54 protein-coding genes, 1 tRNA gene and 1 pseudogene (2 of these 56 cut by a window edge) are annotated in these 57,671 nt (G+C 44.8%); 29 read left to right on the forward strand and 27 right to left on the reverse strand.

All coding sequences use genetic code 11. The features are described 5' to 3' along the window. A protein-coding gene (locus BUB19_RS03130; RefSeq protein ID WP_073091819.1) for a DeoR/GlpR family DNA-binding transcription regulator crosses the window boundary here: on the forward strand, positions 1 to 279 show its end. 483 nt of this gene lie to the left of the window's left edge; the window shows 279 of its 762 coding nt (coding positions 484–762); the start codon falls outside the window, past its left edge; the stop codon is at positions 277 to 279. A gap of 22 nt (positions 280 to 301) precedes the next feature. Here BUB19_RS03130 and BUB19_RS03135 read toward each other — a convergent pair whose 3' ends face one another. The 5 genes from BUB19_RS03135 to tilS all read right to left on the reverse strand — a co-directional run bounded on the left by BUB19_RS03135 (position 302) and on the right by tilS (position 7,695). Continuing rightward, positions 302 to 1,972 carry a mechanosensitive ion channel family protein gene (locus tag BUB19_RS03135; RefSeq protein WP_073091822.1) on the reverse strand — a complete coding sequence of 557 codons (1,671 nt, stop codon included), beginning with the start codon at positions 1,970 to 1,972 and terminating at the stop codon, positions 302 to 304. 34 nt (positions 1,973 to 2,006) lie between these two features. After that, a complete protein-coding gene (locus tag BUB19_RS03140; RefSeq protein ID WP_084096929.1) occupies positions 2,007 to 4,736 on the reverse strand; it encodes a hypothetical protein in 2,730 nt (909 codons plus the stop codon). Positions 4,737 to 4,825: 89 nt separating this feature from the next. Further along, positions 4,826 to 5,764 carry a malate dehydrogenase gene (gene mdh / locus BUB19_RS03145; protein WP_073091826.1) on the reverse strand — a complete coding sequence of 313 codons (939 nt, stop codon included), beginning with the start codon at positions 5,762 to 5,764 and terminating at the stop codon, positions 4,826 to 4,828. Between the two features lie 87 nt (positions 5,765 to 5,851). Continuing rightward, complete coding sequence (locus tag BUB19_RS03150; RefSeq protein ID WP_073091829.1) at positions 5,852 to 6,373, reverse strand: Crp/Fnr family transcriptional regulator; 522 nt, start codon at positions 6,371 to 6,373, stop codon at positions 5,852 to 5,854. After that, a complete protein-coding gene (tilS, locus tag BUB19_RS03155; protein WP_073091832.1) occupies positions 6,370 to 7,695 on the reverse strand; it encodes a tRNA lysidine(34) synthetase TilS in 1,326 nt (441 codons plus the stop codon). The genes BUB19_RS03150 and tilS overlap by 4 nt, the downstream gene beginning before the upstream one ends. Positions 7,696 to 7,744: 49 nt before the next feature. Here tilS and BUB19_RS03160 point away from each other — a divergent pair, with 49 nt between their 5' ends. The 8 genes from BUB19_RS03160 to BUB19_RS03195 all read left to right on the forward strand — a co-directional run bounded on the left by BUB19_RS03160 (position 7,745) and on the right by BUB19_RS03195 (position 16,396). Next, complete coding sequence (locus BUB19_RS03160; RefSeq protein ID WP_073091835.1) at positions 7,745 to 9,352, forward strand: OstA-like protein; 1,608 nt, start codon at positions 7,745 to 7,747, stop codon at positions 9,350 to 9,352. 202 nt (positions 9,353 to 9,554) lie between these two features. After that, positions 9,555 to 10,268, forward strand: a complete 714-nt coding sequence (locus tag BUB19_RS03165) for a T9SS type A sorting domain-containing protein (RefSeq protein WP_073091838.1) — start codon at positions 9,555 to 9,557, stop codon at positions 10,266 to 10,268. A 65-nt stretch (positions 10,269 to 10,333) separates the two neighbouring features. Then, a complete protein-coding gene (locus BUB19_RS03170) occupies positions 10,334 to 11,260 on the forward strand; it encodes an outer membrane protein assembly factor BamD (RefSeq protein ID WP_073091846.1) in 927 nt (308 codons plus the stop codon). Positions 11,261 to 11,283: 23 nt separating this feature from the next. Further along, positions 11,284 to 11,598, forward strand: coding sequence for a DNA-directed RNA polymerase subunit omega (locus BUB19_RS03175; protein ID WP_073091853.1), 315 nt, complete (start codon positions 11,284 to 11,286; stop codon positions 11,596 to 11,598). A 1-nt stretch (position 11,599) separates the two neighbouring features. Further along, positions 11,600 to 12,829: a bifunctional phosphopantothenoylcysteine decarboxylase/phosphopantothenate--cysteine ligase CoaBC gene (coaBC, locus tag BUB19_RS03180; RefSeq protein ID WP_073091860.1), complete on the forward strand. Its 1,230-nt coding sequence runs from the start codon at positions 11,600 to 11,602 to the stop codon at positions 12,827 to 12,829. A gap of 36 nt (positions 12,830 to 12,865) precedes the next feature. Beyond that, positions 12,866 to 13,771: a type IX secretion system protein PorD gene (gene porD / locus BUB19_RS03185; RefSeq protein WP_073091867.1), complete on the forward strand. Its 906-nt coding sequence runs from the start codon at positions 12,866 to 12,868 to the stop codon at positions 13,769 to 13,771. A 47-nt stretch (positions 13,772 to 13,818) separates the two neighbouring features. Next, entirely contained in the window at positions 13,819 to 15,471 is a 1,653-nt protein-coding gene (recN, locus tag BUB19_RS03190) for a DNA repair protein RecN (protein WP_073091874.1), read from the forward strand. A gap of 97 nt (positions 15,472 to 15,568) precedes the next feature. Further along, entirely contained in the window at positions 15,569 to 16,396 is an 828-nt protein-coding gene (locus tag BUB19_RS03195; protein WP_073091879.1) for an enoyl-ACP reductase FabI, read from the forward strand. A 173-nt stretch (positions 16,397 to 16,569) separates the two neighbouring features. On the opposite strand, the gene leuB is transcribed toward BUB19_RS03195, so the two are convergent. Genes leuB through ilvD form a run of 9 tightly spaced genes read right to left on the reverse strand, consistent with a single transcriptional unit; the run spans position 16,570 to position 27,758 of the window. After that, the gene (gene leuB / locus BUB19_RS03200) at positions 16,570 to 17,640 is read right to left on the reverse strand and encodes a 3-isopropylmalate dehydrogenase (protein ID WP_073091884.1); all 1,071 of its coding nucleotides are present in this window, start codon (positions 17,638 to 17,640) and stop codon (positions 16,570 to 16,572) included. Further along, positions 17,609 to 19,198: an alpha-isopropylmalate synthase regulatory domain-containing protein gene (locus BUB19_RS03205; RefSeq protein WP_073091890.1), complete on the reverse strand. Its 1,590-nt coding sequence runs from the start codon at positions 19,196 to 19,198 to the stop codon at positions 17,609 to 17,611. The genes leuB and BUB19_RS03205 overlap by 32 nt, the downstream gene beginning before the upstream one ends. Before the next feature lie 55 nt (positions 19,199 to 19,253). Beyond that, the gene (gene leuD / locus BUB19_RS03210; RefSeq protein ID WP_073091896.1) at positions 19,254 to 19,844 is read right to left on the reverse strand and encodes a 3-isopropylmalate dehydratase small subunit; all 591 of its coding nucleotides are present in this window, start codon (positions 19,842 to 19,844) and stop codon (positions 19,254 to 19,256) included. A gap of 4 nt (positions 19,845 to 19,848) precedes the next feature. Next, positions 19,849 to 21,270 (reverse strand): 3-isopropylmalate dehydratase large subunit, encoded by a 1,422-nt coding sequence (gene leuC, locus BUB19_RS03215; RefSeq protein ID WP_073091901.1) that lies wholly within the window; start codon positions 21,268 to 21,270, stop codon positions 19,849 to 19,851. A 20-nt stretch (positions 21,271 to 21,290) separates the two neighbouring features. Beyond that, positions 21,291 to 22,790, reverse strand: coding sequence for a 2-isopropylmalate synthase (locus tag BUB19_RS03220; RefSeq protein ID WP_073091906.1), 1,500 nt, complete (start codon positions 22,788 to 22,790; stop codon positions 21,291 to 21,293). Positions 22,791 to 22,795: 5 nt separating this feature from the next. Next, positions 22,796 to 23,839, reverse strand: coding sequence for a ketol-acid reductoisomerase (ilvC, locus tag BUB19_RS03225; RefSeq protein WP_073091909.1), 1,044 nt, complete (start codon positions 23,837 to 23,839; stop codon positions 22,796 to 22,798). A gap of 30 nt (positions 23,840 to 23,869) precedes the next feature. Beyond that, complete coding sequence (ilvN, locus tag BUB19_RS03230; protein WP_073093133.1) at positions 23,870 to 24,370, reverse strand: acetolactate synthase small subunit; 501 nt, start codon at positions 24,368 to 24,370, stop codon at positions 23,870 to 23,872. A gap of 5 nt (positions 24,371 to 24,375) precedes the next feature. Next, positions 24,376 to 26,070 (reverse strand): biosynthetic-type acetolactate synthase large subunit, encoded by a 1,695-nt coding sequence (gene ilvB, locus BUB19_RS03235; protein ID WP_073091912.1) that lies wholly within the window; start codon positions 26,068 to 26,070, stop codon positions 24,376 to 24,378. 5 nt (positions 26,071 to 26,075) lie between these two features. Further along, entirely contained in the window at positions 26,076 to 27,758 is a 1,683-nt protein-coding gene (gene ilvD / locus BUB19_RS03240) for a dihydroxy-acid dehydratase (protein ID WP_073091916.1), read from the reverse strand. A gap of 540 nt (positions 27,759 to 28,298) precedes the next feature. On the opposite strand from ilvD, the gene ispE reads away from it, so the two are divergent. Beyond that, positions 28,299 to 29,108 carry a 4-(cytidine 5'-diphospho)-2-C-methyl-D-erythritol kinase gene (gene ispE, locus BUB19_RS03245; protein ID WP_073093135.1) on the forward strand — a complete coding sequence of 270 codons (810 nt, stop codon included), beginning with the start codon at positions 28,299 to 28,301 and terminating at the stop codon, positions 29,106 to 29,108. Between the two features lie 4 nt (positions 29,109 to 29,112). Here ispE and BUB19_RS03250 read toward each other — a convergent pair whose 3' ends face one another. The 3 genes from BUB19_RS03250 to tgt form a co-directional block, all read right to left on the reverse strand. After that, positions 29,113 to 30,030, reverse strand: a complete 918-nt coding sequence (locus BUB19_RS03250) for a DMT family transporter (protein ID WP_073091919.1) — start codon at positions 30,028 to 30,030, stop codon at positions 29,113 to 29,115. Position 30,031: 1 nt separating this feature from the next. Further along, positions 30,032 to 31,105, reverse strand: a complete 1,074-nt coding sequence (locus tag BUB19_RS03255; RefSeq protein WP_073091923.1) for an LptF/LptG family permease — start codon at positions 31,103 to 31,105, stop codon at positions 30,032 to 30,034. A gap of 152 nt (positions 31,106 to 31,257) precedes the next feature. Further along, entirely contained in the window at positions 31,258 to 32,388 is a 1,131-nt protein-coding gene (tgt, locus tag BUB19_RS03260; RefSeq protein ID WP_073091929.1) for a tRNA guanosine(34) transglycosylase Tgt, read from the reverse strand. Positions 32,389 to 32,510: 122 nt separating this feature from the next. Between tgt and BUB19_RS03265 the strand changes: the two genes are divergently transcribed. The 3 genes from BUB19_RS03265 to rsmG are packed head-to-tail and all read left to right on the forward strand — an operon-like array spanning position 32,511 to position 34,891. Beyond that, a complete protein-coding gene (locus BUB19_RS03265) occupies positions 32,511 to 33,638 on the forward strand; it encodes a glycosyltransferase (protein ID WP_073091935.1) in 1,128 nt (375 codons plus the stop codon). Then, the gene (locus BUB19_RS03270; protein WP_073091939.1) at positions 33,629 to 34,240 is read left to right on the forward strand and encodes an RNA polymerase sigma factor; all 612 of its coding nucleotides are present in this window, start codon (positions 33,629 to 33,631) and stop codon (positions 34,238 to 34,240) included. The genes BUB19_RS03265 and BUB19_RS03270 overlap by 10 nt, the downstream gene beginning before the upstream one ends. A 3-nt stretch (positions 34,241 to 34,243) precedes the next feature. After that, entirely contained in the window at positions 34,244 to 34,891 is a 648-nt protein-coding gene (gene rsmG / locus BUB19_RS03275) for a 16S rRNA (guanine(527)-N(7))-methyltransferase RsmG (RefSeq protein ID WP_073091943.1), read from the forward strand. A 98-nt stretch (positions 34,892 to 34,989) separates the two neighbouring features. On the opposite strand, the gene BUB19_RS03280 is transcribed toward rsmG, so the two are convergent. From BUB19_RS03280 to era, 3 genes are read right to left on the reverse strand one after another with little or no spacing between them, the layout of a single operon-like run. Continuing rightward, on the reverse strand, positions 34,990 to 35,526 hold the full coding sequence (locus tag BUB19_RS03280) for a lipocalin-like domain-containing protein (protein ID WP_073091946.1): 537 nt from the start codon (positions 35,524 to 35,526) through the stop codon (positions 34,990 to 34,992). Positions 35,527 to 35,532: 6 nt separating this feature from the next. Beyond that, positions 35,533 to 36,846, reverse strand: coding sequence for a ribosome biogenesis GTPase Der (gene der, locus BUB19_RS03285; RefSeq protein WP_073091949.1), 1,314 nt, complete (start codon positions 36,844 to 36,846; stop codon positions 35,533 to 35,535). Between the two features lie 11 nt (positions 36,847 to 36,857). Next, the gene (gene era, locus BUB19_RS03290; protein WP_073091952.1) at positions 36,858 to 37,748 is read right to left on the reverse strand and encodes a GTPase Era; all 891 of its coding nucleotides are present in this window, start codon (positions 37,746 to 37,748) and stop codon (positions 36,858 to 36,860) included. 141 nt (positions 37,749 to 37,889) lie between these two features. On the opposite strand from era, the gene BUB19_RS03295 reads away from it, so the two are divergent. Together BUB19_RS03295 and BUB19_RS03300 are read left to right on the forward strand one after the other, a co-directional pair. After that, positions 37,890 to 37,962: transfer RNA gene (locus BUB19_RS03295), tRNA-Met, on the forward strand. A 49-nt stretch (positions 37,963 to 38,011) separates the two neighbouring features. Beyond that, positions 38,012 to 38,242, forward strand: coding sequence for a GIY-YIG nuclease family protein (locus BUB19_RS03300; protein WP_073091955.1), 231 nt, complete (start codon positions 38,012 to 38,014; stop codon positions 38,240 to 38,242). A 166-nt stretch (positions 38,243 to 38,408) separates the two neighbouring features. On the opposite strand, the gene BUB19_RS03305 is transcribed toward BUB19_RS03300, so the two are convergent. Then, positions 38,409 to 39,704: a nucleoside hydrolase-like domain-containing protein gene (locus tag BUB19_RS03305; protein WP_073091958.1), complete on the reverse strand. Its 1,296-nt coding sequence runs from the start codon at positions 39,702 to 39,704 to the stop codon at positions 38,409 to 38,411. 284 nt (positions 39,705 to 39,988) lie between these two features. Next, a complete protein-coding gene (locus BUB19_RS03310; protein ID WP_073093137.1) occupies positions 39,989 to 40,639 on the reverse strand; it encodes a hypothetical protein in 651 nt (216 codons plus the stop codon). 523 nt (positions 40,640 to 41,162) lie between these two features. Between BUB19_RS03310 and BUB19_RS03315 the strand changes: the two genes are divergently transcribed. The 12 genes from BUB19_RS03315 to BUB19_RS03370 all read left to right on the forward strand — a co-directional run bounded on the left by BUB19_RS03315 (position 41,163) and on the right by BUB19_RS03370 (position 51,455). After that, the gene (locus tag BUB19_RS03315) at positions 41,163 to 42,944 is read left to right on the forward strand and encodes a tetratricopeptide repeat protein (protein WP_073091961.1); all 1,782 of its coding nucleotides are present in this window, start codon (positions 41,163 to 41,165) and stop codon (positions 42,942 to 42,944) included. 6 nt (positions 42,945 to 42,950) lie between these two features. Further along, a complete protein-coding gene (locus BUB19_RS03320; protein WP_073091965.1) occupies positions 42,951 to 43,484 on the forward strand; it encodes an MFS transporter in 534 nt (177 codons plus the stop codon). A gap of 97 nt (positions 43,485 to 43,581) precedes the next feature. Next, positions 43,582 to 44,202, forward strand: a complete 621-nt coding sequence (locus BUB19_RS03325) for a CatB-related O-acetyltransferase (protein ID WP_073091970.1) — start codon at positions 43,582 to 43,584, stop codon at positions 44,200 to 44,202. A gap of 204 nt (positions 44,203 to 44,406) precedes the next feature. Further along, positions 44,407 to 45,393 (forward strand): AraC family transcriptional regulator, encoded by a 987-nt coding sequence (locus BUB19_RS03330; RefSeq protein WP_073091976.1) that lies wholly within the window; start codon positions 44,407 to 44,409, stop codon positions 45,391 to 45,393. 103 nt (positions 45,394 to 45,496) lie between these two features. Next, positions 45,497 to 46,009, forward strand: coding sequence for an anthrone oxygenase family protein (locus BUB19_RS03335; protein WP_073091981.1), 513 nt, complete (start codon positions 45,497 to 45,499; stop codon positions 46,007 to 46,009). 81 nt (positions 46,010 to 46,090) lie between these two features. Next, complete coding sequence (locus BUB19_RS03340) at positions 46,091 to 46,933, forward strand: NmrA family NAD(P)-binding protein (protein WP_073091984.1); 843 nt, start codon at positions 46,091 to 46,093, stop codon at positions 46,931 to 46,933. Positions 46,934 to 46,942: 9 nt separating this feature from the next. Further along, positions 46,943 to 47,368 carry a DUF5367 family protein gene (locus BUB19_RS03345; protein ID WP_073091987.1) on the forward strand — a complete coding sequence of 142 codons (426 nt, stop codon included), beginning with the start codon at positions 46,943 to 46,945 and terminating at the stop codon, positions 47,366 to 47,368. Between the two features lie 113 nt (positions 47,369 to 47,481). Continuing rightward, complete coding sequence (locus BUB19_RS03350; protein WP_073091990.1) at positions 47,482 to 48,489, forward strand: serine hydrolase domain-containing protein; 1,008 nt, start codon at positions 47,482 to 47,484, stop codon at positions 48,487 to 48,489. Between the two features lie 39 nt (positions 48,490 to 48,528). Then, positions 48,529 to 48,987 carry a tetratricopeptide repeat protein gene (locus BUB19_RS03355; RefSeq protein ID WP_073091993.1) on the forward strand — a complete coding sequence of 153 codons (459 nt, stop codon included), beginning with the start codon at positions 48,529 to 48,531 and terminating at the stop codon, positions 48,985 to 48,987. A gap of 382 nt (positions 48,988 to 49,369) precedes the next feature. Next, on the forward strand, positions 49,370 to 49,585 hold the full coding sequence (locus BUB19_RS03360; protein ID WP_073091996.1) for a hypothetical protein: 216 nt from the start codon (positions 49,370 to 49,372) through the stop codon (positions 49,583 to 49,585). Between the two features lie 141 nt (positions 49,586 to 49,726). After that, positions 49,727 to 50,287, forward strand: a complete 561-nt coding sequence (locus BUB19_RS03365) for a hypothetical protein (RefSeq protein WP_073091999.1) — start codon at positions 49,727 to 49,729, stop codon at positions 50,285 to 50,287. 301 nt (positions 50,288 to 50,588) lie between these two features. After that, positions 50,589 to 51,455: an SDR family oxidoreductase gene (locus BUB19_RS03370; protein ID WP_073092002.1), complete on the forward strand. Its 867-nt coding sequence runs from the start codon at positions 50,589 to 50,591 to the stop codon at positions 51,453 to 51,455. Between the two features lie 348 nt (positions 51,456 to 51,803). Here the strand turns inward: BUB19_RS03370 and BUB19_RS03375 are convergent, their stop codons facing one another. From BUB19_RS03375 to BUB19_RS03390, 4 genes and pseudogenes are all read right to left on the reverse strand, one after another. Next, positions 51,804 to 52,280, reverse strand: a complete 477-nt coding sequence (locus tag BUB19_RS03375; RefSeq protein WP_073092008.1) for a c-type cytochrome — start codon at positions 52,278 to 52,280, stop codon at positions 51,804 to 51,806. Between the two features lie 23 nt (positions 52,281 to 52,303). Then, complete coding sequence (locus BUB19_RS24720; protein WP_394333873.1) at positions 52,304 to 52,639, reverse strand: GTP-binding protein; 336 nt, start codon at positions 52,637 to 52,639, stop codon at positions 52,304 to 52,306. A gap of 8 nt (positions 52,640 to 52,647) precedes the next feature. Continuing rightward, positions 52,648 to 53,038: pseudogene (locus BUB19_RS03385) on the reverse strand (GTP-binding protein); the annotation flags it as partial. A 1-nt stretch (position 53,039) separates the two neighbouring features. Further along, complete coding sequence (locus BUB19_RS03390) at positions 53,040 to 53,519, reverse strand: MerC domain-containing protein (RefSeq protein ID WP_073092017.1); 480 nt, start codon at positions 53,517 to 53,519, stop codon at positions 53,040 to 53,042. Positions 53,520 to 53,632: 113 nt separating this feature from the next. On the opposite strand from BUB19_RS03390, the gene BUB19_RS03395 reads away from it, so the two are divergent. Next, positions 53,633 to 53,914, forward strand: a complete 282-nt coding sequence (locus BUB19_RS03395; protein ID WP_073092020.1) for an ATP-binding cassette domain-containing protein — start codon at positions 53,633 to 53,635, stop codon at positions 53,912 to 53,914. A 307-nt stretch (positions 53,915 to 54,221) separates the two neighbouring features. Beyond that, positions 54,222 to 56,570, forward strand: coding sequence for an alpha-L-fucosidase (locus BUB19_RS23775; protein WP_084096931.1), 2,349 nt, complete (start codon positions 54,222 to 54,224; stop codon positions 56,568 to 56,570). A gap of 271 nt (positions 56,571 to 56,841) precedes the next feature. On the opposite strand, the gene BUB19_RS03405 is transcribed toward BUB19_RS23775, so the two are convergent. Continuing rightward, a protein-coding gene (locus BUB19_RS03405; protein ID WP_143155898.1) for a peptidase associated/transthyretin-like domain-containing protein crosses the window boundary here: on the reverse strand, positions 56,842 to 57,671 show its final stretch. It continues 931 nt past the right edge of the window; 830 of the gene's 1,761 nt are visible here — the last part of the coding sequence; its start codon lies beyond the right edge, outside the window; its stop codon occupies positions 56,842 to 56,844.

The following is a 57,671-nucleotide window of genomic DNA, read 5'->3' on the forward strand; positions in this document are numbered from 1 at the left end:
AATCAATTTGCATGCAGCAAGCTGTTTATCAGTGTAGACGGCATAGATGCCGAGTTTGGCCTCACCACATCAAATATGATGGAAGCACACCTCAACAGTACCATGATTCGTTCCGTACAGAAGACAATAGTGCTTGCCGACAGCAGTAAGTTTGGCAAAAAAAGCTTCGGGAAAATCGCCAATATCGAGGATGTGGATACCATCATCTCAGACCGGTCTCTCTCCCGCCATTATGTCAACCTATTGGAAGATAAGGGTGTGGAAGTAATGCTGGTGTAGTAGTACCAGTCACATTCTGAAATCAGGATGATTGTTCACCCTGAATCTCATCTTTGATAAACTGATCAAGTCTGTTTTGATAGGCCATTTTCCCGTCTTGATAAATCGGAGTAAACCCTTTCTTTTCCGGAAAGGTCTCCATGTGCAATGTTTGGGTGGGAAAAGCAAACCTTACTTCAAGTTTATTGGCCAGACGAATGGCCGCCAGGATCAGGTCCTCTCGTGCTTTTAGTTCCTCCGGCCAGGTGGGCACTTCAAAAAATACGTAAAACATGATGTCCAGGCTGTATGCCGACAGGTTATTCAGGTAAATATTGTAATAATCCTTTCTGGTTTTGGGATGCTGCTGCACTATTCTTTTCAGCCCTTCTACAAAAACTTCTATCAGCTCAGGCGGTGTGTCATAGGTGATGGTAATCGTACTGTAAAACCTCCTGTATTGCCGTAAACCATGGTTGTCTACGGTCGCGTCCGCAATTTTACCATTTGGAATGTACATCAGCGAATTTCTAAAGGTTCTGACCCGCGTAGAACGGAAGCCAACCTCCTCTACGGTACCATCTACCTCGCCACTGGTGATCCAGTCGCCTACCTGGAAAGGCTTGTCGATAAATATCATTACAGAGCCAAAAAAGTTTTTTATGGTGTCCTGTGCTGCCAGGGCAAAAGCAAGCCCCCCTATAGATAGCCCGGTAAGGAAAGGGACGATGTCTATTCTCAATCCATACTTTAGTATAAACAAAGATCCGATAACGATCACAAAGGCCTTTAGGGTTTTGCGTACCAGAGGGACCAATTGATCGTCCAGGGTAGAGGCTGTTTTATCTGCCATTCGCTCCATATAGCCCGAGAAGACATCGACCAGCTTGTAAAAGATAATTGTGACGATAAATGGCTTAATGGCATTTAGGAGCAGGGAAATCCAGGAAACAAGATAAATGGGCAACTGAAGAACCCGGATAAAAATGTCAAGAACCAAAACAATCAGATAGATGCTGACGATTCTGGCTACCGGCAGCAGGTACTGTTTGGCAATTCTCTTGTATCCAGACCTGATCAAGACATAATACAGGCCCCTGTCTACCAAAAAAGTAAAGAGCTTGTGACTGGCAAAAACCAATAAAATCAGGAAGAAAATGCCTACAAGTTGCCATAAGTGCAGACCAAAATAAACCTGATTGCCAATTTTGGGCAATAAATTCAACAATTTATCTGTACCAAAAGGATATGTCTCTTTGTGGAGTATCTTGATGTTTTGAACGGTGGCGGCAGAAAATTTCCATCGCTCGCCGACCTTTTCCAGGTATACGGAAGGCAGCATGATCTCATCGAAAACGTATATCTGTCGACCCTTCCGCACGGAGTCTCTGTAATTGGGGTTATTGGGGACTTCATTTATTCTTACATATACTCCATTGCCATCAAAAATCTGCTTGAGCATAACGGCCAGGGCTTCGGCATTCTGGCCCTGACTGCCCTCCATATTTAAGGCCTCCGCTGCAATAGATGGGTTGTAATCCGCTTCGTTGAGGTTATAAAAAAAGGTAAAGGTAGTATGGTAGGGAGAACTAAAATTCTCATGATCCGCAGTATCCAGCCCCGACAAGGGGTCTAATCCCAATACCTGTCCAGTCAACGGCCGGACAAGTAAAACAAATGCTACAAAAACCCCTGTTTTTAATCCAATTTTCATTACCTGTTGTTTAACAGTTATAACTCATTTTAATTTAAAATGGAATCTTGTATTCCTGAAGCTGGTTTTCATATACTGTCACCAGCGTATACTCATTTCGGCTGCCGGAAAAACTTATCCAAAGATTTTCACTTACACTTATCGGTTTTTGATTGATCAATTTGCCCCGATAATTGTACAAATAGGCAAAATCCTGAGTTCTATCCAAGACGACAAAAATTTTATTGGCCGGGCCAAAAGAAAAATATCGGTAATCAAGTTGCTCTGAAATGATATTCGTATCAAACAGCAGGCTCTCGTCAGGATTCAAAACCTTCAACTCATTGTACTCCCTGATCACCCAGACAAAGTCGGTACCTATCTGGTCATTTACCAGGTCAAATCTGGTATTTCTATCCGGCCGGAGCAATTGATTCCTGTAGGTCAGTTCACCCTTAAAGTTAACTTTCACTACCTCTCCGGCATCGTTTACCGTTACTATTTTCGACAGCCCTTCCTCTCTGCCTTCCTCTATGCCGTAATCTGTGGACAGGCTCTCGCCGAGGACGATATTCCCGCCTTCTTTATCCTGACCTCTGCGATTGAAAAACCGCAGTTTGCCATTAGTGTGCATCGCCACCATAAAATCTCCCAGCCCCGGTACTCTGTGGTGAGCGGGCATTACAGCCAGTGGTCCATCTGTAGATTGCCGGGGATCCCATTCCTGCAACAATTCACCGGAGCCACTGTAAACAAATAAATTACCCTCAGCGTCCGCTACAAAAAACCTGTAATCCCGGTTGTTGTCATAATCCAGTACGTTCAGGTAGGTGATGTCTCGACCCTCCTCAAAGTGGATAGGAAAGCCTGGAAGTAAGTTACCATACCTGTCCAGGGCATAAATCAGGTTTTGAGTGGCAAAAACCAATTGGAGTTTCCCATTTTTATAGTAATCAATTTGAAATACATCCGTGATAATGTCTTCCGGGATACGCTCAGAAAACACCCTCTCCCCTTCTGCAGTGACGAGATGAATAAAAAGATCTTCATCCTGCAAGAGAAAATCCGTGCTTTTGTCATTGAAATTTTCCAAACCTGCAGGTCCGTAAATCAACTTTTTATCGAAAAGTATGCTCCGGGACTCCTTCAGCATCAACTGACCGTTGCTTGACCGCTCCTCTGGAGTAATGGCAATCTGTATTTCGATATCACCTTCATCTTTCAGGTATATTTTAAGGAATTCAAAAGACCGGAAAACGGAAGCATATTTCTGAAAAACCGGACTCCAGGCAGGCTGGCTGGACCGGATCAGTGCAGGAAAAAACCGGTCATTGTTCAGGTATATTTGAACTGGTGCTTCCTTCCCCTGTCCTTCCTTCAACAGCTTACTCATCAGTACGGATTTGCCCCAGGTATTGTCATAATACAAATCCTCAAGATAATTTTTCATGGTTTTCAGGCTATTTGCCAAAATCAGTTGTCCCTCCGCCACAGCAAGGTAGCATTTTGGAAAACCTGCGAAGTTGCCATCAAAAACATGGGCAGGGAATTCATTGATGTCCATCAAAATAATTTCATGGCCAAGAAAGTAGTCCCTGTAATTTTTACTGTAGTCCTCTTGATTCCATTCGAGGTTATAGTCTGCCAGGTGGCTGAAGGAGCTTTCAGCATCTTTTGTATCCAGGAGCAGTATTTGATCGGGCCTTTCCTCCAAAATACCCTCCTCAAGAACCAACGCTGCGTTTCCGCTAAGCGTACTTACAAAATTTTGTATGGCAACACTTTCTGCGAGTTGGTCAGCAAGCAATGGATCTGGGGAAAAAGAGGTATTGGGAATCCGTCGGTAAAACTGAAAATCAGGAAATAAATAGAGGTAGAGTAAAGCAGCCCTTTTACTGATAAGGGAGGCAAAGGGCAAATTGCCATGGTCTTCATACCCGGAAAAAACCTTCTTTTCCTGACCGTTGACAAACAGCTTTCCGGAAATGCTTAATCCCTCATCCAAAAATGCGGGCACGAGGGTAGCCGAATAATTATTGGCATTCAGGTCCTGTACCAATTTATTGTTTTTTTCGGATGACAACTGATTGATAAAATCCGACAATCCATCGCCAGAGAGTCGGACCATTCCCTGACTGCCGACCTGTGATTCGGATTGAAATAAGTGGGTATAGGTTTGTTTAAAGCTTCTAAGCTCGGTGGATTTGGCATAACGAATACCTTCTTCCACCAGAAAAGACGTATAACTCCCCATCAGCACATTGTCGATGATCGCATAAGTAAAGGTTCGCTCTCCCTTATCCAGGCTCAACTCAAATAAATTGACCCCACTGTAAGTCCGTACTTTGACGGGATCAGCCTGGCCGTCCTTGTCTCGCTGAAAATCCTGTACAAAATCCAGAAATGCCCGGTCATTGAAGGCAACGGTTATTAGAAAACCAAAATCCTCTTTGCCCAAAGGATGCATGGAAAGCTTAAACTGCTGCCCTTTAAGGTATTTGTCAAGCGCACCAGATTTACCGGTGATACTATCCAGATGAATCAACCGGGACTCCATTTCGGCAATCACCGGAAGTTGCTGTAATTTTTCCCAGATGGGTTGACCCACGATGGTGTTCCACATGCCTACCGGGTCTCGGGTTTCGTAGATGAAAACCGCATCAGGTGAAATCACTTCCGATCCTTCCAACCGGTTTAGCAGAAAACCCGACCGATAAAACAGAAAAGCTGCCCCGCCCAAAACCAGTATTACAAGAATTACCAGTAGGGATTTAATTTGGTTCACTGCATCAAATTTTTAGTTCCGGCATCAAATCAACAAAAAAATCCCAACGGATGAAAGTTGGGATTTTTAAATGGAGCGTATTTAAGGACTTATTTTTTACTCAAACCATCCAGAACAGCCATCACCTCTTTTACATGCGTCCTGGATACCTCCAGTAAAGCTTTCTCTTCTTTATTCAAATCAAGCTCAATTACTTTTTCGATTCCATTTTTGCCCAGTATTACAGGCACACCCAGGTAACAATCATCAATACCGTATTCGCCGTCCAGCTTGATACATACCGGGAATACCCTTTTCTGGTTTTTGACGATCGACTCCACCATCTGGGCAGCTGCAGAACCAGGGGCATACCATGCGGAAGTCCCCATCAATTTCACCAGCTCTCCTCCGCCGAATTTGGTTCTCTCGATGATGGCATCCAGTTTTTCCTTTGCGATGATCTCCGTTACCGGAATACCGGCCACCGTAGTGTATCGGGGAAGCGGCACCATGGTGTCTCCATGACCACCCATCAAAATCGCCTGAATTTCCTTGGGAGAGATATCCAACTCTTCTGCGATGAATGCCCTGTACCGGGCAGTATCGAGAATCCCGGCCATTCCCATTACCTTAGTTCTGGGCAGTTTAGAGGTAATATGGGCCTGATAGGTCATCACATCCAGGGGATTGGAAACCACCACGACAATGGCCTCCGGTGAATGTTTGATCACATTCTCGGTAACCGTCTTCACAATACCTGCGTTTGTTTCAATGAGGTCGTCCCTGGTCATCCCCGGCTTCCTCGGCAATCCGGAAGTGATCACCACCACGTCGGAACCCGCCGTCTTGGAGTAATCGTTGGTGCTTCCGGTAGTCCTGCTATCGTAAACATTTATAGGGGCTTTTTGCCAGATATCGAGTGCTTTTCCCTCTGCTACTCCTTCCTTGATATCTACCAGCACAATTTCCTCAGCTATTTCGCGGTAGGCCAGCACATCGGCGCATGTTGCACCTACATTTCCGGCTCCGACTACGGTTACTTTTGTCATTTTATTGGATTGGTTTACATTGAATATGGTTTCAAAACTTGCGCAAAGATATTAAACAATGCGCTTTATACGAAGCAATATCCCGAATTATTCAAACATCTGCCCTAGGTTGAAAAAGCCGTAGGAATTCCTGTATGAAGTAAAAAGTTGCTGATTGGTTTGGTTGTAGTAGCTCGCCAGAGCCGTCATCATTTTGGCCCTTATTTTTTGATTGTTCTGAAAAATATCAAGTATGGCATAATTGGGAATCACCCAGAGCAGGGCTTCTTCTGTATTGACGATGGCGGTATAGATTCGCTTTGAATTTTCCAGCAGGGAGTTTTCGCCAAATGCCCTTCCCTCATTGACTTTGATGATGGTTTCGAAATCCGCCCGTATGTCGATATTAAGGGTTACTTCTCCTTTTTCTAAGATATATAAGGCCTGACTCGGATCATTCCTGAAAAAAACCACCTCGTCACGTTCGTATTTTCTTTGGTGTATAGCAGGCAAAAACCTGGACATTTCAGAAAAACTAAGCTCTTTGAAATAGGGTATTTTCCTCAAAAATGCGAATTGTTGCAATTCGGAGTCACTGTACTTTTTTCTGAATGGATTGAGTTTGTTCATACTGTTTTTTTAAAATAAACCACTTCTCTGGTCGCTTTAGTCACCTTAAACCGATCATCGATCCTGTAACCCACCACCCAAACAATTGCATTACCCGAGCACAATACCTTTACAGATTTCTTTTTGATAAGAGGTACCTTTGCATCGATCAGAAAATCACTGACTTTTTTAAACTGCTGCATACCCAGAGGCTTAAATCTGTCGCCCTCCTCCCAACCTCTTAGCTGCAATGGAAAGTCCAGGAGCTGCCTGTCTAAAAGCGCATTTTCTGATGAACGGTCGATCTGCCAGTCACTTTTTAATTGTAAGATATCGTAATTAACCCGCGCATCAGGCCTGAAGTTAATATCATGGACATTGACCCAAAAGGATGGCTCAGCCTGTTCGGCTTTCCCCAATATCAGCCGATCCCTGTCCATATTGAGCATCCAGTCTCCGGCAAAAAAACATTTTCCGGAAAGCCCGGCATGCATGGCCTGCAACACCTGCTCCACCTGAGGGTAAACGAATCCCTTTGGCCGCAACCAGTAGAACAATAAGCTTGCCTTGCCGGGAATGTTGCCCAGGTCTTTATAGTCCAGGTACTCATAGGGAGGTTCCTGCCTCACCCGGGCCTCCCTCCATTGTTCGAAAAAATAAAAAAAAGCTTTGCCGGCATCCTTTATCCGATCAAAACTGTATTGCATCAGTTCCGGACCTTTGGGATCGAAATCAGCCAGGACCGGCATGAATTTATGCCGGATAAAATTTCTCTTGTAAAGGGTCTTCCGATTGCTGCTGTCCTCCCTCCATGACAAGGATTCTGAAGCAACAAATTCCTGGATTTCCGCCCTGCTGAATGGCAGCAATGGCCTGATGATAAAATCCCTTTTATTGGCCATCCCGTACACACCCTCAATGCCAGTGCCCCTCAGTAAATTGAGCAACACGGTCTCCAGTTGATCGTCAGCCTGATGGGCCACCAGTACTCCCGCTGCAGGCAGGCTTCGATGCAATGTTGCAAACCAGTCATAACGGAGGTCCCTCGCCGCCATCTGCAACGAAAGCCCGTTGCTTGCCGCATAGCCTTTTGCATCAAAAACCTTTACATGAATGGGTACCCTCATTTCTTCGGCCAGGTCTCGGACGAAGGCTTCATCCCTGTCGCTTTCCTTACCTCGAAGCTGAAAATTGCAATGTACCAAATCAAATTTGCACCCTCCGAGGTGCAACAAATGGGCCAGGGCTACACTGTCCATACCCCCGCTGATGGCCAAAAGATAGCGTTGTCCGACATCCAAAATATTATTTTCCCGTACATGATGGATAAATCTATCAAGCATAAATCAAAAATACCATTTTATATTAATTTTGCCTCGCAAATCAATTCCGATGACCTCAATCAGATTAATTTTATGTAGTTTTTTGCTGATCACTGCTGCTATACGGCTACAAGCTCAGGAGGAAAACAGCCGCTTGGAAATCCTGCAGGCAGAAGAGTTACTTGGGGCAAACGGATTTGAACGGCTCCTGCACGATGTGATCATGGAACATCAAAATTCCCTTATTTACTGTGATTCAGCCCATTTTTACAGCCAGGACAACCTGGCCAAGCTTTTTGGCCAGGTGCGTATTGAAGATCAGGACGATCCCATTACAGTAACAAGTCTGTACGCAGAATACGATGGCAACAGCCAAATGGCCCGGCTCCGGAACAATGTGGTTTTGGTCAATGAAGGTACCACGCTGTATACCGACTACCTGGATTACGACCGCGGCTCGGGCGTCGCCAATTACTTCAATACCGGGATGGTCAAGGACAGCACTAATACCCTGACCAGTGAAAATGGCGTCTATGAGACGCAGATCAAAAAGATTACTTTTACCGAGGATGTGAGCCTGGTTAATCCGGACTATACCATGAAATCGAATACGCTTTATTATTTTACCGATTCAAAAATTGCAGAGACAGAAAAGTTAACGAATATTTTATCCAAGGATGGCACCCGGCTCAATGCCCAAAGGGGCAGCTTTTATGATACCGAAAACAAGATTTTCAGGTTCTTTGACGGGGACGTAGCTACGGAAAACAGCCATATTTTTGGCGAAATACTGTACTACGATGAAAAAGCCCAATATTATGAGGCCAGGGGAGATGTGAGTATTTATAACAGGGAAAGAAATGTCGAAGTATTTGGTGAGGAAGGGAAATACTGGGAAAACAACCAATATTCCAAAGTATATGGCAATGCCCTGACCCAAAAATATTTCGAAGCAGATACGCTATTCATGATCGCCGATACGCTCATCTCACAAGATGGCGATATGCCTGAAGAAAAATTCCTGCTTGCATACCCCGATATGCGCCTGCTAAAATCTGATCTGGCAGGAAGGGCGGACTCCATGGCTTACCGCTATGCCGACTCCACTGTTTATCTCTACTCCGACCCTGTCTTATGGAATAACAAGAGCCAGATCACTGCGGACAGTATTCGATTCCTCATAGCGAATGAAGAAATAGACCGTGCGCTGCTCATCGACAATGCCTTTGCCATCACCAGGGATACCGTAGGCAATTTCAATCAAATCAAAGGGCGAAAAATGACAGGCTACTTCATACAGGGAGAGATGGATAAACTGGACGTAGAAGGCAACGGCGAGTCTTTGTATTTTGCACTGGAAAATGACACCACCTTCAAGGGCCTGAATCAACTGCTTTGCGGAAGAATTATCATGCAGTTTCAGGAAGGAGCGGTCAGAAAGATAAGTCACTCCATCAAGCCGGAGGCAGCTTTTGTCCCGCCTCATCTGATCGAAGAAGATCAAAAACGACTAAAGGGATTTACCTGGAGGGAGGAGGAACGCCCCGACAGGATGCTGGTCAATGACTGGAGAATGCCTGCTGTGCGGAATAAAAACCGGTACAGTCTGTTTGACGAACCCGATGTGAGCCTTCCCTTACCCGAGGATGACGAAATACAAAAACTTATAGATAATTAATACAAAATGTGGTTTAAATTACATTTTTGGGGAATTCATGAATTTTTAAAACATTATTAAACGGATGATCTGAAAAAAAATTTTATAATAGTTAACAATTTTTAACCCGCATATTGTAAAAAAATGGAACCAATTGGCTATTTTTATACGTATATATCAGAGATCCAAAACAAAAATTGTCAGTTATCGATTTAAATTCTACATGAAAGTTTTCTTTACAATATTCATCATCCTGTTTACCGTGGCGCAGCAGCAAGTGACTGCCCGACAGGTGCGTGTATTGAATGAAAATGTAGCGTTTAACGGCAAAGTAAATACTACTCAAAGAAAGTCACTGATTCTCCAAAATGATTCGAATGAAAAGGCCACTTACTTTCTGCGATATCTTAGAGGGAATGTGGGTTCATCCCAAAATATTCTGATTTGCCTGGGGGATGTGTGTTATGATCCAAGAGAAGATCTTTCCTCCATTCAGTTTACTCTTGACCCCGGAGAAATATTTACTGATCTGTACATTGAATTCGAGCTTGGCATAACCGCTACCAAGGGTACCTTTGATTTGCATTTCTTCAACACGTCTAACATCCGCGATGCTTTTGTAATTGAATGTGTTTACAATGTCATTGGGGATAACCCAACAGAAAACTTCAGTCATAAGGATGTGGATATCGGGAGCATCTATCCCAACCCAAGTGTGCGGACTGCACAGCTTGACTATAAGATAAAAAACCCCAACGCGAAAGTACGGGTAGTGATCAATAGCTTCATTGGTAACCCCATTTATGATTTTAATCTGGACCCCGGTGAGGGTACCTTGCTGATTCCGGTGACAGATCTGAATCCAGGTACGTATTTTTATACACTGATTGTGGACAATAAAAATATTGTCACCAAGAAACTCTACGTTAAAAGGTAAGGAGCAGCTTTTGCTTCCAAACTACCTTGATAACCAATTAATAATCCCTTATATTTGCAGGCCCGATGAGAAAAGCACAAGCATATATTATTCTATTACTAGTAGCCTCCCTATCCTTTAGCTGCGGAGAGTTCTACAAATTGGAGAAAAGCACCAATTGGGATGAGCTCTATGAAGCTGCAAACAGCTATTATGACGAGGGAGAATTCAACAAGGCCATCATCTTATACGACCGCGTATTGCCGGTAATTAAAGGAAGCGGCAAAGCAGAACTGGCAGAATTCAATTACGCCTATGCGCATTTTCGAACAAAAAGGTACATTGAATCTGCGGGGTATTTCAAAACTTTTTTTGACACGTATAATCGTTCACCCCTGGCAGAAGAAGCCCTCTTTATGCACGCTTATTCCCTGTATCTCGATTCTCCGGACTATAATCTGGATCAAAGAAGTTCGAGAGAAGCCGTAAATGCCATTCAGTTGTTTATGAACAGGTATCCGGAATCTGATTCCTATGAGAGAGCCACCTCCATGATAGATGATCTGCAGAAAAGATTTGAAGAAAAGGCCTTTGAAGAATCCAAAATGTACTACCGCCTTACCGAAGGATTATTTCCGGGAGAATTCTACAGGGCTTGTATCGTAAACTTTCAAAATTTTGCCAAATCCTTCCCTGACAGCAAATACAATGAAGAACTCGCTTTTAAGCTGGTAGAAGTCAGTGCCGCATATGCTGAGAGGAGTATTTTCGACAAAAAAGAGGAAAGGCTGAATCAATCCATTGAATTTGCGCGGGATTTTGAGCAGCGGTACCCGGACAGCGAGTATGCGAAGCGGGTCAGTAACCTGATGGCTGAGACACAAACTGAACTTGCCGCCCACTACCGGTTAAAAGAACAGTATGAAGCCAGATCTGCTGAGGCCAGGAGAATACGGGAAGAAGAGGAGCGGAATCAAGCCGCCACCGAGGCACTCAGAAACGTAGAGAATTAAAAATTTAAATAAACTATACACGCATGGCAGTCAATCCATCAATTATCACCAGAGACCTGGATAAAGTAGCCGAAAAATCAGGTAATCTTTACGAATCAATTTTCGTGATTTCTCAAAGGGCAAAGCAAATTTCATCTACCATGAAGGAAGAGTTAAACAACAAGCTTTCTGAATTTGCTTCAACCGTAGACAACCTGGAAGAGGTATTTGAAAATAAGGAACAAATCGAGATCTCTAAGTTCTATGAAAGAATGCCCAAGCCAAGTACCCTGGCGATGGAGGAGTTCATGGAGGAGAAGGTTTTGTTCAGATACCCTGAGGAGGAAAGCGGCTCCTAAAATGCCTCTTTCCGGCAAACGTATTTTACTAGGCGTCTGTGGAGGTATTGCCGCCTACAAGGCAGCAGTGCTTATACGCCTGCTGGTTAAATCCGGAGCAGAAGTCAAAGTCATCATGACAGCTTCTGCTTTGGACTTTATTACCCCCCTCACTCTGTCCACCCTATCCAGAAACCCGGTTTTTCTCGATTTTTTCAATAAAAACACGGGTGAATGGAACAATCATGTAGAATTGGGCAACTGGGCCGACCTGATGATCATCGCCCCCTTATCTGCAAACACACTGGCCAAAATGGCCAATGGACAGAGTGATAATTTGCTTTGCTGCACCTACCTGTCCTGCACCTGTCCGGTACTTTTAGCTCCAGCCATGGATCTGGACATGTACCAGCATCCTTCGGTGCAAAAAAACCTGGACAACCTGCGCCGGGTTGGCAACAGCATAATGGAGCCTGGCTCCGGAGAACTGGCCAGCGGATTGATAGGACAGGGCAGGATGCCCGAACCAGAAGAAATTTGGGAGCGTGTCAGGGAAATCCTTTTGCCCCAAAGCTTGCTGCTCAACAAAAAAATCCTGATCACCGCCGGGCCCACCCAGGAAGCCATCGATCCTGTCCGGTACATCAGCAATCACTCCAGCGGAAAAATGGGACTTTCCATCGCCAATGAGGCAGCCAGAAGAGGGGCACAGGTCACATTGGTTTTGGGACCTACCGCGCTCAACGCTGCCCATCCGGCGATTAAACCGGTGAATGTCACCAGCGCAGAGGAAATGTATCTCGCGGCAGCAGACCATCATAAGCAGGCAGATGTGGCTATTTTTTCGGCCGCAGTAGCTGACTACCGCCCCGAAAAACCAGCCGCAGAAAAAATCAAAAAGGACCAGGCGAATTATACCATACCCCTTGTTAAAAACCCCGATATTGCGCAATCCCTGGGAGCAATCAAGCGTCCGAACCAATACCATATTGGCTTTGCCTTGGAAACAGATGAAGGATATGGTAGTGCAAAAAAGAAACTCAAAAGTAAAAACCTGGACTTTATTGTGCTGAACAGCCTGCTGGATCCGGAAGCGGGTTTTCAAAAGGACACCAATAAAGCCACGCTGATTTTTAAAAGCAAAGAGGAAATTAAAACTCCTGTGATCACCAAGGAGGCGCTCGCAAAAATCATACTCGATCACCTGGAAAGTTTGATGGGAACAACAGAAACCACATCGAATCGTTTATAACGATAAGAGTTATCAGACATGCCTAAACCCATTACGATGTTACGCCCGCTGATTATTTTATTTTTCATCATAGCTAATCCCTTTCCGGGGATATCTCAACAACTTGATTTTACGGTTACCATTAATAGCGAGCGGGCAAGAACGCAGGATCAGGATATTTTTGAACAAATGAAAACGGCGTTTGAACAGTTTCTCAACAACAGAAACTGGACAGATGATGAATTTAAACCTGAGGAAAGGATCAAAGGTAACTTGTTGATTACCATCAACGATATGCCCAGCGTAGGACTTTTTTCGGCCACAGTGCAGATTCAAACTGTAAGACCTGTTTATGGATCGAACTACGAAAGTCTGATGTTGAATTTTGCAGATCGAAACTGGACCTTTGAATATGTGGATTCACAGCCCCTCGAGTTTAATCAATATTCATTTCTTAACAACATCACCTCTCTTCTGGCCTATTACGCCTACATTGCCCTGGGGCTGGATTATGATTCTTTTGCACCAAGGGGGGGAGATCCGTTTTACGAGACCGCAAATAATATAGTGGCAAATGCACAGCAGTCGTCCAGACCAGGATGGAACCAAAATCCATCGGACAAAAGAAACCGGTATTGGTTATCCAATGATCTGTACAATTCCCAGGTACTGGTACCGGTAAGGGACGCCTATTATCTGTATCATCGAAAAGGATTGGACTTGCTGACCAGCCGGCCCGAAGAAGCCTACAACAATATACTCGAAGCCATCAAGTTTGTTGAAGAAGCCAATAGCACCCAGCCAAACAGCATCCTTACCATTACTTTTATCGATGCCAAATCCGACGAGATTTGCAAGATACTTAAAAATGCACCGCAGGAAATCAAACAGGAAGCCGTCAGTGCGCTACTGAAGGTAGACCCCAACAATGCCAGAAAATACAATGACATTTTAAAAGGATAATGCTCATTTTTGGTTAATTTTGATCACCTAAATGAAACCAAAGCTCCATGTTGACCAACCTTAGCATCGCCAATTATGCTTTGATAGAGAAATTGGAAATGAAACCCTGCCCGGGCCTGAACATGATCACAGGAGAAACCGGTGCCGGAAAATCCATCATGCTGGGTGCTGTGGGTTTGTTGCTGGGCAACAGGGCTGATACCAAATCCCTCTATAATGAAGCGGAAAAGTGTATCATCGAGGGTGTTTTTGAGGTGGAAAATTATGGTCTGAAATCCTTTTTTGAGGAGGAAGAACTCGACTATGAACCTTTTTGTATCATAAGAAGAGAAATTTCGCCCACCGGCAAGTCCAGGGCATTTGTCAACGACACCCCGGTGAAACTGGACACCTTGAAGGTTTTGGGGAAAACTTTGATGGACATCCATTCGCAACATGAAAACCTGCTGCTGGGCGCCTCCTCCTACCAACTGTCCCTACTCGATGCCTTTGCGCAGACCGGAAAAATAAAATCGCAATATACCCTGCAGTTCCAGGAATATACGGTCCTGCAGAAAAAAGTCCGTCTGCTGGAAAAGGAAATGACAAGCCTCCAACAGGAAGCAGACTACAACCAATTTCAGTTGGAAGAATTGAGTTCCCTGAATCTAACCGAAGGTGAGCAGACTGAGTTGGAATCCGAGGAAGAGATTCTTAACCATGCAGAGGAAATCAAGGCCAGGGCACTTGAAGCCTTGAAACTACTGGACAACGAACAGATGGGTGCCATACAAATGCTCGGATCGGCAAGGCACCATTTCAATTTTCTATCCAAATTTGGAAAAACCTTTGAAGATCTGGATCAGAGATTCCAGAGTATGCTCATTGAATTAAAAGACATACTGGAAAGTCTATCTGCGGAAGAACAAGCAACTGAAGTAGATTTTGAAAAGTCTGAATGGGTAAGGGAAAGGCTGAGCAAAATTTACCAACTCCAAAAGAAACATGGTGTTCAGTCAGATAAGGCCCTTATAGAACTGACCTCCCATCTTGCCGATAAAGTTTTCAGGGCAGATCATCTGGAGGAAGAATTAGCCGGACTGAAAAGCCAACTGGAAAAGGCGGAAAAAACGATGCACTCAACCGCTGAGCAATTGTCAAAGAAACGAACCGCTGTTTTTACGGGTTTCAGTCAGGAAATCCAACAATTACTGGCTCAGCTCGGCATGGAAAATGCCAAAGTTGACATCTACAGAAAAGCTGTGCCTGCATCTGAGTCCGGCATAGATGAAATAGATATTTTATTTTCCGCCAACAAGGGGGTAGGCACCCAACCTATAGGCCAGGTGGCTTCGGGAGGAGAGTTTTCCAGGTTGATGTTTGCCATCAAGTATATCATGGCCGACAAAATGGCACTTCCTACACTGATATTCGACGAGATAGATACCGGAGTTTCCGGAGAGGTTGCACTGCAAATGGTCCGGATGATGCAAAAAATTGCTGAAAATCATCAGGTAATTTGCATCAGTCACCTCCCTCAGGTAGCTGCCAAAGGGGAAAAACATTATTTTGTCTATAAAGACAATAGTGCTAAGAAAACAGTGAGCAAAATAAAATTATTGGATGAGGAAGAGCGGCTAGTGGAAATCGCCAAGATGATATCCGGCTCCAATCCCTCAGCTTCTGCCTATGAAAACGCAAAAGAATTATTGGGTAATTAAGATTTGGCACTATGCCAGGTTTTTAAAAAGTTTCAATCATTATTAGCTAATTTTAAAGAATATTATTTAATTTAAGTCAGAAAGTTAAAAGTAAAATATGTCTGAAAACTTATTAAAAGGTAAAAGAGGAATCATCACCGGGGCATTGGATGAAAATTCAATCGCCTGGCAAACCGCCCTTAAGGCAAAAGAACAGGGAGCAACCTTTGTACTTACCAATGCCCCTATAGCCATGAGGATGGGAGCCATAAAGGAATTGGCAGAAGCCTGTGACACCATTATCGTCCCTGCGGATGCCACTTCTGTAGCGGACATAGAAAAGCTGTATGATGAAGCCCGGGAATATCTGGGTGGAAATTTTGATTTCCTGCTGCATTCCATCGGCATGTCGCCCAATGTAAGAAAAGGCAAAGCTTACGGTGACCTCAACTATGAGTGGGTTCAAAAATCGTACGATGTTTCGGCAATTTCTTTTCACAAAATGCTGCAGGTAGCAGAGCAGAAAGACATATTGAACGAATGGGCATCTGTAGTAGGGTTAAGCTATATCGCTGCACAACGGGCATTTCCTTTTTACTCAGACATGTCTGAAGCAAAAGCAATATTGGAAAGCATTGCCAGAAATTATGGATTGAGATACGGCAAACTGAAAAAAGTGAGGGTCAATACCATTTCCCAATCGCCCACCAAAACGACAGCCGGATCGGGTATCGGAGGATTTGACGATTTCTTTGATTTTGCAGATATCGCTTCCCCTCTTGGTAATGCCTCTGCAGAAGATTGCGCAGCCTATATTGTCTCGCTGTTCTCGGATTTCACCAGAATGGTCACCATGCAAAATCTCTTTCACGATGGCGGTTATTCCTCTACGGGAATCACACAGGAATTGATTGATGTTTTTGTAGACAGGAAAACCAACAATTGATATTACCTCGCTTTGGCAGGTTAAATTGCTGGCTTTAAAATGCTTCCAGACCTGCCTGCTAAATGAGAATTGGAAACAGAGTAGCTATCAAAACACCTGATTGTTTCCTAAAAAAATCCCCTTGTTTGTCGACAAACAAGGGGATTTTTTTTGGCGTAGCGGGAATCTTTTCACTAGGCTTTGGCAATTTGCGCTGCCAGCCAATCGCCCACCTCTGTGGTCTTATAGGCTTTCTCCCCATCGGCCAGATCTTCTGTTACTACTCCTTTTTCCAAAGACAAATTGACGGCATCGGAAATGGCCCTGGCTTCGTCCATTAACTCAAAGGCATATTCAAACATCATCGCTGCTGACAATACGGCTGCCAGGGGATTGGCAATATCTTTACCAGCCGCCTGCGGATAGGAACCATGAATGGGTTCGAAAAGCTTCGTATCCAATCCAATGGAAGCCGAGGGCATCAAACCCATAGAACCACTGATTACGGAGGCCTCATCTGTGAGGATATCTCCGAAGAGATTTTCGGTAATCAGCACATCGTAAGCCTTGGGCCACTGGACCAAACGCATGGCTACAGCGTCCACAAATTCGTATTCCACCTTCACATCGGGATACTCTCCGGCAAGCCGCTGCACGGTTTCTCTCCATAGCCTGCTAGTAGCCAGCACATTCGCTTTATCTACGCAGGTCAATAATTTTCGTCTTTTTTGTGCAAACTCAAAACCCATTCTTGCCAGTCTCTCAATCTCCTCTACGGAATACACACAGGTATCAAAGGCCTTGGTACCCTGCTCATTTCTGCCGCGGGGTTCACCAAAATAGATCCCTCCGGTCAGCTCTCTCAAAAAGACCAGATCGGTACCTTCTATTCGTTCTCTTTTCAACGGTGATTTGTGCAACAGCGAAGGAAAAGTAAAGGTAGGGCGGACATTTGAAAAGAGGCCCAGTCGCTTTCTCATCTCCAGTAAGCCTTGCTCAGGCCTGACCTTTGCGCTCGGATCATTGTCGTATTTGGGGTCACCAATGGCGCCAAAAAGCACTGCGTCTGAGTTTAAACAAATCTGGTGGGTTTCTTCAGGGTAAGGCCGGCCCACTGCATCTATCGCTGCAGCGCCTGTCCTGGCTTCTTGAAAAGTAATCTGGTGGCCAAATTTATCTGCGACGGCATTTACCACTTTCACAGCCTGGGCAATCACCTCCGGTCCTATGCCATCACCAGGCAATAGGGCTATATTCATTTCCATATGGGTTCTTTTTTTCTGGTTTGTTACTTTTTTTAATTTGTTCAATGATATTCAACATTTTTTCGGTAGCCTTCATGGCGGCAATGGTCTGGTCGCTGTCCAGACCTTTGGTTTTAAAAATCCTACCTGCAAGATCCCAGGTAATGACACATTCTACAAACGCGTCTGTTTTACCACCCGGGGGTATACTGATCTGAAAATCGGTCAACTTCGGCAGCTCCTTGTCCAGTGATTTATAAATTTTCTTCAATGCCTTCATGAACGAGTCGTACTGTCCATCTCCGGACGCATTCTGTTCATAAAATTCATTGTACATTTTAATTCTCAACTGCACAGAAGGTTTCAGACCTTTGGAGTGCACCATATGGTATCCGTCGATGAGGATATCCCGGTGAATGGAATTATTCTGCAAAACATCGGAGATGATGTAAGGCAGGTCTTCTGTGGTCACCCTTTCCTTTTTATCGCCCAGTTCGATGATCTTCTGCGTCACCCTGGCCAGCTCCTCAGGCTCAAGAGAGATTCCCAATTCGACCAGATTTTTCAGAATATTGGCCTTCCCCGACGTTTTACCGAGAGCGTATTTTCTGGTTCTGCCAAACCTCTCGGGTAACAGGTCACTAAAATACAGGTTCTTTTTATGATCCCCGTCGGCATGCACTCCGGCGGTTTGGGTAAATACATTCTCGCCCACCACCGGTTTATTGGCGGGGATCCTGAGACCCGAGAATTGCTCGATCAATTTGCTTATCCGGTAGATTTTACTTTCGTTGATGTTTAGGGAAAATTCAGTAAAATCCTTCACCACCGCAACGACCGACTCTAATGGAGCGTTTCCTGTTCTTTCTCCTAACCCATTTACAGTAGTGTGTATTCCCCTGGCTCCATTGTTAACGGCGTTCAGTACATTGGCTACCGACAGGTCATAATCGTTGTGGGCATGAAAATCGAAATGGATATCGGGGAAAGCATCGCAAATGCCACCCACATAATTGCTAACCTCCTCCGGACATAGCAAGCCAAGGGTGTCTGGAAGCATGATTCGTTTTACAGGCAGGGTAGAAAGAAAACGGATCATGGACATGGCGTACTCCTTTGAGTTTCTCATCCCGTTGCTCCAGTCCTCCAGGTATACGTTGACCGATATACCGTGTTCGGCAGCATAGCGGATACATGCTGCGATTTCCTCAAAGTGGGTTTCGGGAGTTTTCTTCAATTGATGGGTCAGGTGATTGAGTGAACCTTTGGTGAGCAGGTTCATTACCTTAGCCCCCGCATCGACGATCCAGTCCACGGATTTGGGTGTATCTACAAAGCCCAAAACTTCAATCCTCTCCAGATAGCCTTTTTCTGCAGCCCAGTGCGTGATTTTCTTCACTCCCTCCAATTCACCCTCCGATACCCGGGCAGATGCTACTTCAATCCGGTCCACCCGAAGCTCTTCCAGCAGAAGTTTTGCAATCTGCAATTTCTCTGAAGGGAGGAAGGAAACTCCTGATGTTTGCTCCCCGTCCCTTAGGGTGGTATCCATGATTTCTAATTTCTTTTCTCTACGCATCCCAATCAATTAATCATTCCTGACCCGTTTTACTGCTCAATCTCCAAAGGAGATATTATCTGCCAGCCTCAAAAGCTTTAATCTCTGATTTCAGATTCAGCAGGTAATCAATGTCGTCAAAGCCGTTTTTCATGTTCTGCTTTTTGTAGGCGTTGATATCAAAGCTTTCCGACTTGCCTGTGGCTAGCAGGGTAATGGTCTGTTTGTTGATATCCACTTCCACCTCGGTAGAAGGATCTGCCTCCACAGCTTCAAACAGCTCATCGGCAAACTCCGGCGTAACCGTAACTGGCAATACGCCGATATTCAAACAGTTGTTTTTGAATATGTCTGCAAAGAAACTGGATACCACACAGCGAAACCCATAATCGTATATGGCCCAGACAGCATGTTCCCTACTGGATCCGGAACCAAAATTCTTGCCCGCCAGAAGGATTTTCCCATCATAGGTCGGATCATTAAGTACAAAATCCGGCTTTGGATTTCCCTCACTATCGTAGCGCCAGTCCCGGAAAAGGTTATCTCCAAATCCCTTACGCTCGGTTGCCTTTAAAAACCTGGCTGGAATAATCTGGTCGGTATCTACGTTCTCCGAAGAAAGTGGGACCACTCTACTGGTCAAAATATCAAATTTATCGTATGCCATCGCTTTAAACTTCTAATACTGGTTCTTCAATCAAATCCCTGGGATCGGTAATCTCTCCTGTGATGGCTACAGCAGCCACTGTCAGCGGGGAAGCCAAAAGTGTCCGGCTGCCCGGCCCCTGCCTGCCTTCAAAATTACGGTTAGAGGTAGACACCGCATACTTGCCGGAGGGAATCTTATCATCATTCATGGCCAGACAGGCCGAGCATCCAGGCTGTCTGAGCTTGAAACCGGCATCTTCAAGTATTTGTACCAATCCTTCTTCTATGGCCTTTTTCTCCACTTCTCTGGATCCGGGTACAATCCAGGCCGTAATGTTGTCGGCCTTCTTTTTGCCCTTCACAAATTCTGCCACCGTCCGCAGGTCTTCAATCCTACCGTTGGTGCAGCTACCGACGAATACGTAGTCAATTTTCTTACCTTTCATCGCTTCGCCTGGCTTGAAGCCCATATAATCCAATGACTTGATGTAGGACTTCTTAACACTTTCCTTCATGCCCTCAGTCGTGGGGATACTGTCCTTGACCTTCACACCCATGCCAGGGTTGGTACCGTAGGTGATCATTGGTTCTATATCTACCGCATCGTAATGGTACTCCAGGTCAAACGCTGCTCCCTCATCCGTTTTCAGGGCCCTCCATTTGGCGATCGCTGCATCCCAATCTTTTCCTTTGGGCGCAAAATCCTTTCCTTCCAGGTAATTGAAGGTGGTTTCATCAGGCGCAATCAACCCGCCTCTAGCGCCCATCTCTATACTCATGTTACAGATCGTCATCCTGGCTTCCATGCTCAGGGAACGAATTGCACTCCCCGCATATTCAATAAAATAACCGGTGCCTCCGCTGGCAGATATCTGGGAAATGATATACAGGATGATATCCTTAGAGCTCACCCCTTTACCCAAAGTACCGTCCACTGTAATGCGCATTTTTTTAGGCTTGGCCTGCATGATGCATTGGGTAGCCAGAACCATCTCCACCTCTGAGGTGCCAATGCCAAAGGCAATGGTGCCGAAAGCCCCGTGGGTAGAGGTATGGCTATCTCCGCAGACAATGGTCATTCCGGGTTGAGTAATCCCCAGTTCGGGTCCGATCACATGGACAATACCGTGGTGGTCCGTTCCCAGGTCATGCAAATCTATTCCATGCTTTTTACAATTTTCCCGGAGTTTTTCTACCTGCATGCGGGAAAGCTGATCTTTGATCGTTTTGTCCTGGTCAATAGTGGGTACATTGTGGTCTGGAGTGGCAACAGTCCTTTCCGGAAACATCACCTTATTGCCCCTTTTTTCCAGATTCAGAAACGCCACGGGACTGGTCACTTCATGGATAAAATGCTTATCAATGAAAAACACATCCGGGCCCTCCGGTATAGATTTGATGACATGAGCATCCCAAATCTTATCAAATAATGTTTTCTTCTCCATTATGGTTAAATTTTTGTCACTTACTTGACGGGTAACTTGTTTAAAGCATCCACAAACGCTTTAGCTGACGCCAAAACGATATCTGTCTCTGATCCAAATCCATGGTACGGTTTCCCTTCATGCATCAGGCGCATGTGTACCTTGCAGGTATCATCGCTCCCCTTGGTCATGGCCTGAATCAAAAACTCATCCAGGACTACCTGATGGGGAATAAGCTGTTTGATGGACTTGATCACGGCATCCACTGGTCCGTTGCCTTTGGAGCTACCCTGTTTGATTTCTTCTCCTATTGACAAGGAAACCGATGCGCTGGCTTCCTCACCTTCTTTGCCCTGATAGGCGATCTGATCGAGGGAAATAAAAGGGGAATTCTCTATGTGCTCACCGAGCAGGGCCAACAAATCCTTTCTACCTATATCGCGTTTGGCATCCGCCAGCACCAGGAAATCTTCGTAGATCTCATCCAGCTTTTCTTTGTCAAATTCAAATCCCAACAGCTTGAGGTGGTGTTTGAGGGCAGCCCTGCCACTCCGGGCTGTCAGCACAATAGAAGACTCCTCAACACCTACATCTTTGGGATCCATGATCTCATAGTTCTCCCTGTTTTTCAACACACCGTCCTGATGAATGCCTGATGAATGGGCAAACGCATTTCTTCCTACGATCGCCTTATTGGGCTGAATGGGCATATTCATCAGCTTGGATATGATCCTGCTGGTCTCGTAAATTTTCCTGGTATTGATATCGGTGTAAACGGGGATTTCCTTGTGGCTCCTGATGGCCATGACTACCTCCTCCAGTGAGGTGTTGCCGGCCCGCTCACCTATACCATTCATCGTTACCTCCACCTGCCGGGCGCCGTTCAGCACTCCAGAAAGACTGTTGGCCGTAGCCAAACCCAGGTCATTGTGACAATGCGTGGCAATTATGGCCTGGTCGATATTGGACACACTTTCCTTGAGGTGGCGGATGATATTGCCGTACTGCTCAGGCAGACAGTAACCTGTGGTATCCGGTATATTGACTATCCTGGCTCCTGCATCTATCACAGCTTCAATGATGCTTGTGAGAAATTCAGGGTCAGCCCTCCCTGCATCTTCCGCGTAAAATTCTACTTCTTCCACCAGATTACGAGCCAGTTTCACAGCCCTGACGGCCTTTTCCATTACGGCTTCCGGCGTACTTCTGAGTTTGTGCTGAATGTGGTAGCCGGACACCCCTATACCTGTGTGGATCCTGCTTTTTTTCGCAAATCGCAATGCCTGCGCCGCCACTTCGATATCTTTGTCTACAGCCCTGGATAAAGCGCAGATAATCGGCTTGTCCACAGCCTTCGATATTTCCACGACAGAGTTAAAATCCCCGGGGCTGGATATGGGGAACCCAGCCTCGAGGATATCAACGCCCAGTTCTTCCAAAGCCTTGGCTACCACAATTTTTTCCCGGGTATCGAGCTGGCAGCCCGGCACCTGTTCACCATCCCGGAGGGTGGTATCGAATATCCAAAGCTTTTCTGACATCTTTTTTAGTTGTTCTCTGGTCTTAATTTACGTACGGTGGCACCTGCCTGCCACATTTCTGATTCTCTCAATTCCTTTAACTCTTCTTCCAGCTTCACCCTGTAATCCGACTTACTGTTGGCTTCAATCGACTTGGCCGCTTCCTTGCCTGCCTTTACACTATTGTACAAGTCTTCGAATACAGGTTTGGTCGCATCCCGGAAAGGCTTCCACCAGTCCAGAGCACCCCGCTGGGCGGTAGTAGAACAGTTGGCATACATCCAATCCATACCGTTTTCAGCAACCAGCGGCATCAGGCTTTGGGTCAGTTCTTCGACCGTTTCATTGAAGGCCTCGGAGGGTGAGTGGCCGTTGGACCGCAACACTTCGTACTGAGCTGCAAAAATCCCCTGTATGGCTCCCATAAGGGTACCCCTTTCTCCCGTGAGATCGGATGTTACTTCTTTATAAAAGTCGGTTTCAAACAAATATCCTGAACCGACTCCTATTCCGAGTGCAACGGCCCTGTCACGCGCTTTGCCGGTGGCGTCCTGATAAATGGCAAAAGAGGAGTTCAAACCTCTCCCTTCAACAAACATTCTCCTCAATGAAGTTCCTGAACCTTTTGGTGCTACCAGGATCACATCCACATCCTCGGGAGGAATGATCCCCGTCTGGTCTTTATAGGTCACGCCAAAGCCATGCGAAAAATACAAAGCTTTTCCTGCCTTGAGGTGTTTTTTGACGGTAGGCCAGAGGGCAATTTGTCCGGCATCAGACAACAAAAACTGAAGAATGGTACCTCTTTCGCAGGCTTCCTCCAGTTCAAAAAGGGTCTCACCGGGTATCCAACCGTCCGCAACGGCCTTGTCCCAGGTTTTGGAATCTTTTCGCTGCCCTACAATGACATTGAATCCGTTGTCTTTCAGGTTAAGGGCCTGTCCAGGTCCCTGTACCCCGTAGCCTAAAACGGCAATAACTTCGCCTTTAAGTACTTCTTTGGCTTTTTCCAGAGGGAATTCCTCCCTTGTTACTACGTTTTCTTCAACTGTACCGAACTTCAGTTTCATAATTATATGTTAAAATTAAATTTAAATAGTTTACAAATATTTATCTATGGTTTCCATGGGCTTGGCCACAGCGACCCTTCCGGACCTAACGAATTCCAAGACATTGAATTCCTTCAGTACCTCCAACAATTCCTGTGTTTCCTCTTTGTGCCCTGTCATTTCGACCACCACAAAATCCTTTTCGGCAGAGATGATCCTCGCATTGTGCTGGCGAATCACCCTTTCCAAACCGGAATCGATATTGTCGATAGGAATTTTGTACAGCGCAATCTCCTGAAAAACCATCTCATCGTCCAGGTAATAAAAAGCCTTGATCACATCGATGATCTTCTCTATTTGCTTGGATAGCTGGATGATCTGTTCTTCCGTGGTATGGACCACTATGGTAATCCGGTAGATCCCTTCCTCCCGGCTTTCAGAAGCAGTAAAACCATCAATATTGATGCCCCTACGGGTAAATATCAGCGTGATTCTGCTGAGTATACCTATGAAATTTTCTGTGAAGACAGAAATGGTGTATCTTTTATTCATTTGAATCAACTAAGTCTAACTTCCTCAACCGAACTTCCCGCTGCAATCATGGGGAATACATTATCTTCTTTTTCTACCACCACTTCCAGGAAGTAGGGTCCTTCGTGTACGAACATTTCAGCTACTGCCTGCCTCAGGTCCCCACGTACATCTACCCGCTGGACCCTGAAATTGTAGGCTTCTGCGATTTTGATGAAATCCGGATTGTCTAGCTCAGTGAAAGAATAGCGTTTGTCAAAAAACAATTGCTGCCACTGCCGCACCATTCCAAGGAAATTGTTATTCAACAATACCACTTTAACAGGCGCCTTGGTCTGCATGATAGTACCCAATTCCTGAAAGGTCATCTGAATCCCGCCATCGCCTACCACACAGATCACCTGTCTGTTATAATCATGCAACTGCGCTCCGAGGGCGGCAGGAAGCGCAAAGCCCATGGTTCCAAGACCTCCCGAGGTTACCTGAGTGCGTGAGGTTTTGTACTCAAAATACCTCCAGGCTACCATTTGGTGCTGTCCCACATCGGTTACCAGGATAGCATCATCCGATTTGAATTCATTGATGTGCCGGACCACTTCGCCCATGGTCAAACCTACTTTGGTAGGTGAAAGGTCGTTGCCCACTACTACCCGTTTTTCCTCAGCTTCCAGTTCCCGGAAAGCCTTGATCCAATCGGGATGGGTACGCTGATCTACTTTGCCGGTGAGTTTTTCCAGGCTGATGCGGCAATCGCCCAAAACGGCCACCTCACATTTTACATTCTTATTTATCTCTCCGGGATCCAATTCCAGATGGATTACTTTTGCCTGTTTGGCATAGCGCTTGACATCGCCGGTCACCCTGTCATCAAACCGCATTCCCACGGCAATAAGTACATCACATTGGTTTGTCAGTAAGTTGGGGCCATAATTTCCATGCATGCCCAGTTTACCTACAAAATTGGGATGAGACTCCGATATGGCACCAGTGCCCAACAGCGTACAGGCTGCGGGTATTCCGGATTTATCCAGAAATTCTTCCAGTGCTTTTTCGGCTTTCCCCAATACCACCCCTTGCCCAAACAACACGTAGGGTTTTTTGGCCTGATTGATGAGCCTGGCGGCGCGATCAATTGCCTTGTCATCCAGCTTGGGATAAGGCCGGTAGGATCGGATATTCAGACAGGGAACGTAATTGAACTCCCCCATCGCTGTCTGCGCATCTTTGGTAATGTCTATCAATACCGGACCCGGTCTGCCGGAGCGGGCTATATGAAACCCTTTGGCTATTGCCGGGGCAATTTCCTCTACCTTCCTAACCTGTATGTTCCACTTGGTGGCAGGCATGGATATGCCCACCACATCAGTTTCCTGAAATGCATCTGTTCCCAAAAGATGTGAAGCCACCTGTCCGGTAATACAGACCAAAGGAGTACTATCGATCAGCGCATCTGCCATTCCTGTGATCAAATTGGTAGCACCGGGTCCTGAGGTAGCCATACAGACCCCCACCTGGCCCGAGACCCTGGCATAGCCCTGAGCGGCATGTATGGCTCCCTGCTCGTGCCTGGTCAGGATGTGCTGGATGTGATCCATATAATCATACAGGGCATCATATACCGGCATGATTGCCCCGCCGGGGTAGCCAAAGATGTACCTGGCATTTTCCGCCACCAATGACTTGATGACAATTTCAGCCCCTCTAATTTGGGAATCCTTCATAATCGTTAACTTTTATCTGTCACGCATCCTTCAGATGCCGTAGAAACTAACTGAGAATATTTTTTTAGCGTTCCATTTAAATGGCTTAAATCCTTGTTAACCCATGTTTTTTTACGTTCCGCAAAAGTCTGCTCTGAAACATTACAGCTGATCTCCAGATTTTCGGCATTGATGGTGACAATGTCTCCATTTTGCAGCAGACCGATAGGGCCGCCGGCATACGCTTCGGGCGTCACGTGCCCGACGACAAAACCATGGGTACCTCCTGAAAAGCGTCCATCGGTGATCAAAGCCACGTCTGCACCCAGGCCGGAGCCAATAATGATCGAAGTAGGCTTGAGCATTTCCGGCATTCCGGGTCCACCCTTGGGGCCTACATACCTGATCACCACGACATCACCTTTTTGAATTTCCTGATTTTTCATGGCATCGTTCGCCTCCTGCTCTGAATTGTACACCTTCACCGGCCCGGTAAAAGAAACCCCTTCTTTGCCGGAAATCTTGGCCACTGCACCTTCAGGTGCCAGGTTGCCATTGAGTATACACAAATGCCCTGTAGTTTTTATCGGGTCCTCAAGGGGATAAATGACACTTCCTTTTTCTGCCTTCACCGGAGCAATGTTTGCCAGATTCTCTGCCAATGTTTTACCTGTCACCGTCATGCAATCTCCGTGCAACAAACCATGGTCCAGCAGGTACCTCATAAATGCGGGAAGTCCACCCTGGTCATGAAGGTCTTCCATCAGGTATTTGCCACTGGGTTTGAAGTCCCCCAGTACAGGGGTACTTGCATTGATCCTCTTAAAGTCTTCCAACCCAAAATCAATGCCAGCAGTCCGCGCTATGGCCAGAAGGTGTAGGACGGCATTGGTACTTCCTGCCAAAGCCACTACTACCCTCACAGCATTTTCCAGGCTTTTCCGCGTGACGATGTCCTTTGGCTTGAGGTCCATGGCCAGCAGATTGGCGATAAACTCTCCTGCGGCTTCGCACTCCGCCTCTTTCTCTTTAGAATTGGCCGGATTGGAAGCACTGTACGGCAGGGAAAGACCCATGGCTTCAATGGCCGACGACATGGTGTTGGCCGTATACATTCCTCCACAAGCGCCTGCGCCGGGACATGCATTTTTGATGACGCCCATATAGTCTTCATCTGAGATCTCTTTCTTGATACGCTTGCCATAAGCTTCAAATGCGGATACAATATTGAGTTTCTCACCTTTGTACTTTCCTGAACGGATCGTGCCACCGTATACCATGATGGCCGGCCTGTTTACCCGCAACATACCCATGACCGCTCCGGGCATGTTCTTGTCGCATCCTGCCACCGCCACAATGCCATCAAACGAATGCCCCAGAATAAATGATTCTATAGAATCTGCGATGATTTCCCTTGACGGGAGACTATAACGCATCCCCGCCGTGCCCATGGAAATACCATCACTGATACCTATCGTATTGAAAACCATACCAGTCAGTTTGGATTTTACCGTAGCCGCTTTTATGGCTCTTGCAAAATCATTGAGGTGCATGTTGCAGGGATTGCTCTCATAACCGCAGCTTGCCACACCCACAAAGGGTTGTTTCATTTTCTCATCTGAAAGACCTGTGGCGTACAACATGGCCATTGAAGCGGGATTCTCCTGATTATCACTTACCTCCCAACTGTGTTTTTTTGAATTACTCATTTATTCTATTTGGTTTTTTTGACAACTGGCTTATAAAAAAAAGTGCTTCACTCGAATGAAGCACTTTATGTTATTTTTCTATCGGCAATAGATCAGCGCTTCATCCCTTACTAGATGATAATGACGATAAGTACGACAAGGCTGACCAAAATGAACATTTCTCTTCTTTTACTGGTAAACGATACCTTAATAGGTATAATGATAATGCAATATTAAAACCCATAATCCATACTTACAATATTTTATTTCATTTTTTAATTTAAGCGAAATAATAAAATTAGGTATTTGAAATATAAATAGGAAGTTTAGTTTATTATTAAGTATACTGTAGAATTTAATTTTTTAAATTTTACCAATGTAAAAAATTTCAAAATATTATTCTGATGCAAATTTTTGTGAATTTTTTTCCGAAAATACGCCTTTCCAGATGCCTTTACCCAGGTCGGTTCCCGTTTCCCCATTTCTGCATGATGAATTGTCCGATATCTCTCCCAATATCCGCAGCTTTCTTTTACTTTTGGATGCTAAAGGCTTATGATCATGATCACTTTTCCCAACGCAAAGATAAATCTTGGATTGCAAATACTCCGAAAGAGGCAGGACCACTTTCATGACATTGCTACCTGCATCTATCCGATACCATTGACAGATGCGCTGGAAATCATTCCTTCTGGTACCCTGCATTTCGGTAGCAGCGGCAGAGACATTCCCGGAAACCCGGACAGCAATCTTGTTTTGAAGGCCTATCAAATGCTTTATGCTGACTACCCCCGGATAAGTCCTGTGAGTATTCACCTGTATAAAAAAATCCCCATAGGCGCGGGCTTGGGTGGGGGGTCCGCCGACGCAGCATTTGCATTGAAAATGATAAGCGATATTTTCGGTTTAGATCTCGATGTACTACAACTCGAACATTATGGCGGCCAGCTCGGAAGCGATTGCCCCTTTTTTATTGAAAACCAGCCGCGCATTGCTACAGGAAGAGGAGAGTTATTTCAGCCTGCTCCGGTAAATCTCTCCGGAAACTGGGTCTACCTGGTACACCCGGAAATTCATATCAGTACCCGGGAAGCTTATGCAGGTGTGGTACCCAGATCCGGCCAGAAAGACCTCAAAGAAATTCTTGACAAGCCCTCGACCTGGAAGACGGATCTTACCAATGATTTTGAAGCCAGCCTGTTCGAAAATCACCCCACATTGTCAGCCATTAAAACCTCTTTTTACGAGGCCGGTGCCTGGTATGCAGCCATGTCAGGATCAGGATCCGCCGTTTTTGGTTTGTTTTCTTCAGCCCCGGAAAAGCTTTCCTTTCCCAAGCACTATTTTCAGTTAATCCGGCAATTGGATTAGCCCTTCATTGGAGCCTGCGCAACTGGCGGGTCATCTTCTTTCTGAGGGCATACTGAATAAGAGGGTAGATGCAAACCGAAGAGAGGATAATCAGCGTTCCCAGATAAAAACCGGGTGTCATTTTCTCCTTTTCTCCAAAGACCATGAAAGCGAGTAAAATCCCGTAAACAGGCTCCATATTGATGGTCAGGTTGATCGCAAAGGCTGTGACCCTTTTCATCAAATGAACAGAGGCAGTAAATGCAAATACGGTACAAACCTGTGAAAGGATCAATAGCCAAAACCAATCCCAACCCTGCGGCAGAAAGGCGCTGCTTTCGCGCGCAAATAAAGAGAAATAAATGGGTAAAAAAGCCAGCCCTGCCAGGCAGGCACCCAGCATCTCATAAAATGTGATGGTAAAGGGGCTGCTGGACTTGATCAGCCGGCCATTGACCACTGTAAATATGGCACCTATCAGGGCCGAAAATACAGCCATGCTCAGCCCGAGCCAATAGCCGGTTTCAAATTTAAAGATGACAACCAAACCGAGTATGACAAGCAAGCCCAGGAAAATCTCGAACCATTTGATACGTTCGCGGTTCACCAGCGGTTCGATAATGGCGGTCCAAAGCGAGCAAGTGGCCATTCCGGCAAGACATACCGAAGCAGTAGACACTTGCGCTGCCCAGAAAAACAGAATCCAGTGGACCCCGATCAGGCCGCCGGTAAACAGGAATTTGGGCAATTTTGACCAACTGACCTTTACCGGTATTTTTTTGAAACGTAACAATACAAAAAGCCCGGCAGCAGCCATGAGTGTCCGGTAGATGACGATCTCTACGGGAGGAAGGGTAATCAACAGTCCCAAAACAGCCGTAAATCCCCAGATCAGAACGACAAAATGCAGCCAGAGATAGTCTTTTATATTGGCAAGATCCATGTCATCGGGGTACGGTTTTGTACAGAACCAAACCCGTCAGCCCAAAAACCATATTGGGTATCCAGACGGCCAATACCGGATAGGCTGTGCCGGCCTCTGCAAAAGTTCTGGAGAGTAAAAAAAGAATGATATAGACAAATGCCAAAAGAAAGCCCAGCGCAATCTTAAATCCGGAGCCCCCTCTGGTTTTTTTAGCAGAGACGATAACGCCGATAAAAGTGAGCAATATGGCTGCAAAAGGAGACATATACCGGACATACTTCTCTATGCGGTAAAAGCTGATGTTATCCGCACCTCTTTCTTCCAGAATTTGTATTTGGTTGTTGAGCTCAGGAAGGGTGAGCGTTTCATGATGGTTCAGCGGCAGATCAAAATCATTCGGTGTGATGGATAGGGTAGTGTCCATTTCCTCGCCGGTTTCCCAATGCTCCCCCATCTCCTGCAATTCGCGAAGCTTCCAATTTTTTGCACTCCAGGCATTGGTAGTCGTATCCCAAACGATCCGGTCTGCGGAGAATTTGGATAGCAATTTGCCCTCCTCGATGTGCTCCAGTGTAAAACTGTAACCCGAATTGTTAGAGGTATAATACCGCAAAAGATAGGCATAGACATTTGGGGCTACCTTGATATGGATATGCTGTTGGTTCGACTGCTGTTCCTTGTCGAGGTATTCTACCTTAAATTGGGAAACACCTGCGGTCGCAACCGGCAAAACCCAGCCATTTAGCAGAAAACTCACTACTGCTATCAACATCGCAGAAAGCAGGAATGGGACCAGCATCCGCATAAAACTTACCCCACTGCTTAGAATGGCAATGATCTCTGTTCTGCCAGCCATCTTGGAAGTGATAAAAATAACAGATATGAATACCGTGATCGGCGTCAGCAGGTTGTTCAGGTACAGCCCGTAATTCAGCATATACTGCAGTATTTCACCGGTGGGCACGTTATTGCGGATATAGGTATCGTTCTTCTCGGTAAAATCCAACACCAGGACCACCATGATCAGCATCAACACCACAAAAAGGTAGGTTTTGAGGAAATCCTTTATGATCAATTTGTCCAATAGCTTCATTGCCTGTTTGTAAATTTGTTTTAAGCGGCCAGCGGGCCGGTTATCGGCAGCAAGGTAAACTGCCTGCTCCGGCTATGCGCCCCAAAACAGCCGCATTTGGTCAATTACCCATCATACCATTCGATACAAAAACGAAATGCTTTCCCACAGGTTTACAATCTTCTGCTGACTTTTTCTACCATGGTATTTTTCCATGAAGCAAAATCACCCTGTAAAATGTGCGCTCTGGCTTGTCCTACCAGCCAAAGGTAAAAGGATAAATTGTGAATACTGGCAATCTGTGCGGCCAACATTTCCTTACTGATTGTGAGATGTCTGAGGTAGGCCCTGGTGTAAAAACTACTGACATGGGAAGGAAAGCCAGTATCAATCGGCGAAAAATCCATTTTCCATTTTTCATTCCTGATATTGATGATCCCTTCGCTGGTGAATAGCATGCCATTCCGGGCGTTCCGGGTCGGCATTACACAATCAAACATGTCAATGCCCAGGGCTATCCCTTCCAGGATATTAGCGGGTGTACCTACTCCCATCAGATACCGGGGCTTTTCCTCCGGCAAGAGATCTGTTACCAAATCCGTCATTTCATACATCAACCCGGCAGGCTCTCCAACCGACAGGCCGCCGATTGCATTCCCGTCCATGTCCTGGTCAGCAACAAACCGGGCCGCATCCTGCCTCAAATCTTTATAGGTACTCCCCTGGACTATCGGGAAGAGTGACTGCTGATATCCGTATCTGCCGCCGGTCGATTCAAATCTCGTCTTACAGCGCCTGAGCCAGCGCTGTGTCAGTTCGAGCGATGTTTTGGCATAGCTCCAATCGCAGGGATAGGGCGTACATTCATCAAAAGCCATGATGATGTCAGCCCCGATACTTCGCTGTATATCCATGACCGATTCCGGGCTGAAATGGTGCCTGGACCCATCAATATGGGATTGAAACATTACTCCTTCTTCTGTTATTTTACGGCTATCTGCCAGAGAAAAAACCTGATATCCGCCGCTATCCGTAAGTATAGGACCTGACCAACCCATGAATTTGTGCAGGCCGCCCGCTACTTCCAACACCTCCAGAGCAGGCCTCAGGTACAAATGGTAGGTATTGCCCAGGATAATCTGCGCCTTTACATCGTAAGTCAGTTCGCGCTGATGCACTGCTTTTACTGATCCTGCGGTACCCACCGGCATGAAGATAGGCGTTTGTATCTCGCCATGATCCGTCAGGATACTGCCAGCTCTGGCTTTTGTGGTTTGATCTTTATGCTGAAGATTAAATTTCATTCCTTGGTTTCGTTGAAAAATCCACCGATTACTCCTTATATTTGGACACAAAAATAGCTGCATTTCTACAAAAGAAAGGGGATTTTTGATTTTATCTTAAGCAGGCAACTACACAAGTAAGGATGGAAAACGTCATTTGGGGCTTATTTTTTCTGGCCTCTGTCATACAGTTTGCGTATTTGTTGATTGTATTCGGCAGATTTGCTTTTTTCTACCGAAACCTACCGGAAGAAGTTGCGCTTGTGGACCCGGAGGGCGTCTCGATCGTCGTTGCCGCTAAAAATGAGGCCGCGCATCTAAAAGACCTCATCCCTATGCTGATGCAGCAACAGTATCCGAAGTTTGAAGTTGTATTAGTGAATGACCGTTCGGACGATGAATCGGACGCCTTACTGCGCAGCTTCTCACTGCAGTACTCCAACTTCAGGACTGTAAATATTCGTTATACGCCCGCTCATCTCAGCCCTAAGAAGTACGCGCTGACGCTGGGAATAAAGGTTTCCGAACATCCCATCGTACTGCTGACGGATGCCGATTGCCGGCCGGTTTCTCCACAGTGGATCAGGCGAATGTCTGCTCCAATCCGCAACGACGGAAAGATATTTGCTCTGGGGCATGGCTCATACCTGGCACTTCCCGGACTATTAAACCGCATCATCCAATTTGAAACCCTGCTTACAGCCCTCTATTATTTTTCTTTTGGGTATTGGAAATCTCCCTTTATGGGGGTAGGCAGAAACTTGTGTTACCGCAAGGATTTTTTTATGGAGAAAAAAGCTTTCAAAGCGCTCTGGCACATCGAAGGTGGAGATGATGACTTGTTCGTAAACCAACACGCGACGGCTGCAAACGCAGCGGTCGTAGTCCATCCGGAAAGCATCACTATTTCGGAGCCCAAAACCAGTTTCAGGGATTATTTTACACAAAAAAAACGCCACTTTCATGCGGGTAAATATTACCGCTACAGGGATAAACTAAAAATCGGTCTGTATTCGTTGAGTCATTTGGTGTTCTGGCTGGCTGCAATAGGGATTGTATTAACCGCCGGGTCCGGGGAACCAATTGCCCTGGTAATGGGGTTTGTGTTTTCCAGGGCCACGATTCAATATTTCATTATACATGAAGCAAAGAAAAAACTGGAAGGCAAAGGAAAAATGGTTTGGACCATGTTTTTCGATGTAATGTATATGGTTTATTTTTGGGTTCTGGGTACGCTGGGTTACCTGTCAAAAACAGTTAGATGGAAATAAACGAAAGAGGTTTTTCGGATAAGGCATTGGAGGATTTCGAATTGATCGATAAAGCGGTCAAAGAGAAGGACCAGCAGGCTTATGCTTCGCTGATGAAACGCTACAAGAAAGCCGTCTATTTTATGATTTTGAAAATGATCAGGGATGCGGATGATGCCGAAGACCTGACTATGGAGGCCTTTGCCAAGGCATTTCGAAATCTCCATAAATTTAAGAAAGATTATACCTTCTCTACCTGGCTTTTTCGCATTGCCACCAACAATACCATCGACTTCATCCGGAAAAAGAAACTCAAGACCATGAGTCTCAACAACACCATGACCGATGACGGGGGTAATACCGTCAATATCGATATTGAAGATGATGACAACAACCCCCAGGACGAATTCATCAAGACCCAAAGAAAGGAGATGGTCCGCATTTTTGTTGCAAAACTCCCGGCCAAGTACCGCAAATTGGTCAAATTGAGGTACTTTGATGAGTTGTCTTATGATGAAATTGCCGAGGAACTGGGCAAGCCGCTCGGTACCGTCAAAGCCCAGCTTCACAGGTCCAGGGAATTGCTATTCGAAATCGCCCAGGGCAAAAACAAACACATTTGATCCATGCATCCAGATCATTCCCTCATTCAGAAATATTTTCCAAACCATACAACGCAGCAGATTCACCAGTTGGAGCAGTTGGGTGCACTTTATCAGGAATGGAACAGCAAAATCAATGTGATCAGCAGGAAGGATATGGACAGCTTTTATACCCATCACGTCCTGCACTCATTGGGTATTGCAAAGGTGATCCAGTTTCCTGCCGGCAGTAAAATACTGGATATTGGCACAGGTGGTGGCTTCCCCGGCATCCCGCTGGCTATCTTGTTCCCGGAAGCTCAATTCCACCTGGTGGATTCCATTGGGAAGAAAATCACGGTAGTAAAAGACGTGGTTCGGAAACTAGGTTTGAAAAATGTAGAAGCCCAACAGGAAAGGGCGGAAAACCTTAACCGAAAGTACCACTTTATCATCAGCAGGGCGGTGACCCAAATGGAAAAATTTCTTCCCTGGGTGAAAGGCAAATTCAGAAAAGAGGACCTGCATGAGGATTTTCAGAATGGCATTTTCTACCTAAAGGGTGGCGAAGTGGATGAGGAACTGGAAGCCTTACATCTCAGCTATGTACCTTATTTTCTGGACGATTACTTTTCAGAAGATTTTTTTGAAACCAAAAAAGTCATCTACCTGCCATACGAAGGCAAAAGATAGGCCCGGTTTAGTCCGAGCACGTGCAAAACAGACCCGTTTGACAGCAAATCCGGGAAGGAAATGATAAGAACAGCCTTTCTATAGCAGAATACACAAGCCTATTGCCTCAGCAAAACAAATTCTACTGTGGCTTCACCTGGTGTCACCCCTTCCATGTCAAACTCTGTAAAATCCCCTACATCCGGCATACCGGTGACCTTCAAGCGGTTTTCTGTGAATTCTAAAATTTCCAGCTCAAATCGATCCTCATCGCTGTCCACCATGACCAACTGATCCTCGTTGATTTCCCAGGTACCGGCAAATGTATCGGTGCCCTGAACTGGAAACCTTTGCTCAGCAAAAGGTATCCCTCCCACACTGGCTTCTACGAAGAATACGAAATTACCTGCTGCCACCACCGTGTTGGGGTCTTCCCCAAAGACCACGGTCATGTTGTAGTCTTCACCGGTCCCGGTAAGGGAAACAGGAATCGCGTTTTGGGTCCCCGGAATTACAGCAGTACCGGAGGCTTGTACATTGGCTGATTCCAGTGTCCAGGTACCCCCGGAAAGTTGGGGCGCGGCAGGTTCATCCTCAACGGTGCAGGAAGTTGATAGAATAATCAGGACAAGGACAATATGCAATAAATGCTTCATGGTCGGTTATTTTTTCTTGTAAGTAATTTTTATGGGTACTCCTTCAAAATCAAAGTTTTCCCGCAACCGGTTTTCCAGAAAACGGGTATATGGGGATTTTATGTATTGAGGCAAGTTACAAAAAAAGGCAAAGACCGGATTTTTTGTCGGTAGTTGAGTAATGTATTTGATTTTGATATATTTTCCCTTATTTGCCGGCGGCGGATATTTCTCTATTTCCGGCAGTATGAATTCGTTCAGTTTAGAAGTAGGCACTTTCCTGTGTTTGTTGTCATAGACTTTCATGGCCAGTTCCATGGCCTGATAAATTCGTTGCCTGGTCAGTGCAGAAATAAAAATAATCGGAATCCACTTATTTTCACCTAACTTTTGGCTCATGTCTTCTTTGAAGGTAAGCATGGTCTTGTGATCCTTTTCGATCAAATCCCATTTATTCACCATGATCATGATCCCTTTGTTGTTTTTGATGGCCAGTGAAATCAGGTTTACATCCTGCGATTCCAGTCCGCGTGTAGCATCTACCATCACGATCACCACATCTGAATCTTCAAGCGTTCGCAGGGAGCGCATGACCGCGTAAAACTCAATATCCTCTTTTACCTTGGCTTTTTTGCGTATGCCAGCGGTGTCGGTGAGGATATAATCCTTGCCATACAATTGATATCTGGTGTGGACAGCATCCCTGGTAGTGCCGGCTTCATCGGTCACGATAGACCGTTCTTTTCCAATAAGCGCATTGAGAAATGAAGATTTTCCCACATTGGGCCGGCCCAGAATAGCAATCTTTGGTACGCCTTCGTCCGGATCCTCTTCGCCCTCATCTGGAAATTTTTTGATCAGCTCATCCAGCAGGTCGCCTATACCGCTTCCACTGGAAGAAGAAATGGGAAAGATGGTATCTTCACCCAGTCCCAATGCGTAAAATTCATTGGCCATCAGCATCTTGTCCAGATTGTCTGCCTTATTGGCTACCATAAATACCGGCTTTTCCGTACTTCGGAGTTCTTTGGCAAATTCTGTATCCAGGTCTGTCAGCCCGTCAATACAATCTACCACAAACAGGATCACGGATGCTTCATCTATAGCCAGTCTGACCTGTTTCCTGATTTCTTTCTCGTAAAGATCATCTGATCCGGTGACATACCCTCCGGTATCGATGACCGAAAAAAATTTACCACCCCACTGCGCGTGTCCGTAATGTCTATCCCGCGTCACACCGCTGAGATTGTCTTCAATGGCTTTACGCTCCTCAATAAGTCGGTTAAAGAGTGTGGATTTGCCCACGTTAGGTCTCCCTACAATCGCTACTATATTGGCCATAATGTCCTCTCTTATTGGTCGTAACCAAATTTTTTCAACTTGTTTTTATTTTTTCTCCAGTTCTCCTCCACCTTGACGAAGGTTTCCAAAAATACTTTCTTTCCAAAAAAATTCTCCATTTCAATCCGCGCCTCAGTACCCACCTTTTTAAGTGCCTTACCTTTATCTCCAATGATAATGCCTTTCTGGCTTTGTCGCTCCACAAAAATAAGTGCACGCATGCGAATCAGCTTGTCAGTTTCCTCAAAATCCTCAATTTTCACTTCCGTACTGTAGGGAATTTCCTTTTTGTATTGGGTAAAAATCTTTTCCCGGATGATCTCTGCAGCAAAAAACCGCTCGGGCCGGTCACTCAGTTCCTCCTTATCATAAAACGGTGGGTGTTCCGGAAGCCTGTCCAGGATCTCCTGCATGATTTTTTGCAAATTAAATTGCTCCAGAGCGGAGACAGGAATAACCTCCGCTGCTTTGATCCTCTGGGACCAATATTCGGTAACCTGCTGCAGCTTTTCCTCCTTATTGAGATCTATTTTATTGATTATCAATAATACAGGAACACCCGAATCATTTACCTTATCAATTATCTCCTGAATGTCCTCATCGGTATCAAACAAGTCTGTTACAAAAAGGATGACATCTGCATCTTCCAGCGATAAGTTGACGAAACCCATCATGCTTTTGTGCAGTTCATATTTGGGTTTCAGCATGCCTGGAGTATCGGAAAAAACGATCTGATATTCCTCTTCGTTCATGATACCAAGGATCCGGTGACGGGTAGTCTGTGCTTTAGAAGAAATGATAGACAACTTTTCACCCATTAAGGCATTCATCAGGGTAGACTTGCCCACATTGGGTTTTCCTATGATATTGACAAAGCCTGCCTTGTGTTTACTTTCGGACATGGTTTCATTTTTTTTTACAAAGGTACTTGATTTTTGAGAATATGTCCTTACCTTTGTACCACAATAAAGGAAAGGGCAACAAAAAACGTTTGCAGCCGTATAAAATACCGAAAAGCGATTATAAACATTTTAAAAATATATCGCGGGATGGAGCAGTTGGTAGCTCGTTGGGCTCATAACCCAAAGGTCACAGGTTCGAGTCCTGTTCCCGCTACTTGTAAGGGCACTGGTTACAGTGCCCTTTTTTTGTTATTTTTAATCCCATGTTTACTGTGTATGTTCTTTACAGTGAAAAATTCAATAAAATCTATATCGGGTTTACTTCTGATCTGGAAAAACGCCTGATATCACATAATGAGCTGGGTAAAAAGGGGTGGACAATTAAATTTCGGCCATGGAATGTTATACATACTGAGAAATTTGAATCCAAAAAAGAAGCCATGGATAGAGAAAAATACCTTAAAACAGGAATACTTCTGCATAAACTATTCTAAACTGTATTTTTTTCCAGTTGAACGATTTCACTTTCCCCAGTAATTTTAATAAACAGGGCTCCGCCCTTTCGCAAACAAATAACTGAAAAATTTGGTCCCTGGCTTTAGTAAGCCAATTTCATCATTGAGGTATAGCATTAATGGGTCGATTTTGAGGTAGCTGCAATTACTTTTCGAGCCATTTCCACCGCGCTGCCCAGTCCATCAAGAACTCCTTTCTGTATTTTGAGATGGTTTTTGCTCCTTGCTGATCCCCGATATAAAGTGCTGGATTTTGCCGGTCACTGTACCAGTTAGAACCTAGTTGAAAATCATCTGAAGTGGCTTTACCCGGCCAGGGCACTATACTGACGTATGCTCCTTCCAGTCCATCCAATTCAGCGATGTCACTAGTGGTTTTATACCTTCCGGTTTCAGGTTTTTTAGAGGAGTATTTAACTCCATAAGTTCCTTTTCCAAGATAATATCCTGGCCATGTTTGATTTTGAATTTCTATTTCGAACACTACAGCATCCTCTGGAACAGCTATATCTGGTCCTTCAAATCTCCACTCAATAATGGCATAAGCCGCCACGGTATCTTCGACTGTACTTCCACCCATGAAAACATTTCTGGAACTACGATCGATCTTTTCAAAACTTCCTCCCCAGCTTTCTCCACTAGGGTCATCAGGTTCTCCATTCATAAGGTAAACCAGGGAAGGAGTATCGCCCATTTTGAGGTTGCCTTCATAATAGTTGATGAAATCCTTCCCCAATGCTCCCCGTCCCTGAATGTAATTTTCATAATAAGCATCTCCTTTCAAATCGCCAGGAGAATCGTTATCCATAAACCATCCCCTGTACGTTGAATTTGCCTCAATCATCCAGAGATCCGGGTGATGTTCTGCGATATAAGAATAGGCATTGATACTCCATTTTTTGTTTGGACCTCCGATCCAGTACACTTTGATATTTTCTTTGATTTCAGGAGCATCATGAAGTGCTTGGGCCAGGTCCTCAATCCCTCCCCAAACCAAAACCCAAAGAGGTTGGTCTTTTACCCTCCTGGCACAGTTTATAATCCATTCTGATCCTTCGGTCGGGTCAGAATATCCTTTAAAAGGTGCCGCATCTTTTTGCCCTTGCCTGGTTATTTCTCTCAGAGATTTTGGAGTCGGAAGTGCCGGAGCATGGGATTGGAGTTGGCTGTAATCCTTTTCATATACATCAATCATGTCCTGAAAATCCTTTGTAGTACCTTCTCCATAAGGTGATGAAACCAAGCCTTCCAACTGAAACCGATCTGCGTACATCAACAAGTGAATCATGGACTGAAAGTCATCCGGATCAGTTCCGCCTATGTCTGAACTGATTAGTACCCTGGGTCGGGCAGATTCTTTCAGTTGTTCATTGCAGCTCATAAGTCCGGCAAAAAAGAATAACCCGGCCAAAGCTGATCGTATGGTCTTCTGGAAGTTCATCCTATTTAATTTCTATCCTGGATTTAACCAACACCTTTCAATCATTTTTGATTGGGCGTAAATATATTCTAGCAATTAGACTATAACCACCTAAATTTCCTAAATAATCTATCGGATTCCGAGATGAATTACCGTTTTGATGAAAAGAGAAGTGCTTTTAAGCCCTATGGTTTTTCCGGGCTTCCAATTGAGAAACCCAGGCCTCATCCTTACAAACTGCTGCCAGGAGCACCGGAGTTGTAACTACCGGAGCACCATGGCAGCCATTAGAATGGCCCCATCCTTTAGAAATTCACCCCGATATAGAGATTGGGTTCAAAGAGGAAGTAGTTCTTCCATTCATTATCCAAGGCCTTAAATTCATCCGGCGTATTGGTATCAAAAAGCCAAACCTGAGAATGCACCTGTGGCTCAACGAAAAACCGCTTTTTCTTTCCAAATGCCAAATGGTAACCCAAATGGAGAGAATTGTATAGTTTAAAACCATTTCCTAATTTATTGTTATCCTCATCCAAATAGGTTTTAAACTGAGGTAATACTTCAACGGTGGCAAACAGGCCCTTCCAAAACATGCGTTGATAGCTTATTCCAATCCCGGTTTCCCGCATGTGGCCGGGATAGAACTCAGTTCCGGAATCTACTTTATCCAGGAGTCCGTCCCACCAAAGAATACCCATAGGTTGGAATAAGCGCCAGGTAGCAAACTTCAATCCAACGATATTCTTGCTATCCAGATTTCGCTTAACATGGATTTCGATATGCTGCGTATTCGTCCGGTCATCCCAGGATTTGGTAAAAAACTGGGGAACGGTGATCCCGGGAAAACTAACTCTGTATTTATAGTCTACTCCGTTATTTTCACCTGCTTGAAGGTTGCTTTGTGAAAATGCACTTACTGTCACAATTGTCAGAAAGAATGTTAATAAGGTTTTCATTTTTAGCGTGTTTAAATAGGACATGTGTTTGTTTCAAATTGATGGGACAAATGTGGCCTTTCCGGAAGGATCAGTCGTCCAGAAATGTAATGGCGGACGTTTTGGTGAAATTCGGGACTTTTGGAAAAGAGATGGCAAAAAAGAAATATCATCTTTTCCTGCTTCAGATTACATTTATGGTATGTAACAACCGGATGCCGGCCCACATTCTGTAAATGAAGGCAAAGCATAAGGTGGGAAACCCTCCTATCGGTGAACCGCAAACCGGATAAACTATAAGTACGGGGGCAGTTGCAGCCCCCACTACTACCACATGAAAATAAGAAAGAAATTGATGCTCAAATTAGCTTTACCGATAAGCCAAATCGGATTCGGTCGGAAAACCAGATCGGCCGCTGCAAGAAAAATAAAAAATACGCTTCTCCTTATTTTAAGCAATTTCTTTTGGCAAAAATTTCAGGAGGTTTTAACTTTAGGAGTATGGTAGTCCAGGGAACCAATTCCTGGTATCGTTAACTAATAGATGAATCAACGTTCAATCGCAGTACTTCCCTTTGATAATCTCAGCTCAGACCCCGAAAACGAGTATTTTTCAGATGGGATGGCCGAGGAGATTATCAATGCACTGAGCAAAATCCAGGGGCTGAAAGTGATCGCCCGCACTTCTTCCTTTGTATTTAAGAATCAAAAACCAGACATCCGGATCATCGGAAATAAACTGGGAGTATCCTCAGTCATTGAAGGGAGCATCCGAAAAGCCGGAAGCCGGGTGCGGATTGCGGTACAGCTCATCCGAACAGACAACGGGTTTTACATTTGGTCAGAGACCTTTGACCGCACTTTGGAGGATATTTTTGATTTGCAGGACGAAATCAGCCTTTTGGTAGCAGATCGCATTCGGGAAAATTTTGGTCACATGGAAATCGATGATCGCCTGGTTTCCACCAAAACAGATAGTCCAGAAGCATACGATCTTTTCCTGAGAGCAATTCATCACTTCAAACGGAAAGACCTGGCCGATGTCAAAGAGGCCTTGGTTTTATTTACAAAAGCCACTCAATTAGACCCCAATTTTACAGAAGCATTTGCCTACATCGGCGAGACCTACCTTCATCATGCGGGCTTTAACCTGATTTCTGCCAAAGAGGGGTTTAAGAAATCAAGAGAATATGCCCAAAAAGCGCTGGCTATCAACTCAAGAGACATGCGGGCCCACAAGGTCATGGCTTACGTACACCTGTTTCATGACTGGAATTGGGAAGCAGCCATCCAGTCCTACAATCAGGCAGTTATTGCAGGGTTGAATAATGAGATCGACTTCATCACCAACTATTATATTTTCATCCAGAAGGATTACGACCTGGCCATCGCCATCGCCAGGGAAAATGTATCCAGGGATCCCCTCCACATCATCAGCTATTGGTGGCTGGGTCTTTGCAATTATCTCTCAGGTCGTTTTGAAGATGCCCTTCCTGCTTTTGAAGAGAGCCTACGAATAGACCCCAACTTCAGCGAGGCCCTTCGCTGGAAAGGGTTGGTGTTGGGCTATTTGGGGAAATTTAAAGAAGCCTTTCAGGCCCTTGATCGGGCGAGCGAGTTAACGAACGGTGAGGGCCTGGTCAAGCTGGACCAGATGACTGTAAAAGTGCTCAGCGGCGAAACCGAAGGGGTGCTTGAGGAACTGAAAAATAGTCACTACATCGATCCATGTGATCCGGCCGCCTTGTACAGCCTGATGAACCGACCTGATGAGGCTATTCATTTCCTTCAGAAAGGTCTGGAAGAAAAATCAAGCATGATGGTCAGCCTGAAATATTGGTGGGTTTGGGATAATATACGGGAGGACAAGCGATTTCAGGAAATCTATCGTCAAATGAATTTTCAGGACCATAAGGCCCATCGACAGCATCCCTCCAACCAACAATTGGTCATTGCCCAAACCAGCCAAATGGCAGCCGAAGAATCTGAACTTTTCCTTCAAGCATTGCGGGAAAAAATGGCGCTGGAGGAGGTAGTGACCGACACCAATCTTACCTTAAGGTCGCTGGCAGCGCAGATCGACATGCATCCTAATAAGCTTTCCTGGCTCATCAACATGAAACTGGGGCAAAACTTCAACGACTATGTCAATTCCCATCGCCTGGCGATTTTCCAACGAAAGGTGACTGACAAGGCCAATGCACACATCACCTTATTGGGGATGGCATACGATAGTGGATTTACATCCAAATCGGTATTTAATGAATTTTTCAAAAAATCCACCGGCCTTACCCCCAAAGCATGGGTCAAGGCCCACCGTAACTGATTTTTCATGACTTTTAATGCTGCCTTTCTCACCAATAACCTTGGATTGGCTGACAGCCAACTCCCCTTTGTGTACACGGCTGTTGGAGTCACTAGCCTTGTAGCTGCCCCAGTTTTTGGAAAGTTGGCCGATCGGTTCGGTAAATGGACTGTATTTGCTATTGGGACCCTGCTTTCCATAGCTACCGTAGTGGTGTACACGGCTGGAGCGATTCAGCGCTTCGAATCGATTATTTTTGTACATGTGTGCTTGTTTTTTGGGGTAAATGCACGAATGGTTTCTGCAACAGCCTTGGCTACCGCTGTTCCGAAAAAGTCTCATCGAGGTGCCTTCCTAGCCATTGATACTTCTATTCAGCAGTTGGCGGGAGGCATAGCTGCGGCAATTGCCGGATGGGTTATTTTTCAGGGGGTGGACGGCATTCTGCTAAACTATCCTCAGATCGGCTGGCTGATGGCTATCTTGATGCTATTATCGGCAGGTTTGGTCTATTTGGTCAGCAATCAGGTGAAAGCCAATCCCGAATCAGAATCAAATTAATCTGGAAAAGTTAGACAGTAATAAGTCCTAAATCATAAACCTGGACGATTGGCTATACTTTTTCCTCCACCTTTGAATCAACCAAAAAAATCAGACGATGACAGGACCTGATAAAAACCAAGCTTTTCCTCTGGCAGGTCATGACCGACTTTGCTTTCTGAAAAATGTGATCAAAAATCCTCAAATCCAGGTGGGTGACTACACCTATTACGACGACTTTGAGGATGTTCGAAATTTTGAGAAAAATATCAAATACCTCTTCGATTTCGTAGGGGACCGATTGATCATCGGGAAGTTTTGCATGATCGCATCAGATGTGACTTTCATCATGAACGGAGCCAATCACCTTTCCAAATCCATCTCCGCCTACCCTTTTGCCATTTTTGGCCTGGGATGGGAAAAAGCCATGGAAGGGAAACGGTATCCTTACAAAGGCGATACTGTCATCGGAAATGATGTCTGGATCGGCTACGGTGCAACCATCATGCCCGGGGTCCAAATCGGAGATGGTGCCATCATAGCCAGCAAGTCGGTGGTTACCAATAATGTGGCCCCCTACACGGTCGTGGGAGGCAATCCCGCCCGGGAAATCAAAAAGCGCTTTTCTGATAAAGAAATTGAGAAGCTTTTACACCTAAAATGGTGGGATTGGCCCATTGAGCGAATCACCCGGAATGTTCAAAATCTTACCGGAGATCAAATCATGGAACTCATATGATTTTGAAAATCAAATGTAATTTTCCTTGATTTCCATAAAATCAGTCTGAATAAACCCACTCCCTGGAGATAAAGCTGTTTGTTGATGAATTTTCTATTCCGCCCATATCGGAAAGTGAGTTTGTTTCTTTGAGACTTTGTTGATGTTTTACTTTTCGGTAATTTCAATAAAGTCTTATTATTTTTCTACTGATTAAATGGTCCATTGAAATATATCTCAATTAGTCTTTATCGAAAATTGGTTGTTTGTGCTCTTGCAGAGGGAATTAGCGAGCAGGTGTTGAGGCAATTCCCTACTGCTCATGATGCGCTAGATGGAATCCAGGCAGTCCCAGCTGATCATTTTTTTGAACTCCATGAAATTCTTGAAAGAAATTTAGAGCCAGGATTCTCAATTCGTGTTGGCCAACAAATGAAAATAGACGATTATGGGGTTCTAGGCCTTTCCTGGCGAACTTGTTCTCGTGCAGGGGAAATTTTTGAAAGGAGCGAACGCTATTTCAAATTACTTTCAAACACTTACGACTTTAATGTCAAAAAGAAGGATGATATTTCAGAAATTCAACTCCTTAGGGAACCCCACCGAAGAGGACTCGAACTATCCAATGAAGCCACGCTTTCAGCCACTGTAGTTGTTCTCAAGGCAACTACAGAAACAGATATTTCTCCAATCAAAGTGACATTCAAACATGGCCCACCTAAGGACCTAAAAAGTCATCGGGAAGCATTTAATTGTCCTATCTTGTTTAATCATTCCAATTATTCGATTTCCTATCGGACCTTGGACTTGGAAGCTCAGACGGCCAAAGCTGACTATAGTATCAATAGATTTTTACTTGATCGAGTGGAAGAGGAGACTAAAGGTATGGTCATTTCTTCAAACAAGGTTGTGTTTGATGTCGGAAGCCTAATCAGGGATGCCTTGCCAAGTGGAATTCCGGGAATTATCCAGATAAGCAGTCATATGGGAATGAGTAGCCGCACCTTAACAAGGCGATTGAATGAGCAGGGAGCAACTTTTCGTGACATTATCCAAAAAACACAGGAGCATGTGGCCAAGGAACTCCTAATCAACTCAGATCAGAGCATTGCTGAAATAGCCTTTCTCTCTGGCTTTTCAGAGCAAAGTGCTTTCAGCCGGGCTTTTAAGCGATGGACTGGCTTGGCTCCAGTCGAATTCCGAAATAAATAACCATTCTAACTTTTGGCTTAAAATGTCATGATATTGGCAGAGAAAGACAAGTTTGGGTTTTCTACTATCCATAGGTTTGTAACATAATATAATTCATCAACTTATGGATATCTCGATCAAAACTTTTTCCTTAATCGGTTCTGTAATTCTCACAGGGCTTTCAGCAGGGCTCTTTTTAGCTTGGTCAGTATCAGTGATACCAGGTACCAAAAAGCTGGAGGATCTAACCTACTTAGCAACCATGCAGTCAATCAATAGGGCCATTTTAAACCCAGGATTTTTCTTGATCTTTTTTGGAAGCCTTATTCTCCTTTGTTTCTCCTTTTTTAGTGAATTCAATCACAACAAACTGACTTTCTGGCTTTTATTATTTGCTTGTACAAGCTATTTGATTGGAACGATTGGAGCAACAGGTATCGGTAACGTACCCTTAAACGATCAATTAGAGGCATTAAATCTTTCCAAAATAAGTCAAAATAAAATGTCGGTTTTCAGGAAATACTATGAAACCAACTGGAATCGACTTCATCAAATCAGGACAGTTTTTGCTCTGGTCTCATTTGTACTGGCACTCCTGGCCCTTTGCTACCAAAATTCAAAAATTACTTCTTTATAGTTAAATCTTAAAATCATCAAATCGAGCCCTTCTGAAGAAGTCAGAGGTTCAAGTTGTCAATTAAAATAATACAGAAACACCATGAAATACAACATTTTAGTAATCGGAGGGACAGGAAAAACCGGGCGTCGAGTAGCAGATAGGCTGGTTCAAATGGGCGAAAATGTAAAAATAGGTTCAAGAAGCGGAAACCCTGTCTTCAACTGGGAAGACCCTTCATCTTACGCTCCTGCGCTTAGAGGAATGGATCGAGCCTACATCGTCTATTATCCTGATTTAGCAGTCCCAGGAGCAAAAGATGCCATTTCAAAATTGCTTGAGGCAGCACTGAGTGAAGGACTTGATAAGGTAGTTTTACTTTCAGGAAAAGGAGAAAAAGAAGCAGAGGCTTGCGAAGAAATTGTTGCAAATTCTGGATTGAATTATAGTTTGGTACGCGCTTCTTGGTTCAATCAAAATTTCAGTGAAGGAGCCTTCCTTGACTTCGTCTTAGCAGGACATGTAGCACTTCCACTGGCTGACGCCCAAATACCCTTTGTGGACGCTGATGATATAGCCGATGTGGTTACAAAAGTTCTTTTAGATGATTCTTTCAATGGACAAACGCTTACTGTTACAGGGCCGCGAAAAATGACTTGGACCGAGGTTGCGGACGCATTAGCTGAAGGAATTGGTAAAAGTATTCAATATCAACCAATATCGATTGAAGAATTTAAATCCGGAATGAAGCAAGCTGGACTTCCTGACTCCTATGTCTGGTTGTTTGGCTATCTGTTTGACGAAGTATTGGGAAACCCTGAGAATCAGGACATATCTCATGATATTGAAAAAGTCCTGGGACGAAAGGCTATTGAATTTAAAGACTTTGTGTCAAAAACCAAGGAAACGGGAGTATGGAGTCAGTCTATTCCTCATTCTATTTAATTAAAGACCATGAGCAAAAAAGAACTAGTCTGGGCTATGGCTTCAGCCGGAGTTATTTGGCTGATCGGCGTATCTGCCTTTGTTTTATCCTACACCGTTCAGATCATGGAAAACCCAGATCATCAAGCTAATTGGGTATTATCATTGACATTAATCCCGGCAATTGCTTTCGGCACCAATTTCTTTTATGGAAAAAGGTTTAAAACTAATGGCTGGATACTCGGTGCTCTTATGTTTGGCTTAACATTCCTCCTTGATGCCATGATCACTGTACCGGTATTCATCATCCCGGCAGGAGGAAATCATTTTGATTTCTTCAGTAGCCCTATATTTTGGTTAATTGCCTTAGAGTACATCACTTTAAGTGCTCTGTTTTCCAGAATTTGGAAAAATAAGAACAGGTTCAAGGAAGGCTCGATAGTAAATCAATTATAGGAGTATATTAATAAAACGAGTCTGGAATAGGCTTTCTCTTTTCCATTTGGCCAGCATTCTACCTCCTCTACTTCAAATCCAAAAACCAATTACATCTAGTAGTAATATTCAGGATGAAAAACCTACTTAAAACGATCCTGAGTGCATGTTTGGCTTTAATTCTTCCCCAAGAACTACTTGCCCAAAATTCAAATTCCCTTGCAATAAAAATTGATTCTCTTTTATCCAATAGCGTTTCAAATGGCTATTCAGGAAGTGTATTAGTAGCAAAGGATAGGGAAATCATTATATCTAAAGGATACGGGCTTGCAGATCGTGAATTGAAAATACCCAACAATTCCAGCACTGTTTTTAATATTGGTTCTGTCACTAAACAATTTACTGCAGCAGCAATAATGAAGCTTCAGGAAGAAGGAAAATTGACTACCAGTGACAAAATAATTAAATGGTTTCCCGATGCTCCACTAGATAAACATCAAATCACTATTCACCAGTTACTGACCCATACATCAGGCCTTTCCCCTCAAACGGGCGGTTTTCGATATGATAAAGCAACTAAATCACAGTTTTTGCAAGAATTCTATGATGCTGACCTCATGTATTCTCCGGGGGAAAAGCATACCTACGCCAATGCCAATTACATCCTTTTGGCGGCTATTGTAGAGGCATCCTCTGGGCAGGATTACGAATCATTTCTCAGGGATCAATTCTGGGGTCCATTGTGTATGGATCGCACAGGGTATCACAGGGTCAATTTTCCCAGGGAAGCCGAGGCAAATGGATATTACTTTGATTTAAAGACGGGCAAATGGGAAGATTGGGGAACTACTCAGGGGTATCTGCCTGGTTCAGGGGATCATTGGTATAGTATAGGAAAAGGAGATCTGCATTCAACCGTGGAAGATCTATACAGATGGGAACTAGCTCTTGAGCATCATGAGATTTTAGAAGAGGCTTCCAGACAGAAAATGGAAACAGGCTTTGCCCCTGAAAATGAAGCACGAACTTCCCATTATGGCTATGGCTGGGCTATATACAATTCTTCCAGGAATTCAAAAATTGTAAGTCATAACGGAAGCAACGGGATATACTTTGCAGATTTCATCAGATTTGTGGAGTAAGGTTTGGTGATCATAACCTTATCAAACACTCGGTTAAACTTGCAATCTGAAAATATTGGATGGGAAATAGCTAAGGTCGTAATGAACCCTCTCCACCAAGCCCAGGTAATTCCTAAAAATGTGTCTGAATTGATATATGATTTTATGAGGGCTTATCCCGCAGAAAAATCCATACAATTACATGACTTCATAAAGAATCAAATAGGTGAGTCTCTCAATGATACATCCATCTTGAATCGTATTGGCCTTACTCAAATTTCAGGCGGTCTAAACTCAGATTGGGGAATAGCTTTGCTTAACTTAAATACCATGCTTTTTCCAGATGATGGAAACCTTTGGGATTCTTTAGGAGAAGGATATTTATTACTTGGTGATAAAGAGAATGCCAGGTTGAATTTTAAAAAAGCTCTTGAATTAGGACAAGAAAAGGAATGTCACTGGTGCAAAAACTCACAGAAAAAATTGATTCTTATTCAAAGCAATCCGAATTTAAATTAGTAGATTAATCTATACCTGTATCACAGGCCTTCAAGATCTTATTGATGAATACACGAATTAAAAAATCTTAGGTTTTCAAATGGCGAAACTGGCAAATAGCACGAATTATCTATCACGAGGAGCAAATACCTAAGAAAAAGACAGGGTGTTTATCTTAGCGAGATTATTTTACTTTTTGTTTCGATCCATGCCAAAAGGAATTCCACCTACCTTTTGCCATTTCTCTTTTTAAACAGTTTTTAAATGGCTTGTTGTCCCATTCCTTAAAGTCATAAAGTCCGGGATTTCATCAAAATGTCCCGAATCATAATTCAAGACGACTAGAGGCTATATCTATCCCAACTTTGTCACATCATTCATCAAAAATAAAATTCAATACATTATGAAAAACAAAGCAATTACACTGGGAACAGGTATCGGTGTCGCCATCGGGACAATGCTGGGAGTAGCCATCGGCACAGCCATTGGAATTATCGCACTCGGATTATTAGGGGTGAACTTTGACAATCAAATCACCTTCTGGATAAGTACCGGAATGGCCGTAGGCGGAGGAATCGGTCTGGTCAACTTTATGCTCAAATCGGCCAAAAAAGTATAAAGGCTCGTGCCATGGGCAAAAAGTCCTGGATTTCATCAAAACGTCCCGAATCGTAATTCAAGACGACTGGCCGGGTTTGAAAGCCCAAATTTGTACCATCAGTTTAAAACAAACACAAATCATACTTAAACAACACAAACAATGAAAAAGCAAATCTTCATCTTATTTATCGGTCTGATTACGTCTCTAAATATTCAGGCTCAAACGGAAAACCCCAATCGAAAAGGCTTCACAGCCGGAGCTTCCTTAGGTGTAGGCGCACTGCACTTCACCGATGGGATGAGCGAAAAAACTACACGAGGCGGTATCTCCCTTCCCAATCTCAAAATGGGTTGGTTTGTATCTCCCCGAACAGCCATCTATGTGAATACCGTAGGACAAATCTATGAGTCCGAAGGAGTAGACAGAAGCTTTGAGGGGATCATCCCATCTATCCAATACTGGGCGACCAATAAATGGTGGGTCAGCGCAGGATATGGTGCCTCTTTGGATATGAAAGCACTCTACGAATCCGAGGCTGATTCCAAAAAGAGCGAGTGGGGAAAGGGAGTATTGATCTCCACAGGATATGAGGTACTACAACGTCAGAAATGGGCCCTGGATATCCAAAGCCGTTTTTACATGGCTAGGGTAACCCGAAAAGAAGATGGAAATCTAGACGCAACCAACTTCTCCCTCGGAGTAGGTATCAGCCTCTTCTGAATAGAAAAGTTATCTAAAATTTCAAAGAAAAAAGCAGGGAAGAGTTGTGAGTTTCAACGGCTTTCCCTGCCGGATTCTTTTTCCCAACAAGCCATCAACCATGAAACGCCGAACACTTTATTTCCTCATTCCAACTATGTTTTTACTTCAATTTCTATTCGATCAAAGCCTCCCTACACTGGAACGAAAGCTAGACAGGCTTTACCAAAAAGGATCTGTGGAATTCTTGATCAAGGTTTTAATGGAACTGAAAAACACCAAAAAATGATCCTCAAATTCCACCTATTCAAACCATAATACAATGCAAGGAAAAATAATTCTGGCCGGAGCCACCGGTTATTTGGGAGGTTTTATCACCAAAGAGCTTACGAACCAGGGAGTTGATTTTTTGGCATTTGGGCGAAACGAGGAGAAACTCAGGAACATGGGTTTGCGATCAGATCAAATTCAGATCGTCGATGTCACAAAGCCGGCCTCTTTTCCAGCATTTCAGGATCCCATAGATACGGTTATTTCCACGGTAGGAATCACTCGACATAAGGATGGCCTGAGCTATATGGATGTGGATTATCAGGCCAATCTCAATTTGCTGGAATTTGCCAGGCGGCAGCAAGCCAGAAAGTTTGTTTACGTGTCTGTGCTGAATGGTGAGCAAATGCGCCACTTGAAAATCACTGCCGCCAAGGAACGCTTTGTAGATGCCCTCAAATCGTCCGGTTTGGAATACTGTATCATCAGACCCAATGGCTTTTTCTCTGACATGAAGGACTTCCTGGCCATGGCCAGGTCGGGCAGGGTTTACCTTTTTGGTGACGGGGAATTCAAGCTCAACCCCATTCACGGAAGCGACCTTGCAAGGGTGGTCATTGAAAGCATTGTTTCCCCTCGGCAGGAAATTGAAGTAGGTGGTCCGGATATCTTCACCCAAAATGAAATCGGAAAATTGGCTTTTGAAGCGATGGGCAAGGTGGTCAAAATCGTTCACCTTCCTGATTGGATGCGACGAGCTGCACTAGGAATCATTCGCACCTTTACCAGTTCAAAGACATACGGGCCTTATGAGTTCTTTCTCAGCATGATGGCGCGGGACAATGTAGCTCCACGGCATGGGGTAAAGCGCCTCGAAGCCTTCTTTCGGGAGGAAAGTGACAAAACCCAGGCAGTTTAAATCCTTCTTTAGTACTGAAATCAAAAGTAATTGAATCAACTACCTAATGGGTTAGACCAGGTTTGTGCTTTCTCTTGCTGAATTAAAGTTTTCTTTTGTTCTTCGGTAAAATAGGAGTTACCAGATGAAACGGGGGGCTTTTGAATACCTTAGATAACAATTTGAGCTCAACTGCGGCCAAAAATATACATCGCTATCGGGAGCCTCACAGCTCCTAAACGAAGGACCGTTTTGAAATATCGAACGTGCAACGTTTCTTAAATGATTTTCTAAAATAAAAATTAGTTCCTAAAATACCTACCCAAACTAAATCACCACCTCAGGATATTTCACTCCCAATACATACCATCAATACAGATAAGGATGGTAATCCGTTGCGGGTGCTGTCACCTTATACTCCGATTGAAGAAAAGCAACCAGGTCAATCAGTTCCTGAACCGTCATTAACTCGTTGTAATTCTTCATTCTGGAACGACCATCCTCAGTAATGCCTTCATTTTTATTTACCCACCCGATCTTGTGGGAAGGGTTAATGACCGAAGTGACCAATTCTCCATAGGTTTTTTGAGAGCTGACTTCCCCACCTAGCGGTATTCTGAGACCGTCATTTTTTCCCTGCCAGGCAATCCCTGAAATACTGTGGCAAGCATTGCAAGCCAATTTCGTAAAGGCCGCTTTTCCTAGTTCTATATCACCCTCAGGAAGGGCAAAGCCCCGCTCCTGGGAAGTACAACTACTGATAAGTAACCCTCCACAAAATACGATAAATAGTACTAATCCATTTGAGGTCTTGCTCAAGGTTTTATTGCTCTTTATGCGAAACATAGCCGACTGTTTTAATGAAAGATCTAATTCATGCTAATGACTAACAAAAGTGAAGGTATTCTATAAGATACAGAACAACAATGATTTAAGTCAGACCTGTTATTGATATTACTCAGTAATTTACTTCGGAAATACCCAAAGATTAGTGCGAGTCGGCCTTTCAGCTTGAACAATTTAGGAGGTATTTTTTTTACACCGTACAATGGCAACTCGTCATTCAGTTGTTTAGAAAGGGAGAAATGCCTGGTATCATGGTCCTGGACCAGACATGCATGTAGTTCTTTGGTGATAGTTTCTCTATCCAAATCCTGGCCTATGATCACCAGTTCATTCATCCAGTCCCCCCAGGTAGGGCTCAGCTTTAAGAGATCCTCCGGCCTGACTCCAGATCAATGAGACTGTTTCCAGTTTCAAATGAAAACGTCTGAGCCACAAGGTATGGGCTAGGAGTTTCCCGTGCTTTCTATCAGGAGGTAATCAAATTTATCTTGTTTTGCCAATTTTGCACTTCCTGAATCAAATCCTCCCGCAGCGTGCAACAAATGCAGCCGTTGGACATTTCGATGAGTTTTTCCTCGGTGCGGGAGAATCTGATCTCATTCCGGACCAGTTTTGAGTCCACATTGACCTCACTCATGTCGTTGACGATGACGGCAACTTTATAGCCGGCTCGATTTTGTAAAACGTTGTTGAATAGAGGTGGTTTTGCCGGCTCCCAAAAATCCACTCAATACCGTGACAGGAATTCTATCTTTTATTTTAACTGCTTTTAATATCAGGCATCAGGCAGCCTGATTTTGATTTTTTGAAATATAACCAATTGACATAGTGTCCGAATGACACCAGGACGGCGCCAAGAGGGGTGATAAGATGTTCAACTGGACTATGGTCATTTTTTACCTGGTTGAGTGCCGCCGGACCTGCCGCTTCTATTAATATCCCGGCATGCCCATGACCCCAAATCAGCCCTACTAGGATAATAATGAAGCCAGAGGCGATCAGGATCAGGGGCAATAGTCTTTGGTGATGCTTTTTAAAACCATGGGACACAGCCAATACTGCCAATAGAAAACTAAAGACGATAATTGTGTACTCTATCCTGGGATTGGCTAAAAATCCCAATCCCAGAAAGGGAAGGACACTGATCAGGAATGGCAGTGCCATACAGTGTATGGCACAAACCAGAGAGGCCGAAAATCCTACAAAGTCGAGTCGGGAGTCTATAAAAAAGGTTTTCATTGGTCGTGAATATAATGCAATTGTATTGCAAATATACGTTATGCTTTTTACTTTGCAACATTATTGCATTTAAAAATTACTTGTAGTAGTTTTGTACTTTAATCCATAGCGTTATGCTTAGCACCCAATCCATAATTTTTGAATACAATCAGGCAAATCACTTTGCCTTCCCCGATATCAGTTTATCAGCAGGATCCGACTTGCTTATTCTTGGAGAGTCAGGAGTGGGAAAAACTACCCTCCTCCATCTCATACCAGGTCTGCTTAAGCCTAAAACAGGAAAAATCACCATTGAAGAGACGGCTATTACGGATTTGAAGGGGAAACTCAAACTCAATGCCTTGGATTATTATCAATTGAATTATACTCTGGAAAATACGTGGGTGTATCTCTGAGGTATGATAGCCCCGGATGAACGCGAAAACAGCAAGTAGGTTTATATCCTGGCATATCCCGAAAAGGCGACTAGTAGATCCTAAGCCTGAAAAGTAATAGGTGCTTTGATTCACGAACCAAACACAAAAAAGCCAGACTCCCCGAAAAGAATATCCAGTTCAATGGCATTCAGGGGGCTGGCGTCTGGGCCGGTTTGGCATTACCGGAATTTCTCATTGCTTCCCGCTTCCAATAATTGCTAAAAAAGATCAAATCTCATATATTGATACCCCTTAGACGTTGACTTAAACATACGACATCCGTACCATGCCTTCGTTGAAAAACATTGCCTGCATCGTCTTGTTCTCTTTGTGTCAACATGTCACGGCTCAAACGGAATGGCAAAACCCCATCAAGAAGCAGGGGCGGCTGGGCTCCCCACTGGTGGAGACCTCCCCCTTCGTGTTTGAGGACAAGTTGTACCTGCTGGAAAACAACCAACGATTCTGGGACGTCCCGGGAGCCAAACCAGGAGACTATTTTCAGGAAGACGAAGTGCGCATCCGGGACCTCGCCACCAACGAAATCGTTTCCGTGCCCCTTAAAAACCATGCCTTCGGAACCGTGCTGACCTGGAACAACCGGGTGTATGTTTTTGCCGGCTTCTATGGAGAAAACAAACCCTGGCGGAAGATCACGGAAATCGTCGTCACCAGCTCTACCGACCTGAAGGAATGGACCAAACCAGAGACCATTCTCCGGGCAAATCAAGGGGAGTACTTCTTCAATACGGCTGTATGCCGGGGAAAAGAAGGGTTTGTTCTGCTCTACGAAACCAGCGATCCGCAATGGACGCCATTTACCTTTCGCTACATGCGGTCGTCTGACCTTAAAAACTGGCAGGAAATTCCGGAAGCTACCTATGGTCATAACAAGTATGTGGGTGGGCCGGCCCTGTACTATGAAGACGGATGGTATTATACACTCTATCTGAAGTCCTTAAAACCAGGCTACGAAACGCACATTACCCGCTCCCGGGACTTGATTCATTGGGAAGATGCTCCGGAAGACCGCCCTTTCCTGAGCTTTGATCCAAGCCACAAAAACATTCCGCTGATCGATCCTTCTATTCCGGAAAGCAATGCTTCAGATGTGGAACTGTGCTACTATGAGGGGCAGACAATTCTTTATTTCACAGGAAGTGACCAGACCACTGCCGGTGATTTACAGTGGGCCACCTTTTCCGGCACACCCAAGCAATTGTTCGCTCACTTCTTTCACAATACCGAATCTCCGGGCAATGAACCGCCGGAAGCAGAAGGTAGCTGGCATCCGATCTTGCTACCTTGTGAAAAACAAGCTAGTGATTTCTCCTACTCTTCCGCCACCTACCGGACCACACCCAGTCCCCAACAATTGGCATTTCAGGAAAGGCAGCTAGGCGCTTTTATTCATTTCGGCATGGCTACATACGCCTCAGACATGATGGTCGTACCGGAAGCCACACTTTTCAATCCCTCACAATTGGATGCTGATCAATGGGTGAAAACGGCCAGATCCTTTGGTGCAAAACATATTGTGCTTACAGCAAAACATCATAATGGCTTCTGCCTTTGGCCAAGCAAGACTACCGAATATTCGGTAAAAAACAGTCCCTGGAAAGGAGGCAGGGGAGATGTGGTTAGCGAATTTGTTAATGCCTGTAGAAAGTACGGTATAAAAGTAGGATTGTACCTCTCCGGAGGAGATACTCATTTTGGTGTAACCAGCAGTCCGGACCCCCAGGGAGAACGAAAGATTCGGGGGGATGTACATCGCTATTTTCCGGTATTTCTGGAGCAATTGCGGGAATTGTTGACCGGATATGGAGAAATTTCCTATCTATGGTTTGACGGAGCATACGATCCATTTGGTTGGGACGTGATGCACCCGGACAGCCAAATTCCTCTTGGCACTTCCTATGGTGACGCCATTCAGTCGATGGTACGCCAGCTACAACCCAACGCGGTCATTATGGGGGGAACCAAGCCTGATGTACGTTGGTCAGGGAGCGAACAAGGTTGGGCTCCCTACCCCCTTGAAAACGTTGTAAAACCTGGAGAGGGCCATGCCAATTGGGTAGGACCTCAAAATGCCGGCTACATTCCGGCAGAAGCCAACCTTCACACCCGCTCAACCTGGTTTTGGAGCCCAGATTCAGACCACACACTTAAGGATTCCTCCTTTCTGATGAATGCTTACCTAGAGACGATAGGCAGAGGAGCCAATTTACTGATCAACATCACTCCGGACAACACCGGGCTAATTCCAGCAGCAGAGGTAAGGCTACTGGAAAATTTTGGCAATTCCGTCCGCAAAACTTTTGGCAATCCGTTTGGAATCACTTCTTCAAAACAACAACCTGCTTCAACATTAACCTTAACATTGCCTCAACGTACAACTGTTAATTTTCTGGCCATGGAGGAGCGGCTTCAAAACGGCCAGCACATTAGGCGGTATGAGGTAGAAGCATTTGTACAAGGGGACTGGCTGCCGGTTGCCAGCGGGACGACCATCGGACGAAAACGCATTCAACAATTTGGTCCCCTGGAAACCGACCGGGTACGCCTCCGCTTGTACGGGGACGATCAGAATTTGGAATTGGAATCTTTTGCCGTCTACGGCCCGGGGATTTGAATGAGAAGTATTCGATAGGATTAACGCGCCTTATGGGTTTATCCGGATATGATCAGGGGCATAGTGGCTCCCATATCCATCGAAAATACGTCCACCGGAACAGATGCTCCACACAAACATTCTGCGATGGATAAAAAGTATTATCTCAACAAGCAATCTTTGGGGAACGAAACGAAACTCCCTCATGATTCCTTCCTGAAATGCGCTTATCCCTTTACACTCCAACAACAGAAAAACAATAGACCCTACACTTTTGGTTCTTTACCTTAAGTCAAAACACCCACTGGATCCCTCCTGCCACCCCAAGCTGAATGCTGTGGGTTTGGCTATTTCTATTCCATTTAATAAGTTGAACGCCCTGCCGAAAAACCTCATTGTTAGTATCCCCGCCATGTAGCCCCAATGAAGGTCCGGCAAAAAACTTCAGGTGCTTTCCCTGCTTATACCCCTGAAGAAAACGAAGGGATGACAATCGATGAGGAGAATTGATTAAAATACGTTCTACTATTTCCAGGTCCATAGAATAGCGCATCTTCCGCATCAGATGAATGCCTAATCCCAATTCCAGCCCGTATTCAGGAGGTGATTGGAGCAATATGCCCGTTGCAATCAGTCCGTACATCTTTCTCCCACCAGTCCGGAGACTCAGCCTGGAAAAAGAAGTCTCGTCCATACCCAATGCAATACTCTGCTCCCCATCCCCTATAATATTGATCAGGCCCATTGGATAATCACTGCTGGAGGCAACATTGATCAAACCTAGCTGCAAGCGGGTAACCGTATCTGCCCGATTGATGAGTCCTGCTATTTGATAACTGACCCCGCCACCGGAACGATTGGCTAGACCTGCGATTTGTGCGATGCCCGCATCAGCTTTGGTCAGATTGTACAAGCCGGCCACCTGAACCCTATCGCTGCTTTGGGCTATATTGGCCCAGCCTGCAACTTGTACAGGGGCTTTGCCGCTTACCCGATTGATTAATCCCGCCACCTGTGCACCGTCAAGGTCTGCCCCCAGCAGATTTACCAGTCCGGCTACCTGAAAGCCCGACAAGCGGCCATAAACATTGTTAAAGATCCCCGCCGCCTGAAATCCCGAAA

The organism is Cyclobacterium lianum, from assembly GCF_900143075.1.
GTDB classification, from domain to species: domain Bacteria; phylum Bacteroidota; class Bacteroidia; order Cytophagales; family Cyclobacteriaceae; genus Cyclobacterium; species Cyclobacterium lianum.

Bases quoted from the DNA above. Each gene is read 5' to 3' on its own strand.
- BUB19_RS03135 (WP_073091822.1), bottom strand. From the start codon at position 1,972: ATGAAAATTGGATTAAAAACAGGGGTTTTTGTAGCATTTGTTTTACTT.
- mdh (WP_073091826.1), bottom strand. From the start codon at position 5,764: ATGACAAAAGTAACCGTAGTCGGAGCCGGAAATGTAGGTGCAACATGC.
- BUB19_RS03150 (WP_073091829.1), bottom strand. From the start codon at position 6,373: ATGAACAAACTCAATCCATTCAGAAAAAAGTACAGTGACTCCGAATTG.
- tilS (WP_073091832.1), bottom strand. From the start codon at position 7,695: ATGCTTGATAGATTTATCCATCATGTACGGGAAAATAATATTTTGGAT.
- BUB19_RS03160 (WP_073091835.1), top strand. From the start codon at position 7,745: ATGACCTCAATCAGATTAATTTTATGTAGTTTTTTGCTGATCACTGCT.
- BUB19_RS03165 (WP_073091838.1), top strand. From the start codon at position 9,555: ATGAAAGTTTTCTTTACAATATTCATCATCCTGTTTACCGTGGCGCAG.
- BUB19_RS03170 (WP_073091846.1), top strand. From the start codon at position 10,334: ATGAGAAAAGCACAAGCATATATTATTCTATTACTAGTAGCCTCCCTA.
- BUB19_RS03175 (WP_073091853.1), top strand. From the start codon at position 11,284: ATGGCAGTCAATCCATCAATTATCACCAGAGACCTGGATAAAGTAGCC.
- coaBC (WP_073091860.1), top strand. From the start codon at position 11,600: ATGCCTCTTTCCGGCAAACGTATTTTACTAGGCGTCTGTGGAGGTATT.
- porD (WP_073091867.1), top strand. From the start codon at position 12,866: ATGTTACGCCCGCTGATTATTTTATTTTTCATCATAGCTAATCCCTTT.
- recN (WP_073091874.1), top strand. From the start codon at position 13,819: ATGTTGACCAACCTTAGCATCGCCAATTATGCTTTGATAGAGAAATTG.
- BUB19_RS03195 (WP_073091879.1), top strand. From the start codon at position 15,569: ATGTCTGAAAACTTATTAAAAGGTAAAAGAGGAATCATCACCGGGGCA.
- leuB (WP_073091884.1), bottom strand. From the start codon at position 17,640: ATGGAAATGAATATAGCCCTATTGCCTGGTGATGGCATAGGACCGGAG.
- BUB19_RS03205 (WP_073091890.1), bottom strand. From the start codon at position 19,198: ATGCGTAGAGAAAAGAAATTAGAAATCATGGATACCACCCTAAGGGAC.
- leuD (WP_073091896.1), bottom strand. From the start codon at position 19,844: ATGGCATACGATAAATTTGATATTTTGACCAGTAGAGTGGTCCCACTT.
- leuC (WP_073091901.1), bottom strand. From the start codon at position 21,270: ATGGAGAAGAAAACATTATTTGATAAGATTTGGGATGCTCATGTCATC.
- BUB19_RS03220 (WP_073091906.1), bottom strand. From the start codon at position 22,790: ATGTCAGAAAAGCTTTGGATATTCGATACCACCCTCCGGGATGGTGAA.
- ilvC (WP_073091909.1), bottom strand. From the start codon at position 23,839: ATGAAACTGAAGTTCGGTACAGTTGAAGAAAACGTAGTAACAAGGGAG.
- ilvN (WP_073093133.1), bottom strand. From the start codon at position 24,370: ATGAATAAAAGATACACCATTTCTGTCTTCACAGAAAATTTCATAGGT.
- ilvB (WP_073091912.1), bottom strand. From the start codon at position 26,070: ATGAAGGATTCCCAAATTAGAGGGGCTGAAATTGTCATCAAGTCATTG.
- ilvD (WP_073091916.1), bottom strand. From the start codon at position 27,758: ATGAGTAATTCAAAAAAACACAGTTGGGAGGTAAGTGATAATCAGGAG.
- ispE (WP_073093135.1), top strand. From the start codon at position 28,299: ATGATCACTTTTCCCAACGCAAAGATAAATCTTGGATTGCAAATACTC.
- BUB19_RS03250 (WP_073091919.1), bottom strand. From the start codon at position 30,030: ATGGATCTTGCCAATATAAAAGACTATCTCTGGCTGCATTTTGTCGTT.
- BUB19_RS03255 (WP_073091923.1), bottom strand. From the start codon at position 31,105: ATGAAGCTATTGGACAAATTGATCATAAAGGATTTCCTCAAAACCTAC.
- tgt (WP_073091929.1), bottom strand. From the start codon at position 32,388: ATGAAATTTAATCTTCAGCATAAAGATCAAACCACAAAAGCCAGAGCT.
- BUB19_RS03265 (WP_073091935.1), top strand. From the start codon at position 32,511: ATGGAAAACGTCATTTGGGGCTTATTTTTTCTGGCCTCTGTCATACAG.
- BUB19_RS03270 (WP_073091939.1), top strand. From the start codon at position 33,629: ATGGAAATAAACGAAAGAGGTTTTTCGGATAAGGCATTGGAGGATTTC.
- rsmG (WP_073091943.1), top strand. From the start codon at position 34,244: ATGCATCCAGATCATTCCCTCATTCAGAAATATTTTCCAAACCATACA.
- BUB19_RS03280 (WP_073091946.1), bottom strand. From the start codon at position 35,526: ATGAAGCATTTATTGCATATTGTCCTTGTCCTGATTATTCTATCAACT.
- der (WP_073091949.1), bottom strand. From the start codon at position 36,846: ATGGCCAATATAGTAGCGATTGTAGGGAGACCTAACGTGGGCAAATCC.
- era (WP_073091952.1), bottom strand. From the start codon at position 37,748: ATGTCCGAAAGTAAACACAAGGCAGGCTTTGTCAATATCATAGGAAAA.
- BUB19_RS03300 (WP_073091955.1), top strand. From the start codon at position 38,012: ATGTTTACTGTGTATGTTCTTTACAGTGAAAAATTCAATAAAATCTAT.
- BUB19_RS03305 (WP_073091958.1), bottom strand. From the start codon at position 39,704: ATGAACTTCCAGAAGACCATACGATCAGCTTTGGCCGGGTTATTCTTT.
- BUB19_RS03310 (WP_073093137.1), bottom strand. From the start codon at position 40,639: ATGAAAACCTTATTAACATTCTTTCTGACAATTGTGACAGTAAGTGCA.
- BUB19_RS03315 (WP_073091961.1), top strand. From the start codon at position 41,163: ATGAATCAACGTTCAATCGCAGTACTTCCCTTTGATAATCTCAGCTCA.
- BUB19_RS03320 (WP_073091965.1), top strand. From the start codon at position 42,951: ATGACTTTTAATGCTGCCTTTCTCACCAATAACCTTGGATTGGCTGAC.
- BUB19_RS03325 (WP_073091970.1), top strand. From the start codon at position 43,582: ATGACAGGACCTGATAAAAACCAAGCTTTTCCTCTGGCAGGTCATGAC.
- BUB19_RS03335 (WP_073091981.1), top strand. From the start codon at position 45,497: ATGGATATCTCGATCAAAACTTTTTCCTTAATCGGTTCTGTAATTCTC.
- BUB19_RS03340 (WP_073091984.1), top strand. From the start codon at position 46,091: ATGAAATACAACATTTTAGTAATCGGAGGGACAGGAAAAACCGGGCGT.
- BUB19_RS03345 (WP_073091987.1), top strand. From the start codon at position 46,943: ATGAGCAAAAAAGAACTAGTCTGGGCTATGGCTTCAGCCGGAGTTATT.
- BUB19_RS03350 (WP_073091990.1), top strand. From the start codon at position 47,482: ATGAAAAACCTACTTAAAACGATCCTGAGTGCATGTTTGGCTTTAATT.
- BUB19_RS03360 (WP_073091996.1), top strand. From the start codon at position 49,370: ATGAAAAACAAAGCAATTACACTGGGAACAGGTATCGGTGTCGCCATC.
- BUB19_RS03365 (WP_073091999.1), top strand. From the start codon at position 49,727: ATGAAAAAGCAAATCTTCATCTTATTTATCGGTCTGATTACGTCTCTA.
- BUB19_RS03370 (WP_073092002.1), top strand. From the start codon at position 50,589: ATGCAAGGAAAAATAATTCTGGCCGGAGCCACCGGTTATTTGGGAGGT.
- BUB19_RS03375 (WP_073092008.1), bottom strand. From the start codon at position 52,280: ATGTTTCGCATAAAGAGCAATAAAACCTTGAGCAAGACCTCAAATGGA.
- BUB19_RS03390 (WP_073092017.1), bottom strand. From the start codon at position 53,519: ATGAAAACCTTTTTTATAGACTCCCGACTCGACTTTGTAGGATTTTCG.
- BUB19_RS03395 (WP_073092020.1), top strand. From the start codon at position 53,633: ATGCTTAGCACCCAATCCATAATTTTTGAATACAATCAGGCAAATCAC.
- BUB19_RS23775 (WP_084096931.1), top strand. From the start codon at position 54,222: ATGCCTTCGTTGAAAAACATTGCCTGCATCGTCTTGTTCTCTTTGTGT.